Below are 57,671 nucleotides of genomic sequence, written 5' to 3' on the forward strand. Positions count from 1 at the left end.
GATCGGTGGTTTTTTCTGTAATTCAAAAAAAATATATCTTCCTGTTACAAATTTTAATTCCGCAAAAAATATCCACTATATTCACATTCCATAAAAAATAAAACTATCAGTATGAATAAATTTTTCTTTGGCCATGACCAAGCCATAGCAAGAAAAGAATCTTTTCAATCTTTTTTCGGGAGTGCATCAATAGGATTTACTTTCATAATTCTACTCATATCAAATCATTCACTTTTAGCCCAATCTGCTCAAATCTATGGTACAGTAAAATCTGAAACTGGCGAAAATATGCCTTATACCAATGTGGTAATTTTAGGCAAAGCGATTGGAACCTCCACTAACTATGATGGTGAGTATTCCTTAAAACTCAACCCAGGGAATTATATGGTTAGCTATCAGTTTATTGGCTATAAAAGTGAAGTGAGAGAAGTTACTTTGAAAGCAAATCAGAAATTAGAGATTAATCCAACCCTTAGCATTGAAAAAGTACTCTTAAATGCTGTTGAGGTAAGTGCAAAAGCTGAAAATCCGGCTTATGAAATTATTCGGAATGCACAGGATAATCGAGAAAAACACCTAAAGGAAAATAAAGAAATAAGCTACAATATTTACACTAAACTATTTGGTAAGTCCGAAACAAATTCAGCCTCGTCCATTAATTTTTTCGGAACATTGCTTAGCCCTCAAAAAGGTATTTTTTATTTATCTGAATCTGTTAATAAAATATATCAGCATAGATTCGATAAAAAAACCCAAGTGCTGGAAGCCTCCTTGGTTCTTGGCGATAGTGTAAATGCCAGTAAGAACAATCCTATTTTTATTGATCTCTATCAAAATAGACCCATTTCAGTTGGTAACGAAATAGTGCAAAATCGAATAGTTTCACCAATAGCTTCTGATGCTTTTAGCTTTTACGATTATGACTATCTTGGTACGTTTGAAGAACAAGGGCAAACTATTCATAAAATCAAATTAATACCCAGAGGCACGAATAGGACCGTTTTTAGGGGTGAAGTATATATTTCAGAAAATGGTTGGAGAGTTCACCAATCACATCTAAAATTAAAAAGCATTACAGGTGACGCAGAAATCAACACACAATATATTCGAGATAGTGACACGGATTCTTATCTGCCTTTTTCATCCAGCTTTATTTTAAAGCAGAGTAGCAATAAAACAGAAATCTATTTTCATAATATCTGCTATGATTACGATTTAGAGGCTCTGCTACCAGAGGATTCTGAAGAATTGAACAGAAAAATCGACAAAACAGATTATGCTAAATCACCATCTTGGTGGGAGGCAACCAGACCAATAGAACTGACAGAGGATGAAAAAAAAGCATATAAAATTGATAGAGCCATTAATAATAATTCGTGGGAATTTAAGAAATCTGAGAATGACCCAATCTATCAAGGTTTAGCAGGAGAGAAGGAATCTACATTTTTTCAAAAATATCAAAGAGCAATGAATTCTGGTCAATGGGAACTTAATGAAAAGCTAGGATTGGATGTCAGTATTTTTACATTCAATACAGTAGAGGGGGGAGTTTTAAAACCTGAATTGACATTTGAAGATAAATTTAAAAATGATCATCAATATTCAGCCTATGGATCAGTGAGGTACGGTTTTGCCAGTAAGAATTTTTATGCGAAGGGAGCATTTTCTTATGAATTAAATCCTGCAAATATTAGTGAAATTAAAGTTGAAGGAGGCAGTTATGTAGAACAAATCTCAGGCAATCCTTCCATTTCTAATTATTGGAATTTGTTTTATTCTGTTTTTGAAAAGCTAAATTACCAAAAGCTTTTTCAAAAGGATTATATCTCATTAAAATGGAAACGTGAACTTATCAATGGATTGGACATCCAATTGGGCACTTCATTTAATAGAAGATCTCCTTTACAAAATAATTCAAATTTTAATTGGTATGACGAAGAGGAAGAGGCTAGAGATTTCACACCCAATCAAGCTTTTATTCAAGGAGAATATCAGAATTTCCAGCAAAATGATTTAGTGGAAGCGAATGTATTATTAAGCTATCAGCCGAAACGTAAATACAATTTGATCAACGGAAGAAAAATACCACTAACCTCAAAATACCCGATATTCAAAACTGGGTTTGATTTTGGAGCAGTGGATACTGAGTACAGCAGAATATGGACCAATGTTTCAGACAGATGGTCTATTAACTCCCTTGGCTTTAGTGCTTTGAGTTTGAGTTACGGTCAATTTTTGAATTCAAGCAATATTACGCCAATAGACTACTTCCACTTTATGGGTAATAGAACATTTGTTTATCAAAGCCAAAAACAATTTGGCCTTGCCTATCAATTATTAGATTATTATCAATATAGTAATTCAGATTATTTCATTGGGGCTAATTTTGATCATGATTTTGATGGGGCTATTTTAGGTAGAATTCCACTTTTGAAAAAAATTGGGTTGAAATCCTATCTTTTCGCCAATTACCTAAAAACTGAACAAAGCCCTCAATATTCTGAAATTGGTTTTGGCTTAACATCCTCCTACTTTCCAATAAGGTTTAATTATGCCTTTTCTTTCGAGGAGAATAACTTTCAAAGGAGTGGCTTTTTAATTAATCTTTCTTTCTAGATTTAATAAGTGAAATTGCTTTTTTAATTAACGGATGCAAATGAATTCTACCTTGTTATATTTAACTGATCTTTACTACCCAGCAAAAGGCAGAAATTACTATGAGGAAGATGTATACATCACGTCTCAGTTGAAACAGCATTTTAATATCTTAATTGGCAATCCTCAGCAAGCCTTGGCTTTTTTGGATAAATCTGATTTTATAGTTTTCAGAAATACAGGGCCTGTTGCTTATTATCAGCAATATTTTGATGAATTTGTGGAAACCGTAAAGCAAAAAGGAATTCCCACTTTCAATTCATTTGATGGAAAAGCCGATATGAAAGGGAAGCAATACTTGCTGGATTTATTTGACCTCAATTTTCCAGTAATCCCTAGTGTAGATAGTACAAAAAAACTTCATTTACTTCCTAATTCTGATCAATACATCATTAAGTTAAAAAATGGGGCTGATTCCATCGGAATGGAAAAAGTCAGTAAAGAAGAAATAAATAACACAAAAATTGAGGACAAGTTGATTCAGCCATTTATAGATTTCGAATATGAAGTTTCTTTCTATTTCATAAATGATGAATTTCAATATGCATTATATGCACCTGATAAAAGTAAAAGATGGGATTTAAGAACATATAAAGCCACTGAACAAGATTTGAAATTCGCCCAAAGATTTATCCAGTGGAACAATATGAAAAGAGGAATTCAAAGAGTGGATGCCTGTAAATTAAAAGATGGAAGCTTATTATTGGTTGAACTGGAAGATTTAAACCCATTTTTATCTTTAGATTTGTTAAGTGAAAAAACAAAAAATGGATTCATTAACAAATTTGTATCAGCACTGAAGGAAATCACTTTCTAAGTAAAACAGCATGTCAGAACAAGGATTTAAAGTATCATTAAAGCCCGAGTCAAAATTCATTTTCTCTACCTCAGGAAGTGCCAGCTCTATTGAAAAACATAATACTGCTTTGCAAAAGCTAGGTTTGAATTTGGTGTATTTTACTTTCCCGCACGATATTGCAGCGAAAGACTATGCTGATCTATTGCGTTCACGAATTTCAAGAGGCGGTGCTGTCACAGGTAAAGACGGACTAAAATCCAAGATTATCCCTTTTCTGGATGAAGTGGAAGAGATTGCTAAAAAAACTTTGGCAGTGAATACGGTGGTGAATGAAAATGGAAAACTTTATGGATACAATACGGATGCGATCGGATTGAAAACGGCTTTAGAAAATGCTTTGAAATCAACTACTCATTCCATTAAAACAGCAGCGATATATGGAAATGGCGGAGTATCGGGTGTAGCTTACCACATCTTGAAGGAATTGGGATTGAAAGTCAAACTGACTGGTAGAAATCCTGAAAAAGTGAAAGCTAAAAAAGAGGACTTAGGAATTGAAGATGATGAAATATCAGCACCTTATGATCTAATAGTAGATGCGACTCCTATTTCATCTCAGCCTAATTTCTTAGAAGCAAAAGGCTTTTCCGAATTGCTAAACAATTGTAAAATGCTTTTCTGTCACAATATGCCCGAAAAGGATAACAAACCTAATTACTTAAAAAGCTATTGCGAAGAAAACAATATTGAATTCATTCCAGGCAGTGCCATGTATAAAGCCCAATTGATTCGACAGTATCAGCTTTTTATTGGTGATATATCTGCGGAAGCAATAATAGAGAAGTGGCACCTTAAGGACTAACATTTTCATTGTATTTACCATCTAAAATAGAAAACCGATAAGAATTAGTACTTTTACGGACTTGAATAAATAACACCAATGGATTTACTGAAAAGAAACATAGAAGCGTATCTAGCCAGAGAAAAAAAGCCAATAGCTGATTTTTTAGATGGTTTTAACATTCAAAGATTTGATCAACTTTCTCTCGGTGATTTTAAACTTTTTTGTGCTGAAAATGAATTAGATTATGCAAATATGCTTTGCAGACCAATGTTTGTTGATAAATCTAAAATTAAGGACATTAAACTTTTGATTTTGGATGTGGACGGTGTGATGACTGATGCGGGAATGTTCTTTACTGAAAATGGCGATCAGTTCAAAAAATACAATGCCAAAGATGGAATGGCTATTAAGGCTCTGGAGAAATTTGGTATTCAAACGGGTATTATTTCTTCCGCTCATAAAATCAAGATGGTGAAAGTCCGTGCTGAAATGCTGAATATCAAAAACCTTTATGTAGGAAGCGAGCCTAAAATTGATATCCTTTTAGATTGGTGTGAAAAACTAGACATAAAATTATCTGAAGTAGCCATTATAGGCGATGACATCAACGACTTAGCGGTCATGAAAGCAGTAGGTTTTTCTGCATGTCCTGCTGATGCAGTTTTAAGGGTTAAAGAAACCGTGGATTTAGTTTTACATACTAAGGGCGGAAAAGGTTGTGTTAGAGAATTTATTGACTTTTATTTATTAGATGAACCAGTGGAATAATAAAAAAGAAGGCATGACCTTAAGCCATGCCTTTTGAATTATGATTCAAAGCTTGCATTCAATGAAATAGGCACAGCACTTAATGCTTTCGAAATAGGGCATCCTTTTTTTGCGCCTTCAGCCATTTCTAAAAATTCTTTTTCGGACAAACCACTGACCTTACCTTTTACGGTCAATTTAATCTCTTTAATGGCAAAGCCCTCTCCTTCTTTATCTAGGACTACTTCCGCTTGAGCATCAATTTCATCAGGTGTATGACCTGCTTGTGAAATAGCTACACTTAATGCCATAGCATAACAGCCCGAATGCGCAGCTGCTATCAATTCTTCTGGGTTTGTTCCTAAAGTTCCATCTTCATTTTCAAATCTACCTTTAAAAGAATAAGGAGTATTGTCAAAAAACTTATTAGAACTGCTTAAATGCCCTTTTCCATCTGTTGCAGTACCTTTCCAATTTGCTGTTACTTTTCTCTTAATTGCCATAGTTAAATTTTTAGTTTTAGTTTAATTCTTTAAACCTCTCTTAAATATATATGTTACATGGTAGGTTTTTAAAAATGACAGTATCTAATAGCAAATATCTAGTATTTAGAAAACTTCTAGCTGCACTTCCCTGAATAGAGTTGACCGTTTTTAAACATTTATTTCATTATTGAATATAGTGATTGATTGTTGATGAAAAGTACTTTTCATCAACAATTTTTTCTCAAATTCTTCTGGACTCATTTTTCCAATATGGTTATGTGGTCTTACATTATTGTAGTGCTGTACTGCTTTTTTCATTTTCCTTTTTAACTCATCAAAGCTGGAGGGCTGCCATAATTCGATATAATCATTTTTGATTGTTCGATTGATTCGCTCTGCATAAGCATTATCCTGTGCAGTTTTAGCCATACTTATTTCACAATTTTCACTTCTTAGAAGATCAATATACTGATGATAGATATACTGGCTACCTCGATCTGAATGATGGATCTTAGGTGGTTTATGATCTTTAAATGCCATTTTAAGCGCCTTAATATTGGCAGTCGCTCGCATATGATCACCTACATGATAGCCGACTATTTTCTTTGTATAAACATCAATGATAAATACAGCATAATAAAACTTTTCACCTATGCGGATATAAGTGATGTCAGATTGCCAAATCAGAGAAGGACCTTTTATCTTCATTCCTTTGATGAGGTTAGGATAATACACATCTGAGGAATAAGTAGTCCTTCTGTAATTTCTTTTAGCTTTTAAACGGTAGCCTAGTGCCATGAACAGAGATACAAAGCGATCTCTTCCAATGAAATCAGGACGTAGTGTGTCATACATTTTCTCAACCCCACAACCGGGATGGGCTTCTCTTAACTGATCAGCCTCCATAACTAAATCTGCTACTTTCTTATCAAAGATAGCTTGACGCTTTGCATACTGATGTACAGCCTGCTTGCTAATGCCTATGGTTTCATACAACTGGTTCATGGAAAAGTTTATTTTCTTCTGGTTGTTGCTGAACCACTCGATTGTGGGGTGTTGGAGTTTTTTTTGATGTCGATATCTAATTCAGTCTTGGCTACATCAATCATCTTTTCAAAATAATCAATCTGTATCTGCTTCTGACCAACTGTTTGCTCTAACTCCTTGATGCGTTGCTCCAAAGCTTTCAATTTTTCTGTACTACTGTCTTTCATCTCTACTATGCGTTGACCACGTTCATTATGGTTCGAGTATTTATAAATCCATTTATAGATACTCTGATTAGAAATCTTGTGTATGCGCTCCAATTGGCTCACACTAAATTTACCACTTTCAAAATCATCGACAATAGATTTTTTAAAGCCTTCCGAATACTTACGGTACTTCTCAATTAATTTTACCTTCGCTTTCATATATATTGACTTATATGGTCAACCTATACCAGAGACGTACAAGCTTCTGACTTCCAACTTCCTACTTCACACTTCCAACATAATATTTCAATTCTCACCTAAAAACCCTAATTTTGCATTTCAATTTTCAAACCCTTAGTGATTCATGCATTTACAGCAAAGATTAGATGCCTTTAAAAAATTAGGCACTCAATTAAGAACTCTCAATGAGCAGGAATTAGATGAGTGGTATTTTCGTGCCACAGCCCATAATAATTGGTTCACCCGGGAAAATGTGGTGCATGCTGTAAAAGCCTTGGGAAATATGCTAGATGCCGATAAGTTAGAAAAATGGGTATCTGATTATGATTTAGCTGAAAATAGCGATAAAAAAGTAGCAATTATAATGGCTGGAAACATCCCTCTCGTGGGCTTCCATGATTTTTTATCTGTACTTATTTCAGGACATAAGGTTTTGGGAAAATTGAGTTCTCAAGACCCTTACCTTTTAAAGGAAGTCGTCAAATTACTATTGGAAATTGAACCTGATTTTGAAAATAAAATCGAGCTGACTCAAGAAACTATCAGTGGCTTCGATGGCGTGATAGCTACAGGAAGTAATAATTCTGCAAGATATTTTGAGCAATATTTTGGCAAATACCCTAACATTATACGAAAAAACAGAAGCTCAGTAGCCGTTTTAACAGGAAAGGAAACTGAAGAGGAAATCCAAGCTTTGGGTAAAGATATATTTCAATATTACGGTTTAGGATGCCGAAATGTAAGCAAACTTTTAGTACCAGAAGGATTTGATTTTTCTCCATTCATCAAGGTCTTAGAAGACTTTAAATGGGTGGCAGATCATCACAAATGGGTAAATAATTACGATTACAATAAATCTATCTATTTAGTAAATGACGAACCTCATTTAGATTCTGGCTTTTTCCTGATGAAAGAGGATGAAGCATTGGTCTCTCCAATTTCAGTATTGTTTTATGAATTTTACAAGAGTGATGAGGAATTAGAAGAAAAGCTCTCAAAACAAAAAGAGCAAATCCAATGCGTAGTGCAACAGGGCGCTGAAATAGAACCAGGAAAAGCACAACAACCAGAGCTATGGGATTATGCGGATGGGGTGGATACTTTGCAATTTCTTTCAGAGTTAAATTAATTGAAGGCTACATTTTTGGACAATTAGATCTAGGCGTGTAATTTTCAAGAAAACTACTGAATGTCTTTTTCCAAATCCTATATCAAGCTAGTCGAACGATTTCTTCCTTCACCTTTTGTGATAGCAATTCTATTAAGCGGAATTACCTTTTTTCTTGCTTTGCTATTTACAGATCAAGAGGGGAATGTACTTAAGCAATCGCAAAGCATTTTAGGTTATTGGCAAACAGGATTTTGGGAGTTATTGGCTTTTACCATGCAAATGGTACTCATTCTACTTTTAGGCCATACGCTTGCCCTGACGCCTTTCTTTTCCAGAATTATTCACAAAATTGCTTCTATTCCCAACAACACTGCACAGGCAGGATTTTTAATTAGTTTTTTCACCATTATCATGAGTTTTCTAAACTGGGGGCTATGCCTAGTTTTTGGTGCCATTCTCAGTAGAAGAATTGGAGAGAATTTCACTGCTCAAAACAAAGCCTTCAATTACGGAATATTAGGGGCAGCAGGTTATTCCGGCATGATGGTTTGGCATGGTGGACTTTCAGCATCAGCACCATTGAAAGTGGCAGAAGCAAAGCATTTTTTAATAGATAAAGTAGGCATAATCAGTATTTCTGAAACACTATTTTCTACTATGAATATCGTTATCAGTTTTGTGCTTTTGATTGCTGTGCCAGCTTTGTTTTACCTAGTAGGAAAATATTTTAAATCAAACTCTGATTATCAATTAATACTAACTCATAAAGAAGAGAAAGTTGAAGAAATCCAACCAAATGACAGTGAAAATAAGACTTGGATAGCTTATGTATTAGGAGGAGTCATGCTCTTAAGTGCAATCCTGTTTGCAGTAGATAAATGGCAATCCAATCAGGCTTTTATAGATTTGAATTTTGTCAATTTCTTATTCCTTACTTTTGGGATTTTATTGCATGGCAGCCTATCAAAATTTATGGCAGCTGTGAATTCCGGTATTCAGGGCGTGAGTGGAATTGTGATTCAGTTTCCTCTATATTCTGGTATTATGGGCATCATGAAATATTCAGGCTTAGTGATTTTAATATCGGATTTTTTTGTTTCCATTTCTACTTCAACTTCATTTCCTATTTTAACTTTTTTCAGTGCTGGTCTTGTAAACTTTTTTGTCCCTTCTGGTGGCGGACAATGGGCAGTTCAAGGCCCAATAGTAGTAGAAGCAGCACAAGCTTTAAACATTCCAATTCCCAAAATTGTGATGGCACTGTCTTATGGCGACCAGATTACCAATATGCTGCAGCCATTTTGGGCCTTGCCTCTATTGGGGATAACACAATTGAAAGCTAAAGATATCCTGCCTTACAGTCTATTTGCTTTGATTTTAGGTAGTTTGATTTTTATTGGCGGCTTGTTGGTTTTTTAGTTTTCTAATCTGTTAACTGGATTTTGGCGGTTATCCCAAAAAGATAAAATTTCAAGCTTATCTTTCTTTATTTCGTAAAAAATAAGATAAACTTTCTTTACTAGGACTCTCGAATTTTTATCAGTAGTCTTTCTACCAAGCATTTCATTGATAGAAAGTAATTCTAATAAGCTTTCTATTTCCTCTAATAGTTTTGAGCTATAATCTGTGTTTCCGTTTCTTTCATTGTAAAAATCTAATGTATCTTGAAGTTCATTCAAAGCATTTTTAGACCAGATTATTTCTTTTTTAGCCATTCCTGCAATTCTGAAATTACTTTATGATTTTCCATGTATTCTCCATTATGGATATTTTTTCTACCCTTTTCAATTGAAGCCTTTTGTAGATCATTTAATTCAAAAACAGATTTGTCAGAGCTCTCAAAAATAGTTTGAAGTGCCTTTAAAAAATCTAAATCATTAGAGTCCCTTATTCGGGAAATAAGATTGTTCTTTATTTGAATAGCTTCATCCATCTTAATTATATTTAGATACTAAATTTAGAAATAATATTTGATTCAAAATAGATACAAATAAAAAGTAGTTATAATTCCTGTCTTTCAAGAAAAAATATTCTTTAAATACTAGCACTCAAATGCCCCCTATCATTATACTTCACCAACTGAAACATATTCTTAGTTGCTCTAATATGATACAAAGCTAAATTCGAGTGCTCGAAAATATCCATATCAGAAAGGGGATAATTGAACAACTGAGCCAATAAAATTCTCATAGCTCTGCCATGCATGCAAATCAACACTTTCCGCTCTTCCTGTTTACTCATAATGTATTTCATAGCATCCAACTGACGCATAGCCACCTGATCAGGAGACTCACCCCCTTCAACAGGCAAAGAAGTTTCACCTTGTTTCCATCTTTCCAACATGGCGTAATAATACTTATTCTCTTCAGGAGTGAATGGCTGCCCTTCACGAGTACCCCAACTGATTTCATTTAAGCCTGATAGTTTCTCATAAGACAGTCCTTTATCAATAAATCCTTGCACTGATTCTTGAGTTCTTTTCAAATTCGAGATATATAATTTATCAAAAGGAAAGCCTCCGTAAGCTTTAAAAAACTCCTCAGCCTGTTTTCTTCCATTGTCATTCAAAGAAGCATCAACGCCACTGCCCTGTACTATTCCTCTGAGATTGTAATCCGTTTGTCCGTGACGAACTATGTATATGTCTTTTACCATATCAATTTTCCAAAATCAATCAATTTGTAGAAAAAATGTTCAAAATTGAATGTGAATCCGTAATTTTCGGCTCGAAATTACAAAACAGAATCACTGCAAGTACTATGGAAAGGAAATTTCTTCAAAAACCAAGTGTAGAAGAACTTAATAAATTAGGAATAAACACCATCTCTGAAGTTTTAGGGATGAGTTTTACGGAAATTGGGGATAACTATTTGATCGCCAAAATGCCAGTTGATAAAAGAACCCATCAACCTTATGGTCTATTGCATGGTGGTGCATCTGTAGTCTTAGCTGAAACTTTGGGCAGTGTGGCTGCAATGTTAATGGTTGATCCAGAAAAATTCTATTGTGTAGGATTAGACATTAATGCCAATCACATTCGTGGAATTAAAGAAGGATGGGTTTATGGAAAAACTACACCTGTCCATATTGGGAGAACCACACAGGTTTGGCACATAGAAATTAAGAATGAACGTGAACAATTGATATGTGTAAGTCGTATTACAATGGCAGTAGTGAAGAAATAATTTTGGAAAAAGCAACTCAAAACATAATCAATATTCAGCCAACAGCTGAAGCACACCTTAATAAGTTCTTATCATTTGCGCAACAGTACAATGCAGCGCTTGCTATATACAGATTACCAAATGATTCGAAATTACAAATTCTTTGTGATCTCTCTGGAGGTCAGTATATAGAGGATTTTAACTTAGAAGACTTATCCTCTGGTTTTTTGCTGCACCCTTTTCAAACAAGCAGTGATAGAATCGTGCATTTTGATGCAGAGATTTTAGGTGAAATCGATCTAGAAGACAAAGCTCCTTCAAATGACCTAACTGAGTCTTTCGATTGGAAGAAGATTCCAAGTGACAGTATTCAAGAGAAAATAGAAAATTCCAATTCTTCATTTGATTTTACCCATTTAAAAAACTATCCTCAGCTTAGCTCTACTTTAGCTTCCGATTATATCGATATGGTGGAGAAAGGAATTCAACTCATCAAGAGTGAAGAGTTTTACAAAGTGGTGCCTTCCAAAATCAAAAACATTCGAAGTAATAATGATATAAATTTAGGCCAGGCTTTTGTTAAGGCTTGTGAAAAGTATCCTAACGCATTTGTCAATTTAACTTATTCTTCAAAAACAGGATTATGGTTTGGCGCAAGTCCTGAAACTTTAATTGAAGATAAAAAAGGAGAATATTTCAAAACCATGGCTTTGGCAGGAACACAAGCCAAGTCTGAAAAAAGTATAGCTGAAACTACTTGGACACAGAAAGAAATTGAGGAACAAGCATACATCTCACGTTATATAATCAATTGCTTTAAGAAAATAAGGTTGAGGGAATTTGATGAAATCGGTCCTAAGACTATTCATGCTGGTAATCTACTGCATTTAAAAACTACTTTCAAAGTCCATACAGAATCTGTTAATTTCCCAGAATTGGGTTCAGTTATGTTAAAGCTATTGCATCCTACCTCTGCTGTTTGTGGAATGCCCAAAGAACCAGCTTTAAATTTCCTCTCAAAGGAAGAAAAACACAGCCGAGGGTACTTTAGTGGTTTCATGGGCCCTGTCCATCTAGATGGATTAAGCCATTTATTTGTAAATCTACGATGCTGTCAAATCAGTAACCAGTCAGTTGTCTTTTATGCAGGTGCTGGAATCACAGAAGATTCAAAAGCAGAGAAAGAATGGGAAGAAACTGAGATGAAATGTAAAGTTTTGTCGAACATAATTTTCGGAATATAGAATTTAATCCTTACTTTTGATGAGTTAATCGAAGATTAATTAACATTAATCGAACAAAGGAATGAAGAGCGGGACTGAAAACAATAATCCAAATCCATTAATAGGTCAAACATTTTCTATACTACTGAACTGCCAACAGAAATTGTCCTACAGTATCTCTAAGGAAATGAAGACATTTGGCATTACACGTCAGCAATACGAAGTGCTTGCGATCCTGAATGAGAATTCATCTAAACCAATGAATCTGAACAAGGTGAAAAGTTATTTACGAGAAAATGTGCCAGACATATCCCGTATAGTACAGAGATTAGTAGAAAAAAGACTGATCAATAGATCACGTCAAGCAGATGATAAAAGAAACTCTGCCATTTCGATCAATAAAGAGGGAATAAGCCTTATTGAAAAAATTGAACCTATTCTAAAGAAAAAAATGGATGATTTTTTTGGTGTTTTAACGTTAGACGAACTAGCTGAACTCTCTAGGATTATCTCAAAAGTAAACCAAAACAAAGGCTAATTATTAAAGTTAGTCATACATGCATTCTCTTCTTAAATTTACAGATAATGGAATATATTGCCCTGAAGGTGAATTTTACATTGATCCTTGGCGACCCGTTAAAAAAGCCTTAATCACACACGCTCATGCAGATCATTCTCGTCCAGGTCATCAGCATTATTTAGCTCATCTCCATTCCGAAACCATTATGCGACAACGGTTAGGAGTAAATATTCAGATTGAAACCATAAACTACGATGAAAGCATAAACATAAACGGAGTAAAAGTGAGCTTTCATCCTGCAGGGCACATTCCGGGTTCAGCACAAATTAGAATAGAATATAAAGGAAAAATAGCAGTCGTTTCTGGGGATTATAAATTAGAAGATGACGGCTTATCCACTCCTTTTGAATCCATTAATTGCCATGAATTTGTAACCGAAACCACCTTTGGTTTGCCTATTTACCAGTGGAAACCACAGTCCGAAACATTTAATGAAATCAACCATTGGTGGAAGAAGAATAAAGCAGATGGAAAAACTTCTGTGATTTTTGCCTATGCCTTAGGAAAAGCCCAAAGAATCATGAAAAATGTAGATACCAATATTGGCAAGATTTATACTCATGGAGCTGTAGAAAGTGCAACTGAAGCATTAAGAAAAACAGGCTTAGATTTACCTGAGACCACAAAAATCACCAATGATATTCCTAAGAAGGAGTATCAGGGAAATTTAGTCATTGCCACACCTGCTTCAATTGGTACAACTTGGATGAAAAAATTAGCACCTTACAGTACTGGAATTGCCTCTGGCTGGATGATGCTAAGAGGAACCAGAAGAAGAAAAGCAGCAGACCGTGGCTTTGTGCTTTCCGATCATGCCGATTGGAATGGTCTCTTGGAAGCTGTGAAATTATCCGAAGCGGAAACTATTTATTCCACCCATGGCTATTCTAATGTATTTACGAAATACTTGCAGGAACAAGGCTTAAATGCTATCAGCTTAGATACCCAATTTGAGGGTGAGAGTTTGGATAGTGAGTTGTGAAGTTTGTAATAATTTACTTTGAGCATACCTAATGCTTTTCTAGTTTCGTTCTTAAGTCTACAAACTTTTAACCAACTTTCATAAATGAAAAAACACCTAGTCCTCACCATTTCTGTTTTATTCATTGTTTCAATTCCTTCTTATTCCCAGAATCAATCTAAAACTGATTTAAAAAAAGAAGCAAAAACTATAGAGGACCTCACAATCCAATCACTGAAACTAAGGCAACAAGTAAATCCTGAAATGAAAAATCAAGAATTGATCAATGAAATAAAAATCCTTGATTCAACCTTGCTAAATAAAGTGACTCTATTTTTGAATGAATATGGCTGGAAAAGCAAAAAAGAAATAGGGGAACTTGCTAATATGGGCTTGTTCTTAGCTATTCAGCACTCCTCAACAGAAGAAATGGAAAGTTTTAAAGAAATAATAGAACAAGCCTACCACAATAATAAAATTGAAAAAAGTAAATACGCACTTTATAGGGATAGACTTAGAGTCAGAAATGATTTGCCACAAATTTATGGGACGCAATATTACTTTGATGAAGAATCTTCTTCTTTCCGATTTAATAAAATTGAAGATTTTGAAAATATAAATAAAAGACGAAGAAAAATGGGATTACCTAAAATTGAAAAGTATGCAAAGCAAAATAATATTGCTTTGCATCAGTAAATTCAAGTAAAAACAGAAAATCAAGCACTTAGCTTCCTTATCTATTCTTAAATCTTAAAATTTATTTCAAGATTGTCTGTGTCCTATCTGGCCCAACAGAAACCAAATTAATTGGTACTCCTAATTTCTCTTCTATGTAGAATATATAGTCTTTCAATGGCTGTGGCATTGCATCAAAAGAATTAATATCATCCAAGCTGCAATTCCAACCTTCCAATTCTTCGTAGATAGGTTTCACTTCTGAATCCACTATATCGTAGGGGAATTCATCCGTTGTGGTACCATCTTCCAATTCATATTGAGTACACACTTTTATTTTTTTAAAACCAGATAACACATCTGCTTTCATCATAAATAATTCTGTGACCCCATTGATCATCACCACATATTTCAAGGCTGGGATATCTAACCATCCGCATCTTCGTGGGCGACCAGTAGTGGCGCCAAATTCATTTCCTACTTTTTGCAATTCTGTTCCGTCCTCGTCAAATAGCTCGGTCGGAAAAGGGCCACCCCCTACTCTAGTGCAATAGGCCTTGAATATACCATAGACTTTACTAATACTATTAGGTGCTACACCTAAACCTGTGCAAACTCCGGCAGTCATCGTATTGGAACTTGTCACAAAAGGATAACTTCCAAAATCGACATCTAATAAAGAACCTTGAGCACCTTCAGCCAAAACAGATTTTCCTTCTTTCAATTCATTATTGATAAGGTACTCTGTAGAACTAACATTGAATGTTTTCAAATATTCCAAGGCTTCAAAAAATGTTTTTTCAGCTTCTTCTAGTTCATCATAATTATACTGATAAAAATCAAGTGTCATTTTATGAATGTCCACTAATTTCTTATACTTCTCAGGGAAATTTGGATAGAAAATATCTCCTACTCTTAATCCTAGTCTGGCTACTTTATCTTGGTAAGTCGGGCCTATCCCTTTCAATGTTGAGCCAATTTTTTCATTTCCTTTAGATTTTTCATAGGCCGCATCCAAAAGTCGGTGGGTCGGCAAAATCAATTGGGCTTTATTGGAAATCCAAAGATTATCCTTGAAATTGATGTTAAATGGGTCTAATTTTTTGATTTCATTTCTGAAAATAACAGGGTCTAGAACCACTCCATTTCCAATTACATTTTTTATAGAGCTTCTAAATATTCCACTAGGGATTTGATGCAACACATGTTTAATACCATCAAATTCTAAAGTATGACCAGCATTTGGACCACCTTGAAATCTAGCCACTGTATTGTATTTGGGCGCTAAAACATCTACTACTTTACCTTTTCCTTCATCCCCCCATTGCAAACCCAACAAAACATCCATTTTCATTTTTTATGATTTTAAATTATGACAGCCCTTAAGGATAAAGACTGAATCTGATAAATTTATGAATTAATTATTTCTAGTACTTCTACCACTTATTTCAAGCTCGCAATTGCCTCTTCTTTAGTGTCGTAGATGGTGAAAATATTATTAAGCTTGGTGATCACCAATAATTTTTTCACTTGTTCAGATGGGTTTATTAACACAACCTCTCCGTCCTTATTTCTCAATTTAGTTAAAATGGTAATTAAAACTCCAATCCCGCTACTGTTCATGTATCGAACACCAGATATGTCAATAATACATTTTGTGATACCTTTATTAATATGGTCATTCAATAATTCAACCAATCCTGGTCCGTTATTTTCTCCTATAAGGTCTCCTGAAATTTCTAAGTTTAGAATATTATCAACGACTTCTTTCTTGTAATCCATTTTATCTTTTAATTAAAAAATTATTCCTGCTCTTCGGCTTTTTGCTTTGCTTGGCAATCCCCGCAAATCCCGTATAAATTTAAGGAATGATGCATGATTTTGAAATTCAGTAAATCTCCTATCATGGTTTTAATGTTTTGGATTCTCGGATCACAAAACTCTACTACCTTATGACACTCCGCACAGATAACATGATCATGTTGCTTATAACCATAAGACTTTTCGTATTGAGCTAAGTTTCTACCGAATTGGTGCTTGCTTACCAAATCACATTCTACCAATAAATCCAAAGTATTATAAACAGTAGCACGGCTTACTCTATAATTTTTATTCTTCATACTGATGTAGAGTGATTCCACATCAAAATGACCAGTTCGAGTATAAATCTCTTCAAGGATTGCATAACGCTCGGGCGTTTTTCTCAATCCTTTATTTTCTAAATAAGCCGTGAAAATTTGTTTTACTTCCTTATAAACCTTCTCGTTCAATGCCATAATTTATTCATCTCCCTTCTTCAGTCGCAAATATAGGAAATCTACAATTAATCGTAGCGGTTCACCTTCACTATCCCACGAACGGCTTTCAATTTTTCTATTAATTGCTCTAAATGCTTAGTATTCTGTACAAAAAGGTGAATTTTTCCTTCAAAAATTCCATCTTTGGTATCAACGGAAATCGATTGCATATTTACCTCCAATTCACTGGATATAATTTGTGTTACATCACTGATTAGTCCTACCCTATCGGTTCCAATAATTTGCAATCCAGCCAGAAAAGCAATTTCCTGCTGAGAAGTCCATCTAGCTTTAATCACTCTGTTACCATGGTTTGAAAGTAATTCAGGTGCATTAGGGCAAGAAGTTCTGTGAATTTTAATCCCTTCATTAACCGTAACAAAACCGAATACCTCGTCTCCAGGAATCGGATTACAACAAGCCGCTATAACATAATCCACTACATCCATATCCTCTCCTATCAAGAGCATATCTTCTCCTTTGGCTTTTTTCAATTCCTGCTCAAAAGATTTAGCATCTGCAGATGACCTAATTCGCTTAGTATTTTTCTGCGGACCTTCCAGCACTTCATCCTGAAATTTCTTGATATTTTTAGGGTCGTGTTTACCAGTTGCGATCCCGTAGTATAAATCAAGTGGAGTTTTTTCTTCAAAATACGCTCTGATTTTATTGATTACCTCATCAGAAGGCGTAATCTTCATTTGCTTTAGTTTCCTGTAGACAATTTCTTTGCCTTCTACCGCTGCATATTTTTTATCCTCTTTTAATACATCCTTTATTTTGGATTTAGCTTTTGAGCTGACCACAAATCGTAACCAATCTTCACTTGGCTTTTGCTTATTGGAAGTCAGAATTTCCACCTGATCTCCATTTTTGAGCTCATAATTTAGCGGCACTAGTTTATTATTTACTTTTGCACCAAGGCATTTCGCCCCAACTTCTGTATGGATATCAAAAGCGAAGTCCAAAGCCGTGGCACCATTCGGCAAAGTTTTTAATTCTCCTTTAGGAGTAAAAACAAATACCTCATCAGAAAATAAATTAGACCTGAAATCATCTAGAAATTCTATCGCATTTGTATCATTGGACTCTAACATTTCTCTAACCCTTGCAATCCATTGCTCAAGTCTAGTTTCCTCTGGCTTGGTATAATAATCTTTATATTTCCAATGTGCAGCGTAGCCTTTTTCCGCTATTTCATCCATTCTGCTTGTCCTGATTTGCACTTCTACCCAACTTCCATTATCACTCATAACCGTGGTGTGCAAGGACTCATAACCATTGGCTTTAGGAGTTGATATCCAATCACGGAGTCTATCAGGGTTAGGCTTGTAGAAATCAGTAACTATGGAATACACTTCCCAACATGCTGCTTTTTCATGTTCGTCTGGAGCTTCGATGATAATTCTAATAGCAAATAAATCATACACCTGTTCAAAAGGTATATTCTGTTTTTTCATTTTACTCCATATCGAATAAATTGATTTTGGTCTTCCTTTTATATAGTAATTCCATTTTAATTTATCCAATTCACCTTCAATTGGAGAGATGAAATTGTTGATAAAGCGCTTTCTGGCTGCTTTTGTATTATTGATCTTATTGGCAATATCTCTGTAAACTTCTGATTCAGTATACTTTAAGTGTAGGTCTTCTAACTCAGACTTGATTGCATAGAGCCCTAAGCGATGGGCTAATGGTGCATAGAGGAAAATGGTTTCAGAAGCTATCTTGAGCTGCTTATTTCTCGGCATGCTTTCCAAGGTCCTCATATTGTGCAGTCGGTCAGCCAACTTAATTAAAATCACCCTTACGTCTTTTGAAAGGGTCAGCAGCATTTTTCTAAAATTCTCTGCTTGCTGAGAAGTACCATATTCAAATACTCCAGAAATTTTAGTCAAGCCATCTATGATAGGCGCTACTTTAGGACCAAACTCTCTTTCAATATCTTCTAATTCCCAGTCCGTATCCTCTACCACATCATGCAATAAGGCTGAAATAATGGAAGTTGTACCCAAGCCTATTTCTTCTACACAAATAGTGGCAACTGCTATTGGGTGAAGAATATAAGGCTCTCCAGATTTTCGCCTCATTTCCTTATGGGCTTCCATAGAGGTAGTAAAGGCTTTCTTTATCAGCTTGGCATCGCCATCTTTCAAAAATGGCTTGGATTTCCTTAGCAATTTCCGATACTCTCTAAGGATGACTTTACGTTCTTCTTCTAAATCTATATTTTGCATAAATGCTTTAAAAACTAAAATTCAAAATAACCAATAAAAAAACATTTCTGCGACTTGCAGCAAAAATATTTTTCCGTACCTTTGCCCTTCAAATTAATGAATGCGGATGTGGCGAAATTGGTAGACGCACTAGACTTAGGATCTAGCGCCTCACGGCATGGGGGTTCGAGTCCCTTCATCCGCACACTACTCAAACCCTTAGTTCCAGTAAAGTAATACGGGAGTGAAGGGTTTTTTTGTATATTGATAACACTATAAAATTTAATTGTTTTGGACATTACACTCAACAAAAAGGACAACACTAATGCTTCTATTAAAATTATATTAAATGAAGCTGATTATCAACCTAATGTTGAACAAAAAATCAAAGAGTACAGGAAAAATGCTAATATTAAAGGTTTTCGTCCTGGAAAAGTGCCTGCTTCCTACATAAAGAAATTATATGGGAAGAGCGTTTTGGTTGAAGAAATCAACAGCTTGTTGTCAAAATCATTAACTGATTACATAAAAGAAAATGATTTGAGGATTTTGGGTGAGCCAATTCCTAATCAGGAAGATGCTGCTAAAATTGATTGGGATAACCAAAAAGATTTTGAATTCGAATACACTCTTGGATTGGTTGATGAATTTAAAATTCCACTGGATGACAAATTCAAAGTGGAGAAACACAGCATTGAAGTTACCGACAAGGTAATGAAAGAAACCATGGACAACTTAACCAAACAACATGGTGACACTGAATCCGTAGAGGAAAGTAAATCTGAAGATACTTTAGAAGGTAAATTAAGCACTGCTGATGGAGAAGTTCAGGAGAAAGTTGTTCTTCCAATAGAAGATGCTGAGAAAAAGGCGCAAAAACAATTCGTAGGAGTTAAGAAAGGTGATGAAGTAAAATTTGATATCGAAAAAACCTTCAAATCTGCGGAAGCGAAATCAAGATTGTTAGGACAGAATGAAACGGATGCTGAAGCAGCTTCTGGCGAATATATTTTGAGTGTATCTGATATCAAAAGAACTAAGCCAGCTGAAATTAATCAGGAATTGTTCGATAAAGTATTCGGAAAAGATGCAGTAAAAACTAGAGAGGAATTTGAAAAAAAGGTTAAAGAAACTATCGCAGAAAACTACGATAGAGAAACTGAAAATCTTTTAAACAGAGACTTAGTAGATAGTTTGGTAGACAAAACCAAATTTGATTTACCAGATGAGTTTTTGAAGAACTGGTTATTGTTAAGCAATGAAGGTAAAGTTACCCAAGAGCAAATTGATAAGGAGTACGATCTATATACAAAAGATTTACGTTGGAACTTGATCAAAAACAAAATTGCTGACGCAAATCAGGACGATATCAAAGTTGAGCATACTGACGTGATGGATTACACCAAAAAAATGATTGCTGAGCAATTTGGTGCATACGGAATGGCAGATCAATTAGGCGAAAATATGGATAGTTTCGCTCAAAATTATCTTCAAGGCGAAAACGGAGAAAACTACCGCAAAGTCTATGAAGAGATGCTTAACAAAAGAGTTTTGGACTTTATTAAGGACAAAATTACAATCAAAGAAAAGAAAGTTGATTTAGACGGCTTTAAAAAGGCTGTAGATAAGAACTAAAAGCTATTTTTACCGTTAATTGAAAAGTCCTTTTAAAGAAGGACTTTTTTTTTAAATTTGTACTTATAACAAAATACTTAAATGATTAATAAAGAGGAATTTAGGAAATTTGCCGTTAAAGGCGAAGGTTTATCAGGTAGTATGGTGGATTCATATGTGCAGCAGGTAGAAAATATGACCAGAGCTGTAATTGAAGAACGCCCCACCAATTTCAGGGAAATCGATGTTTTTTCCCGTTTAATCATGGATAGAATTATCTTCTTGGGAATGCAAGTGGATGATAATATTGCCAATGTGATTACCGCTCAATTATTATTCTTGCAATCAGTAGATGCTAAAAAAGACATTAGTCTTTACATTAATAGCCCAGGAGGTTCAGTTTATGCCGGTTTAGGCATCTATGATACTATGCATTACATCTCTCCTGATGTAGGAACAATCTGTACAGGATTGGCTGCAAGTATGGGAGCTGTATTATTGGCAGGTGGAGCGGAAAAGAAAAGATCCGCATTACCTCATGCAAGAATCATGATTCACCAACCTATGAGTGGAATGCAAGGACAAGCGTCTGACATGGAAATTTCCTTGAAGCAAACATTATCCGTTAAGGAAGATTTATATAATATCCTCTCCAAGCATAGCGGAAAAACTTATAAGCAAGTAGAAAAAGATTCTGACAGGGACTTCTGGATGAGAGCATCAGAAGCCAAGGAATATGGATTGATTGACGAAGTATTAGTGAGAAAATAGTATGGCAGAAGACAAAACACAAGTAACCTGTTCCTTTTGTGGACGCAACAAAAAAGATGTTGATTTGATGATCTCGGGTATACATGCGCACATTTGCGATAAATGTATAGCTCAAGCTCAGCAAATTCTGCAAGAGGAGGTTAAAACAAAATCTTCATCTAAAGACCCGAAATTCAACTTGATTCGTCCAATTGAAATGAAAACTCATTTGGATCAATATGTTGTCGGACAGGATGAAGCCAAAAAGGTCATGTCAGTTGCCGTATACAATCATTACAAAAGATTGATGCAAAAGTCTACTAAAGATGATGTTACGATTGAGAAATCAAATATTATCATGGTAGGAGAAACGGGTACTGGTAAAACTTACCTAGCTAAAACTTTAGCTAGGATTTTACAGGTTCCATTTTGTATTGCTGATGCTACTGTTTTAACTGAAGCAGGTTATGTAGGTGAAGATGTCGAAAGTATTCTGACCAGATTATTACAATCCGCTGATTATAATGTGGAAGCTGCCCAAAGGGGTATAGTTTACATAGACGAGATAGATAAAATTGCTCGTAAATCGGACAATCCATCCATTACAAGAGATGTGAGTGGTGAAGGCGTTCAGCAAGCCATGTTGAAATTATTGGAAGGTACTTCGGTGAATGTTCCGCCTCAAGGAGGAAGAAAGCATCCTGATCAGAAAATGATCAATGTGGATACTGAAAATATCCTTTTCATTTGCGGAGGAGCTTTTGATGGGATCAGCAGAAGCATTGCTTCCCGATTAAACACTACTCCTTTAGGGTTTGCTAAGGCAGATACCAAAGAAGAAGAAATTGATAAGGAAAACCTTCTGCAATACATCACAGCTCAGGATTTGAAAAATTTTGGCTTGATTCCTGAATTAATTGGAAGATTACCAGTCTTAACTCATTTGGATCCACTAAGTAAAGACACTTTAAAATTAATCCTAACTGAGCCTAAAAATGCTTTGGTCAAACAATACAACAAATTGTTTGATATGGAAGGCATTAACTTAGTAATTGAAGATTCTGCTTTAGACTATATTGTTCAAAAAGCAGTGGAATTCAAATTAGGGGCAAGAGGCTTAAGATCTATTTGTGAAGTAATCATGACAGATGCCATGTTCGAATTTGATGGGGAGTCATCTGGAACTGAATTGATCATTGATGAAAAATATGCTGCTTCTAAATTCGAGAAATCGAAATATAAAAACCTGAGAGTAGCTTGATAGAATCTAGATACTAGAACCTAGACATTAGATTCTAGACCAAAAAAAGGAAATTTGTCAAATGATAAATTTCCTTTTTTTTTACGACTATTTTTAAAATTCTAGAGGTATGTGATAGACCGAAACCAAGCTTAAATAAGAGAATAATAGCTCCGTCTAGATTCTAGATTCTAGAATCCAACATCTCATATCACGCTTTAACCTTATCTTTTGGCAATCTTTTTTTATCCAATCCTTTCTCTAAATATTCCACAATTTTTTGAGCAATATCTTTTCCAGTAGCTTTTTCAATGCCTTCCAAACCTGGTGAAGAATTCACTTCCAAAATTAATGGCCCTCGGGAAGATTGTAACATGTCAACACCAGCTATAGCCAAGCCCATTGCTTTAGCAGCTTTTAAGGCAGCCGCTTTTTCCGCACGGCTTAATTTGATAACATTTGCAGAACCACCTCTATGTAAATTCGAACGAAATTCTCCTTCTTTACCTTGACGTTTCATGGCGCCTACTACCTCACCATCTACCACAAAAACCCTTATATCAGCACCACCAGCCTCTTTTATAAATTCCTGCATAATAATTCTGGCTTTCAAACCTTCAAAAGCCTCAATAACGGAAACGGCTGCTTTTCTAGTCTCCGCTAAGACAACTCCTAACCCTTGAGTTCCTTCCAACAATTTCAAGACTACAGGCGCTTTACCCAAATGTTCTAAAATATATTCCCCTGCATTCTCAGATCGATTGGTAAAAGCAGTACGGGGCATAGCCAGACCAGAACGTGATAAAATCTGAAGACTTCTTAATTTATCTCTTGATCTGGTAATCGCTAAGGAATCAACAGCACTAAAAGTTTTCATCATTTCAAACTGACGTACCACAGCAGTCCCATAAAAAGTAACCGAAGCCCCAATTCTGGGAATAATAGCATCAATTTGCTCTAATTTTTCACCATGATAATAAATAGATGGTCCAGCCTCGTCCATAATAATATCACAATGCATGTGGTCAAGTCGAAGTGCCTGATGGCCTTTCTGCTCTATGGCTTCAATTAATCTCCTGGTGGAATATAAATTCGGGTTTCTTGACAGAACTGCAATTTTCATCTCGGATGTTTATTTTTATAAAGCCAAAGTAAACTAAAAAAGATGGTATCCCTAAACCAATGCTTCTTGATTTACTATTTCTTTAAAAATATTTTCTGAAAGCTGAACCCAATATAAATTCGGATTATCCTTTTTCAATTCTTCCAGTTGTTGAAATTGGCTTTTCGCTATCCTATAACCTTCCTCTTTATGTAAAACATCTAAGCCTTGAATAGGGAGACTATTATCAAAACCAGCTATAAAATAAATATCCTCCGCAGAACTATTTGAATAGCTCTTGTCGTGTTTCTTCAATATTTTAGCAATTGACAAATTATATCTTGAATCTTTTAAATTTGATAAAACAGCTAGAGCGGTTGGAAAACTACCAGCTCCTTTCCCTTTTACAAACTGCTCCCCTGTATATTCTGCATCTACCAGTATTCCATTATATTCATTTTCAATATTATAGAAATCATGGCTCTCATTTACCAGTTGTGGTTCTACTTTAGCAGTGATTTCACCCGCTACTTCTTGCGCCTCTCCAATCAATTTTATTTTTAAATGATGTTTCTGAGCAAAGTCTTTTATGTATTCATCTAAATAATTTATTCCCTGCAATGGGATTTCGTTTGGATGTACAAATACTCCAAAAGCATGATAAATCATAATGGATAATTTAAAGCGAGTGTCTTCTCCGCTTACATCAGAATACGGGTCCAATTCCGCAAAACCCAACGCTTGAGCCTCTTTCAATGCATCTTCATAGCCCTGATTTTCACTTACCATTTTAGATAGAATGAAATTACAAGTCCCATTTGCAATGGCTTTAATCGACTTTACATGATCCGAATTGAAGTGCTGATCGAGTAATCTTAAAATAGGGACACTTCCGCAAACGGCTCCTTCATAAAAGAACTTAACCTGATGCTTTTCACGCAATTCCAGAATTTCCTTATGATAAAGTGCTACCATCTTTTTATTAGCACTCACTACAGATTTCCCTTTTTCAAAAGCCTTTTTTACAATGTTAAAAGCTTCTTCAGGATCATTGATTAATTCTATAATGATATCTAAATCAGTATTATTTAGAATTTCATCTGCCTGATTGGTAAGGATTCCATTGGGTAATTCTAATTCTCTATTTTTATTAATATTTTTAACGGATATTTTTTCAATTGAAATCCCGTATTTTTCATTTTGCTGTAATGCCTTATAAACTCCTGAGCCTACAACTCCCAGTCCGAATAAGCCTGCTTTAAATTTCTTCATATAAAGTGTTGATTAAATGTTTTTCGATGAACTGTGATATCAAATTCCCTTCAATTAAAAATGCATCATGTCCTTTACTAGACTTAATGATTTCCAGTTTTGCAGAAGGAATATTGTCACTCATAAATTTTTGTTCCTCCACCGGAAAAAGATTGTCAGAATCGATTCCTATACATAAAGTTTTGGTTTTAATTGATCCTAAAACTTCTTTCAAATCATCTCCTTTGTTTTCTGCTATATTATGTGCATCCATCATTTTGGAAAGCACTTTATAACTATTAATACTAAACCTCCCATTGAATTTTTTACCCTGATATTTTAAATAAGAGGCAACTTTCCAGTCCCCTTGCTCTATTTTTCCATTTTGATTTGCCTCAAAATCATGATAACCCCTATAACTTAACATGGCTATACTACGTGCTAAAGAAAGTGCTTTTTGCTTTTCCTCCTCCTTTCCATTTTCTCCTAACTCAATAGCTTGCCTTTGCAATTCATTAAAGGCAATTCCCCAAGGAGAATGATTGGCATTGGAAGCTACTAAAATCTGTTTTTGAATCACTTCCGGCTCTAAAACAGACCATTCTAAAGCTTGCTGGCCACCTAAAGAACCACCAATCAAATAATCAATTTTGTAAATTCGGAGTGCTTCTCTTAAATCAATAAAAGCTTTCACCACATCCCTATTTTGTAAATTAGGAAATGAATCTCCATAGACTGTATTGGTTTCTGGGTTTAGTGAATCAGGCCCAGTGCTTCCATAACAGGAACCAAGCATATTAGCACAAATAACAGTATGCTTTTCTAAATCTATGAACCCACCATTTTCAAGGAAAAGGGAAGCCCACCAGTCCTTCACGGTGGCACTTCCTGTAAAAGCGTGGCAAACCCAAATCACTTCCCTATCATCAGAAATTTCACCTAAAACTTCATAATAAAGAGAAGCTCCTTTCAAAGTCTGCCCACTTTCTAATTGAAAATTCTTTGATAAATTATGCTGTGGCATAAGATTCCTCATGGATTTTTTGAAAAGACTGAGTAAAATCTGCAATGATATCATCAATGTGCTCAATGCCAACCGATACTCTCAATAAATTAGGAGAGATACCTGCTGACAATTGCTCTTCATCCGATAATTGCTGATGAGTGGTTGCAGAAGGCTGAATAATCAAAGTCTTAGCATCCCCAACATTTGCTAAATGGCTTACCAATTTCAAATTATCCACAAAGGCTTTGGTTTCTTCTTTATCTCCTTTAAGCGTAAAAGACAAAACTCCGCCATACCCATTATGCAAATATTTTTTAGCCAACTGATAATACTTACTACTTTCCAATCCTGGGTAGTTCACTTTTTCAACTAATGGATGTTTCTCTAACCAATAGGCTAATTTCAAAGCATTATCGACTGTTCTTTGTACCCTCAATGATAGTGTCTCCAAACCTTGGAGCAACAAGAAGCTATTAAATGGACTTAAAGCTGGGCCAAAATCTCTCAAGCCTTCAACTCTAGCTCTGATAGCATAAGCTATATTAGGTAGTCCCAATGGATTGCCCTCACCAAAAGTTTCCCAAAAATTCAACCCATGATAACCTTCTGAAGGCTCAGAAAACTGGGGGAATTTACCATTGCCCCAATTGTAATTACCAGCATCAGTAATTACTCCACCAACGGATGTTCCATGCCCACCAATCCACTTTGTAGCTGATTCTACTACAATATTAGCTCCATGCTCAATAGGTCTGAATAAATAACCACCAGCTCCAAAAGTATTGTCTACAATTAATGGAAGATCATATTTTTTGGCTAAAGCTGAAATAGCTTCAAAATCCGGAATGTTGAAGGTTGGGTTTCCAATGGTTTCTAAATAAATGGCTTTGGTATTTTCGTCTATCAAAGCTTCATAAGATTCTACTTCTTCATCTGGAGCAAACTTGACCTCAATGCCTAATCGCTTAAATGAAACCTTGAATTGATTGTACGTTCCGCCATATAAATACTTCGTTGAGATGAAATTATCTCCTGCTTCCAAAATATTATTGAGGGCAATAAACTGAGCAGCCTGACCTGAAGCAACGGAAACTGCCGCAACACCACCTTCTAATGCAGCAATTCTTTTTTCAAAAACATCATTGGTTGGGTTCATGATACGTGAATAGATATTGCCGAACTCCTTCAAGCCAAATAAGTTTGCTCCATGTTCTGAGTTATTAAAGGCATAACTGGTCGTTTGATAAATTGGAACTGCTCGTGAGTTGGTAGTTGGGTCAATTTCCTGGCCAGCGTGTAATTGTAAAGTTTCGAATTTTTGTGTAGTTGACATATTTTTAAAATTTAAGATGAATATATTTTTAGAATGAATATTTAAGTAATTGTGAGCCATTCAGGTTATCTGATTGAATCACTAAATTTTATTAAACAATTGATTTTTAGTGGATTAAAATTAATTCGAAAGGAATATTAAAACTGAAAAGGGTGTAATTTTCCCTTTAGATTATCGAAATAAATCCAAATAGAATTGAGTTGTTGATTAACAACAACAGCACATACACATTCGCATGTATGCAATGGAAATAATAGGATTAAGCTTAGAAGCTCTTTTTGTTGATTTTGAATTCTTAGCCGAGTTGGCTGACTTGACGAGCTCGCTAAAACCGAAGAAATGTATGTTGTTCATAATTATTAATTTATATTTCCCAAAATCGGGCAGGATTTGGCACCTTGATTCAGGTTGCCAGAGGGTCAACGAGCCTGTCTCTCACCTCTTCGTTATAAATTGATTACCGAAATAACACCTCAAATGTAGAAAAACCTTTTTGATTTTAACAAACCAAAAAGCAAATAAAAGTTATATATATTGAAATTATTTTTTAAACAGAATATTATATCAAATAAACGTACATCACCGCTTAATTATATGGCTTCTTTTTCCTTTTTCTTTTTATGCTGCAGTAAACCATTAACTATTAACCATTGCGCAACAATGTAGGTACTCATGATGGCAACACCAGAAAATGGAATGGTATGAGAGAATCTATTAATGGCTAATATAGAATCCGAAATTATAAATAAGGCGGCTCCTAACACTACCAACTGAAAACTCTCATCTGTAGTTTGTCCCTTCCTATACCAAGCAGCCAAGATCATTAGACACAAGACAATTCCATAAATAACCAAAGGAACTTGAATGACACTATCAACATAAGGCAAGGTTAAATAAGCCATAAGAAGAATATAAGCCAAAACGACAAAAGGAAATACTGACCATTTGATCTTCAACTTATCTTTATAAGTCGCTTTTTTATACGCTAAGATAAACACAACATGTGCAATCAAGAACGCACTTAATCCAGCAAAAAAGAACATAAAATGTTTAAAAGTGAAAAGCAACATTATATCGCCAATCCAGCTAAATGCCAATGCTAAAGTGACATAGCTCACCCATTTTTCATTTTTTAATTTATCTGATTTGTCCCAAAAGTAAATAAGAAGCGAAATCATCAACAGAGGCTTAGCAATTTGATGAAGAATATCAATTTCGAACGTCAAAGCTATAATTTCAACTATAGCCACGATCCAATAAAAATATAATTTGAGATTCATTTTATTCCGTTTATCGAAAAGTAGTTAATATTGGCCGATAAAAAAAGGGAATATTGCGAAAGTAACTGACTTGCAAATGCAAGGGATTAATAATTCTAATTACTTTTTCAGAAATTTCTTTAAAGACTTTTCAGAATCAACAGTAAGCAAAAGGTAATAATGACCTGCAGGTATATTTGATAAGTCTATTTTGTAGAGACCTGAATCTATTTTTTCATGAGTAACTTTCATCTTTGTACCGATGATGCTCATTACCTCTAATTTAATATTTGAAACCGACTTTATATCACTAATCTTTAAAAAGATGTGATCTTCAGCTGGATTAGGGTAAACATCTGCTTTATCCAGTATTTCAGCTACTTTAATGTCCTTAGCCACAATTTCTTTGTCTGCACTATTAGCCATTACTCCACTCATTTGAGTAAGCATAAAGAAAAAAATAGTCAATATGGATACAGCGTTTCTCATTCTTGGATTCTATACGTACAATGTTCGGTTAAAGTTTTTACTATTTTTACTACTTTTGCTACTTTTCTACGGTTCTAAAAGCCTTGCTTAGATTATTGATCATGGTAGATGGTGTCATATAATTCTCACCATACTCTTTAAGACTTATATCCCCAGCAACTCCATGCAAATATACTGCCAACTTTACCACTTTAAAAGGATTTTTTACTCTTGGCGAAATTCCAGCTATTATTCCACATAATAAATCTCCACTACCTCCTTTTGCCATCCCTGAATTTCCAGTAACATTGAAACTCACTTCTCCTTTTTCATTACAAACAGCAGTATGTTTCCCTTTTAAACCGACTACAACCTTATGATGCTTACAAAAGGACTTTAGTTGCACCAATGCCTCAAAATTATTAGAATAATTTCCAACTAACCTTTTAAACTCTCCATGATGAGGAGTTAAGATGGTTCCCTTAGGCAAAAGCTGTAATAATTCTCTGTTTTCAGCTAAAATGGTAATAGCATCTGCATCTAAAATTAGTTGCCCTCTATAATTCTTTAATACTTCTTCCAAAAGCATTTTTGTCTTATTGGCAAAACCAACAGCAGGGCCAAATACTAAAGAATCCTGCTTTTCATAATTTAAGAAGCTTCCTAAAACATATTCATTTTCGTCTTCCAATATCAAAGCCTCAGGAATTTGATTCTGAATGATATTGATACAATGCGGACAGGATTGAACTGATAATAAGCCAATTCCCGAATGCAGTGTACCCTTTGCTGCTAAAATTGCTGCCCCCATTTTAGCATGTCCTCCTGCTATTATAGCTGTCCTACCTCTGATCCCTTTATGGGCAATACTTTCCACTTTAAAAAGCTTTTTATCCTCCTCATTTAACTCGAAAATCGAATACTTGCTTATACAATTACTTATGAATTCAGATGAAAGTCCAATGTCTAGAATTTCAAATTCACCAATAAATTCTTGATTTTCAGCAATCATGAATGCAAGTTTTGGCACTTGAAAACTAAGTGTATAATCAGCTTTAAAAATTGTCTCTCCAGAACTAGGCTCATCAGCAAAAACTCCAGAAGGTATATCCACTGCTAATTTAATTCCGTATGCAGAATTTACTTTATCTACAAATGTGGCAATTTCGCCAGTAATTGGACGAGAAAGTCCTGAACCGAAGATTGCATCAATGAAAATGGTTTTATCTGCAGATTTTGAGAGATCAAAATCTCCTAATATTTCAACCTCCTGAATTGATTTCAATTTAGTTAAGTTTTGTTCGAAATCTTCTGACCCAGATTCACCCATGACTAAAACTACACTTACTTTATACCCATGATGTGAAAGTAGTCTAGCAATAGCCAATCCATCTCCACCATTATTCCCAGAACCAGCTAAAATGATTATCTCATGTTCATTAATAAACTTTTCACAAATCCAATTCACCACTTCTCTACTAGCTCTTTCCATTAAATCAATGCTGGCTATAGGCTCATTTTTGATAGTATATTGGTCTGCTTCCCGAATTTGTTTGACATTAAGAATCTTCATGAAAGTAAGATAAGGAAATTGGTTTTAATTACCAGAATTTAGGTATAGGTATTACTTTTCGCCAACTTACTGCATTTGTGGCTACAATACTTAACATTCTGCCAATCCTTTTTCCATTTTCTCCTCCAGCTAAATGGTCTTTTGCAAACGGGGCAAAGCTTAGAAGGCAGCTCACTTTTTTTAAGCATTTTTGACATAACAAAACCTAGCTCTACAATATTATTAAAACAATGAATCTAAAGATTGTTTATTGAATTTTTTCAATTTAGTTTGATTAAGCTTTTTCAAGACTTAGCCTGTCCCCGTCACCAATTAATGAAGGAAGTATGTCTTAACAAAACGAAATTGATTATCAATCTGTAACTAATTCGGAAACAAGCACGAAATTACTTTGTGAATGAAGCCTTTTCTTCTATTTTTGCAAAAACTTTAAACAGAGCATAATGAGCGTTTTAGTAAATAAAGATTCTAAAGTAATTGTACAAGGTTTCACAGGTTCAGAAGGAACATTCCATGCTGAGCAAATGATAGAATACGGCACCAATGTAGTAGGTGGTGTAACTCCTGGAAAAGGAGGTCAAAAACATTTAGACAGACCCGTTTTTAATACTGTTGAAGATGCTGTTAAAGAAGCTGGTGCAAATGTATCCATCATTTTTGTTCCACCTGCGTTTGCTGCAGACGCCATTATGGAGGCTGCCGATGCAGGAATCAAAGTTATCATTACTATCACAGAAGGAATTCCTGTGAAAGATATGATGAAAGCAAAAACTTATATTCAGGATAAAGATTTAACTTTAATTGGACCGAATTGCCCAGGGGTTATTACTCCAGGTGAGGCTAAAGTGGGTATCATGCCAGGTTTCGTTTTCAAGAAAGGTAAAATTGGTATTGTTTCTAAATCAGGAACTTTAACTTATGAAGCTGCTGACCAAATCGTAAAAGCTGGTTTAGGTATTTCTACTGCAATTGGTATTGGTGGTGATCCAATCATTGGAACTCCTACCAAAGAGGCAGTAAAAATGCTAATGGAAGATGATGAAACTGAGGCTATCGTCATGATAGGTGAAATTGGTGGAAATTATGAAGCGGAAGCTGCTCGGTGGATAAAAGAAAATGGCAATAAAAAACCTGTAGTTGGATTTATCGCTGGTAAAACTGCCCCAGCTGGAAGAAGAATGGGACATGCCGGTGCTATCATTGGTGGAAAAGACGATACAGCAGAAGCCAAAATGAAAATCATGGACGAATGTGGTATTTATGTAGTTCAGTCTCCAGCTGATATAGGAGAAACTATGAAAAAAGCATTATCTAAATAGAATATAGAGTCTAGATTCAAAATCCTAGAAGAATCATATACTTAGAGACTGTTTCAAAATTTGAGATATACTTTCATACAGTGTACATATAAGTTTTGGAACAGTCTTTTTTATTTTTAGCACAACAATGCAATAGAGTATGACCAATAATGACATCATAAAACGAATCCGCTACACTTTTAATTATAGTGATGATCAGATGATTGCCATTTTTGCGAGTGCAGATTATAAGGTAACCAGATCATTGATAACGGATTGGCTAAAAAACGATGAGCATGCAGAGTTCAAAGAAATTCATGATGATCAATTGGCTATATTTCTAAATGGCTTAATAAACGAGAAAAGAGGAAAAAGAGAAGGTGAACAACCTAAGCCCGAAAAGATCCTAGATAATAACACTATTCTTAAAAAGCTTAAAATCGCCCTTAAATTAAAAACGGAAGATATAACAGAGCTTTTTAAACTAGCCGGTAAACCTATTAGCCCACATGAGGTCACAGCATTTCTTAGAAACCCAAAACAATCTCAATATCGCCCATTTTTAGATCAATATTTGAGGAATTTTCTAAACGGTTTACAAATAAAATTCAGGGATCATAAAAAATCCTAATTAAACAAAAAAGGTGAACCAAACGCCCACCTCTTCTCATTAATCAATCTAAAAAAACACTAAACCACTATTTACTTAAAATCATCTACTGCATCACTTAAATCATACACTTTTGCATTAGGTAATAAGCTTTTGATTATACTAAAGCCTGCAGAGGAACGATACCCTCCTGCGCAATGTACCACTACTGGCTTTTGGATATCCACTTCTGCTGCTCTTTCCCTTAATTCTGGCAAAGGTATATTTTTAGCTGAATCAAAGAATTTACCATCTGCTACCTCTGATTCATTTCTAATATCAATAATTGTGTAAGCATCAGGATTATTCTTAAAATCATCTATATTAATTAAAGGATCTGTCACTATTTCACCTTTTGGGTTAATAACTCCAGCTACCAAATTCGATTCATAGCCAATTTTAGCCACTCTGTAAATTGCAAATTCCAAGTCTTGCTGATTTTCAGCTACCAAATAATATTTCTCACTTGGCCCGACTATAGAGCCTAACCAAGTCTCGAACTTATCAGCTTCCTTATTTTGAATATTGATAGCTCCTTTTAAATGTCCTTTCTTAAACTCATGCTTATCCCTGGTGTCAATAATAATGGAGCCTTGAGGTATTTCAATACCTTCTTTTTTATCTGCATTTTTAACAGCATCTTCCAAGTACTTTGCACCTTTTCTATTGACCTCTACACTGTTTGGGAAATATTTAGGAATGAACGATTGGCCTTCTAAGAAGGCATTAACAAACTTATCCTTTTCCTGTATTTGAAATGCCCAGTTATTCGCTTTCTCATTGGAAATCGTACTACTTAAGTCGTTGCTCATATTTTTACCACATAATGAACCAGGACCATGTGCAGGATAAACTATAGTATCGTCAGCCAACTCGGAAAAAACACCGTTTACGGTATCATACATCATTCCAGCCAACTCTTTTCTGCTTACTTGAATATTTCCTGCACCTTCTCTTAAATCCGGTCTTCCTACATCTCCAACAAATAAAGAGTCCCCAGTGAATACCGCTTTCTCATTTCCATTTTCATCCAATAATAAATAAGAATTATGATCGGGTGAATGACCTGGCGTAAAAAGAGCTCTAAAAGTTACTTTACCCACTTTCACTTCATCTCCATGTCCGATATGTTTGAAATCATAGCTTACGCCTACTTTCTCGTTCACATATATTTTTGCTCCAAATTTCTCTTGAATCTCTAAGTGGCTACTAATAAAATCAGCATGTGGATGCGTTTCAAAAACAGCAATAATATCGGCATCGTGCTGTTTAGCAAAATCAATATAGGGTTGTATATCTCTAGATGGATCAACTAAAGCTACTTTTCCGTTACTTTCAATAGCAAAGGAGCCTTGAGCCAAAGCATGATCATAAAAATGTTTAATATGCATAGTTGTTTCCTTTTAACTTCTATTACATAATTTACGAAAAGAAACAGTTTAGGATAGTAACAATGGTTACAGAAAAAAGCTAAATATTAGCAAGTTGATTTAGATTTAAATAAAAAAGGGTCTAGTGCCCTTCTCATTATAATTTCCCTTAACTTAATTAAGCAAACAGTTCTTTATAGATCATTACCGAGCCCATTATTAGTACAAACCAACCAAATCCTTTTTTCAATTTCTGACCATCAATCAGATTGGAAAGATAAGTTCCAATAAAGATTCCTGCACCGGCAATTGCTGTGAAAATAGTTAAGAACATCCAATCAATATCGCCACCTGATTGAATATCACCAATAAAACCGATCAAGGATTTTGCTGCAATGATCAAGAGTGAGGTTCCAACCGCTTCTTTCATCGGTAATTTAGCAAGAACAACTAATGCAGGAATAATTAAAAAACCTCCTCCTGCACCCACTAAACCAGTTAAAGCCCCAACAACTACTCCTTCAACTATAATTAATGGATAATTAAACTTCTTAGAGCCTTTAACCTCCTTAAGTTCTTTCTTCAAAGCTTTTTTATCCTTTATCATAGAATAGGAAGCAGCAATCATGAGGACTGCAAAAATCACCATAATCCCAATAGATTTAGTGATTTCAAGTCCACCAACTACAAACCATGTTTCTGGTAGAGCCGGAACCAAAAGCAATCGAGTAAGATATACTGAGATGAAAGCTGGAATGGTGAAAACAATACCTGTTTTATAATTTACCAATCCTTTCTTTGCATAACTCAACCCTCCAACAAGAGAACTAAATCCTACAATAAATAAAGAATAAGCCGTTGCGGTAACAGGACTAATACCTAAAAGATATACCAAAACCGGAACAGTAAGAATGGAACCTCCACCTCCTATTAGTCCTAATGAAATGCCTATAATGGCCGCACTTATAAATCCTATTATCTCTATCAATGTCATAATATAAATCAATTTTTTGACAAAAGTAGAGCGTTCCCAATCCTAAAGGCGTAACAAATGTTACTGCAAAAGCCAAGAAGTATGATAAAAGTTATCCTTTTAATGTTTTGAATTGACTTCATATTTAAATGGACATTCTCAAAAATATAGCTGTAAATTCCTTGGCCTTATTTTCAACTTATAAAACCTAACAACATAAATTAAGACATTTCTAAGCTAATTCTGCCATTAATTTTTTAGACTTATTATTGAAACGGATAAAAAGTATAACAGCTGTTACACTTAGCCCAATCAATAATCCATACCAAACGCCTTGCTCACCGAAATCTAAAATAAAAGCCAATAAATAGCCGCACGGCAATCCGATCACCCAATAGGCCATGAAAGTCACTAATGTTGGTAATTTCACATCTCCCATCCCTCTTAATGCGCCTAAACCAACCACCTGAATCCCATCAGACAATTGAAATAGGGCTGCGATAATCAACAAAGATGCTGCAATACTTATAACTGCTGGGTCAGAGGTATAAAAAGTTGGTAAGAGATGATTGAAAACCATGAAGACTAAGCCTGTAAATGCCATGAAAAATATAGCCATCAAAAAGCATGTGAAAGCTGCAATTCTCATCGTAGGAATGTCTCTTTGACCTAACTGATTGCCAACTCTAACGGTGGCCGCAGCAGAGATACCAGTTGCCATCATATAACTAATGGAAGCTAAATTCATAGCAACCTGATGAGAAGCTAATGGAACAGCTCCCATCCATCCGATCATGATGGCTGCCGAAGCGAAAGCTCCTACCTCAAATATGTACTGGAACCCCGTTGGAACCCCTAAATTGAGTAGTCTTTTGAAAGTAGCGGAATTCCAAACAGTGACTTTAAAATAATTCCAATAAACAGCAAATACTTTGAAGTACTTTACAAATAGCACCATTGCCACTGCCATGATTATTCTGGAGATCAAGGTTGCCCAACCAGCACCGACCAATCCCATAGGCTCAAACCCTAACTTCCCGAAAATCAAAACATAATTAAGCAGAATATTAATAACATTGGCACTTAATGTAATGTACATAGCCTGTTTGGTTAATGATAAACCTTCCGCAAACTGTTTGAAGGTTTGAAAAACCATAAAAGGCAAAAGGGAGAAACCAACGATTGCTAAATAAGGTTTAGCAAGTGCCACTACATCCTTAGGTTGATTTAAAATATCCAATATATACCCTCCAAACAGAAGGATACCAAAAAGCAATATGCCAAATAAGACATTTATAACAAAACTATGCTTTAAAAACCGCATTCCAGCCCTTTGATTTCCTTCCCCATCCGATTGAGCTATAAGCGGTGTTAAACCAAATGAAACTCCAATTCCGAACATCATGGCCACACTAAACACTGCATTGGCAACAGAAACAGCTGCCAATTCCTCAGTCCCTACTCTCCCAACCATAACAGAATCCGCAGTTCCGACTAAAACATGCCCCAACTGACTTAAAACAACTGGATAAGCTAGTTGATAATTACGCTTAAAATGTTCCCGGAAATCAGTTGTTTTCATTTGCTTTATTTGATTTTAATTGCAACCATAATGTGCTGAGACTAATTAATTCTATGCTTTTTATAGATATATGCCATTAAAATAGCTTTTGCATACACTATTCAGAGTTCTTCAAAAGAATTTTTTATCACTACGATTTACGTAACACTGCAAAACTAATTATTAAAATGAAGGGAAGATAATTATCATTATTTAATTGACCTTTGAAACAAAAATGAATTCAAAAACAAGAAACTGATTAATACGGCCATTCTCACCAATCTAACCTCACATTTTGGATAAAAGCATATATAAACTTTTGTAAATAAATTAATCAACTCAATTTTTTTCATTATCTTTATCTCATATAAAATTGTAATAATTTAATTGATGAAAGCTGTAAGAAAGATATTGGGTTTAGTATTTTTTGTTTCCCTTTTATTTGCAATAGGTCAGTCCAATTTGAATGCGCAAAATATCAAGAAATTCAATAAGTATGTTGAAAAAGCTGAGAAGCATTTTGGAAAGGGGAATTACGATAAGGCAATAAAATTCACGGATAAACTCATTAAAAAAAGCACCAAAAAATTTGGTGCTGAAAACCGGTTTGTGGCTGTGGCAAATTTAAAGAGAGCTAAATACAACTGGGCTTTAGGACAATTTAATAACTATTACCAACTCCATGAAGGTGCTATTGCAATCAGTGAAAAACTAAATGGAGAAAACACCATTAGCCACGGAATCAACTTGATTGATGCAGCACAAAACATGATGAATTATGGCAATTATGTGAAAGCTGATTACTATTTGAATAAAGCCATAGCAATATTCAGCGATGCATCAAACATAGATGAAATCTATATGGCAGACCTTAAACTAAGGAAAGCTGAAATCCTAATTGCAATTGGGGACTACAATAGTGCCTTAAGACTTATAAATGAAGAGGAAAGTTTTTATTTGCAAAGAACCTTAGAAAAAGACAAAAAACTTGACAAAAATGAATTAGAGCGAAGATATGAAGATGCAGCAAGACTTATTACTTTAAAAAGCAATGTCTTGAGGCATAAAGGAGAAATCAGACGAGCTGACTCAGCATTTTCTACTGGTGAGAATTGGATCAAGGACAAACTCAACAGGCGCAATAAATATTACGCAAATCATTTATTCCTCTTCGCCCAAATGTTGGAGGAAAATGGAACACGAGACCTGCCATTCAGCTATTATAGTGATGCATATGTTTATTCAATCTCAGCCAATGGACAAAACCATCCGAATACACTAAAGTACTTAGAGAAACTAATTATCAATACTATTAACGAAAACAATATTAATAAAGCCTTAGCCTTTTATAAAGATTTAGAAAAAATATTGAAATCGAACTTTGAAAAAAATAGCTCCCATTTTGTTAAGCTAGCAACCATCTCATTTGAATCAAACCTGAGGAAAGGAGATATCAAAAAAGTAGAAAAAGCAGCCGCTAAATTATCAGAAGATAAAAACCTGTTACCAGCTGATCACCCCATAAGAATTGACCTTTTAAACACTTTGGTTAAAGTTGCTGGGGCTAAAAATCAATTTCAAAACTCAGAACGATACATTGGTGAAATCATAAAAATAAAAAGCAAATTATATGGTGACACTAGCGTCACAACTGCACTGAGCAGATTAGACTTAGCTCACCACTGGGTAGATTTTACTGATAAATTTAATGAGGCGGTTGAAATATACAACTCTGAATTTTTTGGGAAAGTCGAGCATCAAATAAGCAACAAACATTATCGATATGTAAATCTCTTAAACCATTTAGCTACTACTTATCAAATTGATGATGATTATAAGAAAGCTTCATCCATTCTAGATGAGGCACTATTAGTCACAAGACAAAAATATGATAACCGAGATATAGATTTTGGTAAAGAATTAAACCTAATAGCTGATCTACAAATCAAAATTGGAGAATACGAAAAAGCTGAGGGCAATGTAAAAGAAGCCTTAAGCATTTTAGAAAATTTTGATAATGACAAGACTGTCATTTATTACATCATGGCATTAGAAACCTATGCAAAACTATTATCCATACAGGGCTTCTTTGATGAAGCAGAAGATGCCTTAGAATTATCTCAGGATTTATTTAAACAATCCATCCCAAGTGCAGAATATAATCCATTGATAGCATCCCAAGAACTGGCTTCTGTTTATTTAAAAGTGGGTAAATATGGTGAAACAGAAGAAATTCTTAACCAATCCATCAAAAGAAATGTGGAGCTTTTTGGCAATGACAGCAGGAAGATCATTATACCACTTGTGGATTTTGGAAAACTACAGCTGATTAAAGGCGATTATACACAAACCGAGGAATATGCTAGAAGAGCGTTAGAAATTTCTGAAAGAATATTTGGCGAACAATCCACTAAAAACGCTCCTGCCATACTCTTACTTGGGGAATTATATGAAACGATAGGTGACTACGAAAAATCGGAAGAATTTTACAGGCGAGCAATCACTATTCTTGAAAATCAGTTTGGAAGAACTCATGTAGATGTAGCCACCTCAATTTCTAGGTTAGCCATTGTAATGTTCTATAAAGGAAATGAGGATGCTCAAGAAATAGAAAAGCTTCTATTTGAAGCTAAAAATACAATTAGCAAAAGATTTTCTAGCAAAAGCCCATTATATGCAGATTTATTAAAAGATATGGCTAGATTTTTCATCTCTCAAAATAAGCTTGAAGATGCATTTAGTTTCTTACAACAATCTGAAGACATTTGGAAAGAAAAAGCTGGGAGAAGAAATAATATCAAAGCAGCCGACATTCATATTTTGCGAGGTGATATCTATTATAAGCAAAGGAATTGGAATGATGCCGAAAGTGAATATAAGGACAGCCAGAAACTCAATGAGAAATTTTTTAACGACAAACACCCTGAATATGTAAAAGCCACTTCAAGATTGAGTAAAGTCTATTATATGGACGGAAACCAAAGAAGAGCAAAACAATACATTGAAGAAGTTATGGAAAATTACACTCAATATATTGAAGAATATTTCCCTGCATTGAGTGAAAGAGAAAAAACTAAATATTGGAATACTATAAAAAATGATTTTGACTACTTTAATACCCTTGCTTTAAGCATGAATGACCGTTTTCCCGAATTAATAGAAACAGTTTATAACAACGCCTTAAGAATTAAAGGTTTGCTCTTGAGCAGCTCAATCAAAATGAGAGAGCGAATATTGAATAGTAATGATAGCACCCTAAAATCACAGTATTTCGAATGGTTGGATAAAAAGGAATTGCTATCGAATGCTATTTCTATGAGCAGTGAGCAATTGCAAGCTGAAAATATTGACCTAAATGAATTATCAAGAAACGTTGAACTAATTGAGAAATCCTTGAGTCAACAATCAGAATTATTCAGTCAGGATATTAGCTCAAAGACTTATACTTGGGAGCAAATAAAAAACACATTGCAACCAAATGAAGTAGCTATAGAAATGGTGAGGTTTAGATATTTTGATCATTACATTACGGATTCTGTTGTTTATATTATGCTAATTCTTAAAAATGATAAGCGTAGTAAGCCGGAATTTGTAGTCATGGAAAATGGAAATGATATGGAATCAAAGTATTTCAATAACTATAGAAATGCCATTAAATATAGGATTGAAGATACTTACTCCTACAACAATTTCTGGAAACCGATTGAGGACAAAATTGGTCAAAGCAAAACAATTTACTTATCGCCAGATGGAGTTTATAATCAAATCAATTTGGAAGCAATCCCTATTGGAGATGGTAAATATTTACTCGACAATTCGAATATTGTACTGCTAAGCAATACAAAGGATTTGTATATCAACAAGATAAGCACCAAACAGTATCAAGAAGAAAAAACTGCCTTGCTATTTGGCGATCCTAAATTTTATTTGGCTTCAAGAAAAGACTACATTAGTGAATTTAGGTCAGGCGCAACCCAAATCAGTGATTTACCAGGCACTAAAAAAGAAATAAATGAACTTACTGCGCTCTTTAATCAATATGGCTGGAAAACTAGCAATTTCCTAGACACAACGGCTGCAGAAGAAACCGTTAAAGAAATCAAAAGTCCTAAAGTATTTCATATAGCAACGCACGGCTTTTTTACTGAGAAGGAAGACAGAAGACCAAGTCAAACCAATGTCCAAGGTAGCGATATGTCTGATAACCCACTGCTTAATACTGGCTTAATGTTAAAAGGAGCTGGAGATTTACTAGCTAAAACACGCTACAATTACAATGTTGAGCCTGGGATTTTAACTGCATATGAAGCCATGAATCTGAATTTAGATCAAACAGATTTAGTAGTGCTTTCGGCTTGTGAAACAGGTTTAGGTGAAGTGCATGGTGGTGAAGGCGTATTTGGTTTGCAAAGATCGTTCCTCGTGGCAGGTGCCAAAACCCTTATTATGAGTTTATTCAAAGTTTCAGATGAAGCTACTCAAAAACTGATGGTTTCATTCTATGAAAAATGGCTGGAAACCGGAGATAAAAGACAAGCCTTTATTGATGCCAAAAAAGAAATCCGAAATGAATACAAAGATCCAATTTATTGGGGAGCATTTGTAATGATCGGGATTTAAGTGTTGAAGTGTAAAGGTATTTGTGTTTGTAGGTTTTGATCTAGGTCAGTACCGAAGATCAGACCGGAACTAGCTCTATATAACAGTTGGGATTTAGAAGTGAGAAGTTTGGTGTTGAATGATGGATTGAAATTTAAAGACCTTCCAGTTTTTTAAAAACTGGAAGATCATATTTTTTGAACTGGGCATAAAAAATTATTTCTCGCTGTCCTTCTTCCAATCTCTAATAAAATTAGACCAAGTCATAGGATTCAAGAAATTATTAGGGGGAACAATTCCTGTCATATCATAAAGGCGAGCATATCTCCACTGGTCGTAATATGGGCTGTTCTGATCGTATTGTTTTTCTAATAAGTTGTTTAAATCTCTCTTAAAATCCTGCAATTGCCTTTTCTGAATATCAGTTAATTCTTTTTTTACAATAGTACTGGTAAAATAATCCGCATCAGGTAAAGGATAAACTTTCACTTCCTCTAAAAGGACATTTTCCTGCACCATTAACTCAATTAAAGAATACGTTTTGCCTTCCAATAATTTAGGAATTATAAAATTTGAAGTTCTATACCCAACACTTCTAAACGTGATAGTATCTCCAGGGTAAGCAAGAAATGAAAAATACCCAGAATTATCGGCTACCGTTCCACTTTTACCTTCCCCAATTAATACGGTTGTAAAAGGTACAGGCTCCATATTTTCTGCATCTAAAATCACACCAGTAATGTTGATAGGATCTTCCTGCTGCGCTGCAGCTGAAAAGCCAAATAAAAAAATGGAAGCGAATAAAATCAGACTATTTTTCATATTTAATAATTTAGTGATCCCAATTATATTTATCTAAAGTTTCTATACAAGCATTCAATAATTGAACGGAATCCAATATATCTTGTTTGTGTGCCATTTCAATTACTTGATGCATGTTCCTTGTAGGAATAGAAATTGCTCCTGCTATTGCCCCATTTTTACCCATTCTTTGTAAGCCTGCGGTGTCCGTTCCTCCAGCGGTTAAAATTTCAGGTTGCCATTTGATTGAATTTCTATCAGCAGTTTGCTTCATAAATTCTACCATTCTGTAATCGCAAATAGTCATGGCATCTAAAACCTTAATTGCGGTTCCTCCACCTAGAGAAGTCACTTTTTCATGGGCTTGCGCTCCTGGTAAATCAAATGCAATGGTAGTATCTAAGGCAATTCCGAAATCAGGATTGATTTTATGGGAAGCCACGTTTGCACCTCGAAGTCCTACTTCCTCTTGTACAGTAAATACAGCATAAACATCATAAGGGTGATCTCTTAAAGTCTTTAAAGCTTCAATCAAAACAAATACAGACACTCTGTTATCAATTGATTTGCAGTTAACACAATCTCCCATCTCAATTAAGCCTCTTTCTCGGGTAACCGCATCACCAACTGATACTATTTTTTCTACCTCTTCCTTCTTCATTCCTAGGTCAATAAAATAGTCGGTTGTTTTACTTACTTTATTTCTTTCCTCCGTTGTCATCACATGAATAGGCTTAGAACCCATCACTCCTATCACATCTTTTTTACCATGTACAATTACACGTTGAGCGGTCAATGTTTTAGGATCAAAACCGCCAAGGGTTGTGAATCTAAGGAAGCCATTTTCGTCTATATGAGTGACCATGAAACCGATTTCATCCATATGAGCAGCTACCATTACCTTTTTGCCTTCCGGATTGCTCTTAGCTTTTTTAATGGCATGTACGTTTCCAAGATTATCAACCTCTACTTCATCTACCAAAGATTTTACTTCGCTGATTACTAAGTCACGAATCCTCTTTTCGTGCCCCGGAGCACCTGGAGTTTCACAAATTTTTGAAAGTAGTTCTATATTAAAATTTTCCATTCTAGCTTATTTAATTTTTTCAAAATTAATTGAATTCGGTAGTTATCAATAATTGTGGGGGAAAAGATTCACAGAAAACAAACGGAAAGCCAGAGCCTTTTTTCTTTTAACCACAAAGCTTCTCCAAGAATTTCACAAAGCACAAAAGAATACAATAGAAAATAACTAGGGTTATTTTCTTAAGATTGCAGTAATGTGTGAGTCTTCAAATCATGACAAAAAAAGAAACGGACACAAATAATGGCTATCTAAGCTGAATAATGATCTCTTGTACTCACAACTGCTCTGTGCCAGACTTAGAGATAACTTTCGCTTTAGCGAAAATCCTTTTGTTTCCTTTTGCTTCTATTGTTGTGAAAAAGTATGGTTTTGAGTGTGAAATAAGGTTAGTTACTTTCTGCTAAACCATAAGGTCGTTCCTACGGAACTTGGAGGAGTGCTAAGATTTAAGTTACCATATGGTCGTCCCTCTGGGACTTGTAATGAGGTATTATTAACATGTTATTTTTAAAAGGCTAATTTCAAAATCTACTGCCCTACAGCCCCAGAGGGGCTAACTTATGGTAACAATTGTACTAAACTGTTTATCAAAGCTCCAGAGGAGCGACCTTACAGCTTTTTAGTAGGGGAAATATAATCATTAGGCACAAAAAAAGCCGATTGGCGACCAATCAGCTTTACACTTCAGAATCTATAAATTATTTAAAATTATACTCTTCTGACACCAATGGCATTTAAGCCTTTTTTACCATCTGTAGTTTCAAAAGTAACTTTATCGTTTTTCTCGATATCGTCTTCCAAACCACTTACGTGAACGAAAATTTCGTTCTCTGTTTCGTCTTCAATGATAAATCCAAATCCTTTGTCTTCATTGAAGAACTTTACTGTTCCAGTACTCATAAAATAAATTGTTATTAATTATAAATTTGAAGCAATATACATTTTTTGATTTATTCTGTTACTATTGTTGGAAATTATTTTTATATGAAGGAATTATTTATTACTCGCCATGCCAAGTCAAGTTGGGATTATCCATATTTAAATGATTATGATAGACCATTAAATGATAGAGGAAAAAGAGACGCTCCGAAAATGGCGCAATGGCTTTCTTTACAAGCTAACAATGCAGATTTGATTATCACTAGCGGTGCTGAAAGAGCCAAAAATACTGCTCTAGCTCTTCAGACCGTGTTCAATGCTCCAATGAAAATTGATGACCAATTGTATCATGCGAGCAGATCGAAATTACTGAATATCATAAAGAAGACTGACAATAATATAAACTTCTTACTATTGGTAAGCCATAATCCTGGATTGAATGATTTAGCTGATTACTTGCTTTCTGGTTTTCCTGATAACATTCCTACCGGTGGGATTGTAAGTTTGAAATTGAATATAGAAAAATGGAGTGAAGTCTCGCCTAAGAATGCTTCACTAGAATTTTTTCAGTATCCTAAGAATCTATGACTATTTCAGAAGCTCTCATCTAGACAATTTGGATGCAGTAGACTTGTAGTAGTTAGTCTTTTGCAATTCTTTCAATTCATCATCTATCATATACTCAAAAACTTCGTCAAAACGTTCTATATAAGGCTCGTTCATACTATATCTAATATATTCCTTTGCTAACTTGAAATTCTCATTAGCCTTTTCATTACTATTAAGTTTTCTATAAATCAATCCTAATTGGTAATAGACTTCTGGAAATCGCTTTACTGATCCCATTGATTCTTCAAAATACAGTATCGCTTTGTCATATTCTTCCAGTTCTGAGTAACACCTTCCCATATAAAAGGAAATCAAAAAATTACCCTCAAATCCCAATTTTTCTTCCTCTAAATTTACGATTTCAAAGGTCTCAATTGCTTTTCGAAACTCATTCAGTTTATATAGAGCTTGTCCTTTTAGAAGGCCACAAGGTTCTCCCCAACACGAATTATAGGGATTATTTGTGATCTTTTCTATTAAATCTACATCTCTTACAACACCTTCATAATCTCTGTAGTAATATAGAAGGCTCCACGCTCTATATTGTAAAACATTCGCCTTACCATTTTCAATGTCAATTTCAGCTGCCTTGTTTAAAACTTCCATTGCCTTAATGTGCTCTCCAACTTTTTTATATGAATAAGAAAGTACTTGTCTTGTTTGCACATTATTAGGTTGTACTAATAAAGCAGAGTCTTTAAATCTTCTATGCAATTCTGAAGGTTGCAAAAAAGAGTTTGACATTTTATCATACCAATTTGCTAATTCTTCCTTTTTATCTTTATCTAATGACGAGAAATCTTTAGATGTTTTTTCATTACAACTAAAGGCTATCAATAGTATAGCAAAACTAATTATTCTCATATTTAAGGACATACATCTGTGATTTTGCCGTGGTCAAGCTTAAACATTAAAAAGGCATGAACATCTTTGTGGTTAAGCCATTCTATTTGTGATTCCGAAGGAGGGAAATCACTTAATTTACTTACTCTATTAATTATATGGCTTACAATTTCTTTCGAAAAGAATGCTTTTTCATATTTTCTATTCATTTGAATGAGACCAAAGTCACCTATATTTCCAAAACAGTTGATATTAAACTGAATGATTATATACCCTGATTTTATTTCGTTTTTAGGGAGATTATCATTTACATAGCTTGCTATAAATTCATTGCCCTTGCTGAATGTAACATCATCATAATAGTATTCTCCTTGGTATCCGTCATAACAATTAGAATATGGTGGAGTATTTTCAACTTGTAACATAAATTCATCAATACTAATGGAGTCCTTGTTAAAACTTATGCTTTTGGTATCTCTGGAAGAAAAATCTACTAATTCAATTTTTTGGGAATTACAGCCGGTAATCCGGTAAATGGGTTGTGGATTATCAATTCCCTTTTGAAAGGAGAGAAAGTAAATGTCATCTATTTCAAAAATATGATATGCTTTTGCTTCATATTCTGAAATTGTTTTTAAGCCTTGATAGTAATAATTTGTAATAATGCTTACACTATCATTTCTAAAATTGATTAATTGTTCAATATCTAAATCTTGGTTAGGATTACTATTCTCGTCCTCAATAACGTCATATTTCCAAATTGCATTCCTTAGCTCTTTTCTGATTTCCTGAAGGTCAAGTTTATTGGCACTTGCCAATTTTTGGAATTTAGCAGCATATCTTGGATTAGGTTGCCCATTTTTAAATGTTCTGAAATTTACAGTGTCTTGCAAATCAAAAACTACTAGGCTAGTATCGTTTCTATCTAATATTTTAAAATGCTTTTCATTAAAACTAATTTCTTCAGCTTCATTTATTGAATGCTTAGTTGTTTTATCAATACAAATTCCACTTTCATCAAAAAGAAAGAGTGTATCTTTTTTTTGTTTTATTAAATAGGGATAAGGAATCATTCGATCCGCTACTCTGTATGTTCCAAGGTAAATTTCAGAACTATTATTTTCTTTATCGCTACAACCCAGTAATATGGTTATACTGAAAAATATAAGGCTTAATCTCATTTAAATCTATATTTTAAAATCAATTTTGTGCTTTAAATGACTTCTTGTTTTCAAGGTCGCTGTTTTTCAATAGCCATTATATTAAAGAGAAAACTGTATGGACATGAACTTTGAATGGTTAAAAGCACTTTGCAACTATCCAAGATTAAAGATAGTCAAAGGCTAGAGTATTTTGTTCAACTTTAAAAATACCAAAACCATCATAGCATATGTTTGTACCTAGTATGGTGCGAGTTGAAAGATCAGATTATCTCGAAGTTGCAATGCCATGAGATTTGGTAAACCAAGCATGCGGTCAAAGAAGTATTGAATTGTTATATACAGCTTGTTTTGAATAAATTGGGAAAACCCATAAGCAGAATCCTGGAGTCAGACAAGAGATCCCCGATAACTTTAACCCCCGATTAGGAGGATGATTATTTATTCACTTCTGTTGTTTTAAACCGTTTGTTAACAAAACTGTATTCAAAATCATCTGAAATAGCAAAGCATTCGTAATCATTTTTTTCCAAATATGCGATAGTTTTCTCCAGCACTTTATGGCCGTTTTCCAAAAACCGTTCATGAAATTCAACTAATATTTGACCAAACTCTATCTTTTTGAAATCAATTGAGTTTAAAACCACAAATTCGCTACCTTCAATATCCATTTTCAAAATATCAACAAACTTGTGCCCATGATCCTCAGCGATACTTTCTATGGTTTTCATTTCAACCATTATTTCATCTTTATTCTCATTGTTCCAGTTAAAAACACCATAAGAAACGTCAAAGGTTTTGGGAATATACATTTTTTCAGTTCCATTTTTGTCGCTAATTCCTATAGGGTAAAAATGGAAATTTTTGGGAAGCCATTTTTTTTCTATCCACTTCACTGAAATAGGGGTAGGGTCAAAAGCATAGATTTCACATTTCTTGTATTTTCTCATGATTGCTTTATCAAATGAAATGTCTTTGCCCACTCCGCAAGAATAAACAATAACTTGCCCACTCTTTTTTAATATCTCCTGACGAACATAAAAACCACCGTATTTACTGCCAAACCATTGCTTGTATTTATCTCCTTCTAGTTTAAGTTTTATAAGATTATATTTTCTTTTTATTTGTCTTACTTTTCTTTTTAAGAATTTTATCATTTTGATTATGCTTTTTAAATAGTTGCTTTCCTCAACCCGGATTATCCAAGGCAAAGTTATGAATAATGACGATAATCAAATTGAAAATAATTGAATAAGACAGACATAGGATTAGATTGTAATGGACTGTGTTTGCTAACCAAAAAATTTTCATGGGACAAGGACCCTTAAACTTTTCTACCTAATGAAGTCCTATTCTCATATGGCGCACACTTGTCGTGTGCGCTATAAGCAAAATTAAATAAATTATTTCACCTCAAATCCTTCTTTATGCTCTTCTTTACCTAAAATGAATTTCAATTCATATTTCCCCTTAGAAATAAAATCATCTCCTATTTTACAGTTCCATTCAAAGCTTTGGTAGCCTGTGGACAATTTCTCTTCCCAGGAACTTAAGCTTTTACCTTCTTCATTCAGTACTTCAATTTTTACTTTACCATTTTTATTGGCATCAGAATAAAGCGCTATCTCCATTTTCGGCAAATACTCTTTTGAATAAGGATGAGATTTTTCTCCCCAGTTTTTGCTGAAACGGATATCGTCAAGATCAAAAGTCACTAATTTATTCTCTTTATTTTGGGCAATTTCATGTAATGGCTGTACATCCGTAACATAAATACTTCTCCCGTGTGTGGCCACAACTAAATCCAAATCTCTTGGGTGTACTATCAGATCGTAAGTTGCTACATTTGGGATAGCTCCCATGTGTTGCCAGTTTTCTCCATCATTAAAGCTGGTGTATAATCCATGGTCCGTACCGATGTAAAGTAATCCAGCGACTTTTGGATCTTCATAAATTACGTTAACCGACTCTTGAGGTAAATCACCTGCAATTGATGTCCAATTTTTACCAAAATCAGTGCTTTTATAGACGTAATTATCAAAATTATCATTTCTATAGCCTGTCATAGATAGATAAACCGTGGCTTCATCATGTTCTGAAGGATGAATACTGCTTACCCATAAATCTGCAGGAAGATTGTTATTGATTTTTTGGATACTCTGTCCTTCTTTCATTAACCAAACATTGCCATCATCGGTACCTACATAAACAATCCCGAACTTCAATGGTGATTCTGCAATTTCTGTAATAGTAGCAAAAGGGACATTTCCTTCTTTGGCACCATTGGTTAAATCACCAGTCAATGCAGTCCAGCTATCCCCTTGATTTAAGCTTCTGTAAACTTTCTGAGCACCAATGTATATAATATCAGGATTATGCTGACTCATGACCACTGGTGTTCTCCAATTAAATCTTAATCGATCCTCTCCTATATTATGCTTAGGCGTGATATATTGCCTTTTACCGCTTTCTCTATTAATTCTAAAATAGTTCCCAAACTGAAAGCCCACATAAACAATATCTGAATTTCTAGGGTCAGCACTTACAAACATACCATCACCACCGAATATACTTTCCCATCTTCCTCTTACATTAGGCACGGTACGAGAACTTCCCACCATGGTTCCGTTATCCTGCAAGCCTCCATAAATATTGTATGGTTTTTCCATATCTACATTTACAGTATAAAATTGTCCTACTGACATGCTGTTTTTATGATCCCAAGTAGCTCCACCATCATAAGTGATGTAAAGTCCACCATCATTACCCAACATAATGTGCTCTTCATCTTCAGGATTAATCCACATCGCATGATGATCCACATGCACATCACCAATTGAGTCTGTTCTGTTAAAGGTTTTACCACCATCTCTGGAAACTACAATCGGTACGCCCATCACATAAATAATCTCAGGATTTTGAGTCGCCACTCTAATTTCACCAAAATAATAGCCATAAGTGTAATAAACTCCAGACAGATCATAATCATGTGTTTTTTGCCAAGTAGCTCCCCTATCAGTTGATTTATAAATTACAGAACCCTTAACATCTGTGTCAAATAATGCCTGATTGGCATCACCTAAATAATCGCTTAAGGCTTTCGGTTTATAAGCACCAGATTCGATATCTTTTTTGACATTTACAGCATTATACTTTTCAGGAAAACTATTATCTTTCAAATACTGATCTAAATCTTCATTGTTTAATTTAAGAAAATCCTTCACCGACATTTCCAAAAAATCAGCTGGGGCTAATCCCTCCTGCTCTTCTTTTTCTTTTTTAGTTTCCTTTTGATAATCAATTAAAGCATATAAAATATCTGGGTTAGATTGAGAAATATCCAAACCAATTCTTCCAGTAAATTCATCATCTTCCATTCCATTCATAGATAGACTCCAGTTCTCACCGCCATCTGTTGACATATAGATTCCTGAACCTTTCCCATTTCCAACAAAATCCCAAGCATATCTTTTGCGTTCCCACATGCTAGCCCATATTAGATTAGGATTTTCCGGATGGATGATTAAATCAATTGCTCCGGTTTTATCATCTATATACAATGTCTTTTCCCATGATTCTCCGCCATCTGTGGTTTTGTAAACCCCTCTTTCTTCATTATCAGAATACAAACCTCCCATTGAAGCTACCCAAACAGTATTAGGATCTTCAGGGTGAACTACAATTCTCCCAATATGCTGACTGCTAGGTAAGCCAATATGCTCCCAATTCTTGCCTTTATCAGTAGATTTATAAATACCAGAACCTGCATAACTACTTCTACTGGAATTATTCTCTCCCGTTCCAACATATAGAATGTTTTCATCACTTGGAGCTAGTGCTATATCTCCCAAAGTAAGTGCGCCCACATTATCAAAAATAGGCTCGAAGCTGATTCCATTATTTTTTGTATGAAACAGACCACCCGAAGCATAGGCTATATAAAATTCTTTGATGTTATTTTGATTTACCGCAATATCGACAATGCGAGCTCCTTGAATAACAGGGCCAACATTTCTAGAGGGATAATTCTTCAAAACCGAAGATTCAGCTAGTTTTTTTCTATTTTCAATTCCTTCCAAGATGGATTTTGCATCGGTTGGTTGAACCTGACTCATCAAGCTAAAAGGTAAAAGCAGTAGTAAAGTGAATGCAAATAATATTCGTGTCATAGTAAAGAGATTTTTATCTATGACGAATATCGAAAATTTATTGGAATTATATCACTTAAAATATATAATCGGGGTAAATCGTGGATAATTTGAAACTTAATTCACTTTTTTAAAATAGACTCTTACCTGTGGGGCATTATTGTCATTTTGCTTTTCGTACCAAAGGGTATTGTTGGCAATATTAAATGTAATAAATGATTCCCCCTGATCTTTCTGATCAAAAAAATCAACTTTTGTTAAAGAACTATTTGTTTCCCAATAACCCACATTCTGATCCCCTGTTTCATTACCATTATAGAACCTTCCGTTGTCAGCAAGCAAAATCCACCTATTTGGGAAAGCATATTTATCTGAATTATCGTAACCATTAACGGTCACTTTATCAATTACCCATTTTCCGATCAAGGCATTTTCCTCATTTATTTTCACTTTAGGCAGTTTCTTCTTTCTATTTAATGTTATATTGAAATGATTATTCTTATCGCTTAAAAATACCAATTCATCAGAGGCTTTTACATTCCATTTTTTGATATCATCAAAAGGGCTACCATCCATCATAATTAACTCATTTTGGTCTGAATGTATCATCCAAGCTTTTTCACTAACAGAATCGAGCAAACCAACTTGATAAGTCCCTTCCTCATTAAAAACAAGATAGCGAGTATTTTGATCCAAGTAATCATGAATCATTTCATGCCCATTTGCTTTCACGGAAGCAACATACCACTTTCCCATTAGCATCTCAGGGGGAGTGGAATATTCACAGCCTGCAATAAAAATAATGGTAATAGTAAAAATTACACTGTTAAAACTCTTCACGCTTTAATACATTTTAAATCCCAATTTTATCTTTTGATAAATCTTTTTATATAAACTTCATTATCGTCTCCCAATATCTTCAAATAATACGTTCCTGAAGACAACTCTTTAACATTTAGCTTATACTCTTTTTTCAACTCTTTTTGATCTATCGAATAATTTGCAATTACCTTCCCGTATTTGTCAATGATATTGATCAAACAAATTGGCGAATTAATTGATTCAAAATTTAGATTAAATTGATGTCTTACTGGATTTGGATACAATTTAATTTCTTTACTAAGAAATTCTTCAGTAGACAAAAATACGTTAGGAATTCCTGTACCCAATAATCTAACATCAAACTCGCTATTATTAGATGCGTTTGATACAATTTTCAATTGCCCACTATAAACACTTTCCTGTGTTGGCATAAAAAACACTTCTAAAGTATCTATTTCTTGTGCTTCAATTTCGAAACTTGTTCTATTGACAAGAAAGCCTGTTGGTACCATTACATCTTGGATTTGAAGAGTTTCTAATCCTGGATTCTCTAGTGGAAGTTTTAAAGTATCATACACATCCACCATAACTTCACCAAAATCGTATTCAGTAATACTCGATTGAATTAAGGAAACTGGTTGATCTGAGACATAAACAATTGAAGGACTATTTTCTGCATTATGAAATATCTCAATAAATTCTGCATCACCCAAATTGTTTTTCATCTGAACCAATATTTCATTTGATTCACCAGGCGCTATATCGCCCTGCCAATCCGCAGATAATCCAGCTGAGGTTTCAATATTAGAAATATTCAGCCCCACTTCTCCTATATTGCTAACAATTATTGAAAAGTATCCAGTGTCATTTTCTACTTCAATATTTTGCTCGGTTGACAAAATTGGCTTTTGATCTTCATTTTTTATATAAAAATTGTGTGATAATACTTGCTGAGATTCATAAACTACTTGATATGTCCATTTCCCAGTAGGTAATGAGTTGTTAATAGATCGTGTATAATACCAATAGGAGGAAGCATAATTACTCTCAAATTCTTTTTCCCATTCATCAAATATTTCACCACCTGGACTTAGTAACCTATGATAAAGTACATCTCCAACTGTTTGATCAGACAAATAGCTTGCAAGAAAAATATTTTGTCCTGGAGAAAAATTAATTTCTGCATTATACTGCTCTTCACTTACACAACCATAAGGAATTGGGGCATCAATATGGGTCATTATTTTTAATACTCTAGGATCTTTGTACGGTTTCTGATTTCTCCACCAAGAGGTAGAAGTTGATGGATTGCAGGGACCTACATAGGGATCAATAAGTTCATCATCCGAATTATATAGCTCAAAATGCAAATGTGGCCCCGTAGAGGATCCTGAACTTCCCATCACACCCAGAAATTCTCCAGTAGAAACTGTTTCACCTACTTCTTTCTCAGTCAGAGAGTTTTTCTTCAAATGCCCATACCAGGCAGTTGAACCATCTTCATGTAACACATAAACAGCATTCCAACTTTCAGAATTACTAAAGTCACAATTCAAATCATAGTTACTCCCGGCTTTATAAATAATTACCCCAGCAACTGCAGCAACAATCACTACTTGATTATTATCCATTTTCATCCAAGGAAATGGAGCCGCAAAAATATCCACTCCAGCATGATTATATCCGCTTGGTAAATCATATGAGACGGTTCCACAATTGTAGTCTAGAATTTGGTCTGGATAAGCCTCATTATGATCAACAAAATTGGATATCCCATAATAATCAGGCTCGTTAAAGTTAATATTCTGGGCAACTGGCCATTCTAGTAAAATATGATCGTCTGGATAATTTTCTTTTTTAATGTCTAAAATTCCGTTCGAGATTAGGGAATCTTTAATGTACTGCGTTTCAGCAAAATATTTTTTATGTAAATTTTCCTGATTACAAATAAATTTACTCTGTATATAATTTCCTGAATCAACCGATGAAATATTTTGACTAAATACATTGAAAGTAAGAAAAAGAAGTGCGAGGCTTAGTAGTTTTTGATGCATCTGTTCTTGTTTATATAAAAATACATATTGAAATACACAAGAGCAACAACTAGCTTACATTTTAGCTATGGAAATCAAAATCTCACCATCATCTGCACTTTCACTTCAGATCTTTTATCCCCTTCAATCTTTTCATTACCAGTTCCAACTGTAAACCGATCTACATATCGAAACTGAGCATATCTCGCCCATATTTGGAGCTTTTTTGAGAATTTATACTGTAATAATGCATAAGAGCGACTTCCTGTATACTGATAAGCTGGAATTGAAAATGCATATAAAACATCTTTTTCATAAACATACTGTCGATTTTCGAAATTGTCCGTGTCAAAAATGGAATAGCGTGTGCTCAATCGGAATCTTCCAAAGTCAAAATTAATGTCTTGGATTAATGCCATGCCATTTGAATAATCGCCATCAAATAGAAATTCACTGAACTGGGCTCTGGTTTTTAAAGACACTATTCCTTTCGGGCGGACATCTAAATTTAGGATATAATTTCTCTTTTCTGCATTAGTCAATCCATATAAATTTGGGTTAGCATCCATTGCCACATTTCTCTCTTTATTTTCTACTCTAGCTTGTGCATACAATTTTATCTGTCTGTTAAAACTGTAAGCTACTCTTCCTAAAAATTCATTACCTTTTGATGGTCCATCAGCCCTAAACCTTAACCAAGGGAAATTAAAGCGGTCGTAATATCCTGAAAAAGTCAGCTTTTTAAATGGCTGGAATTTCATCCCCCAATAGACTCCATTTTCATTAATATTTCGGGTGCTTTCACCAAATGCTGTTCCATAAAATGTATGGAAATCCCTGTCATAATTTCTGACAACAAAACTGGTCTGCAAACTTGGAGTAATGGAAGCGATAAACCCACCTATTGCACCAACCCCACCGGATGTGCTTACCGCTCCCTCCCCGAACAAATGGAAATTACGCCAATAATAATTAGCAAATAAACCGTAATTCTGATTTTGGGTACCTCCAAATTCAAATTGATTATATTTATTAGGTTGACGGAAAAAGGGTCTATCGTAAATGGTATGAATATAATTTAAGCCAATATTGAGATTCTCTCTTTTAGTATTGAACAATAAGTTTCCTCCAAAATTTTGTGCTTCGATTGCATTTTTTCCTGCTATTTCTGACTCAGTTCTATGGAAACCTGTAAGCCTGATGGAAGAAAAAAATTCTTCCGCGCTTTGAGCAGAATCCAGCTGTACATTTCCATTGATCGGATTGTAGCTATAGAAAGTTGTTAAATCCAGATAATCATTTAACTCAAGTGTAGTCGCAAACCCTCTAAAAAAGTTGGTTTCCAAAACGGAGGTATAAGGAAGCACCCCCAAATTACTTCTTCTTGCAGTAGCAACAGTTTGACTTCCCTTCCCGATGGCAAAACCTGCTCCAAATAACAAAGATTGCCCAAATTGCAACTGATAATCTCCTAAAACTATATTTTTTAGTCTCCCCTGATTTTCCAATTGTGCATGAAAAGACCAAAAATCCATACCATATTGGTCCTTGGTTGGATCCCATTTAAACTGTTCACCAGCATCTTTTTCTGTGGTGAATCCTATGCTAAAATCATCGGTATGCTTTACTCTAAAGCGAGTGTAAAGCCTGTACGGATCTCCCAAATACTGCCTTTCTCTTTCATCGGAAGAAACATAGCCACGCTTTTCTTCCAAAGTCCTATCTGATCTAATGATCAAATAGTTATTCTCTTCATTTAAAATCCTTTGTAGTAAAGGGCGATTATCAGCTTGCAAACCAGTCTCTCGCACAGAAACAAATGGAAGAATTTCATAAATGGTTTTGAGGTCAAACTCAGAAATAGCTTGTAATTCGTAAATACTTAACAAATCACCATTCTTGGCCCTATGATCTAAAAATTCACTGATTTGGATATTCGAAAGCAACAGCAATGATTGTAAATCTTGGCGATTGGCTTTGTTTAAGTCTATTGGAGATTGATAGAGTTGAAATAAGGCTTCGTATATATCTTCATAATTAGTGTTTTCATCCTGGACAGAGAAATTACTTTCTATAAAATCTTCCAGATCAAGTTCTTGATCCTGTGCAAAAGAATGAAAAGACATTACTGTAGTACAAATTAAAAACAACACTATGGACAAACACACCCTCATCTGTTCTTAATTCTATATTGCATTGAAATACTATGAGAGAACCCCATTTCCGCATGATTACTTAAAGCATAATCCCATTGAATACTTAAACACTTAAATCCCAGACCATAAAACGACTGAAATGAGCCACTATTCACACCTGTTCTAAGATAAAACTTCTCTAGAAAATTGTACTCTGCACCTAATTTAAGCAGGGCAGGTCTTACAATATCTTTCTCTATTTCTGCATTCAGCATAAAATAATTTCTTGGTCGGTAAGAAACACCAAGTTTCAAAAGTGTGGGTACTCCATGCTCAGCTTCAACATTTAGGCTTGATTGAGTAATATTTAAGGCTTGTGCCCCCACTAATAGTTGGGGAGTTATGGAAGCAATTCCCCCAAAATCAATGGACAAAGTTTCTTGAGTCCCAAAATCTTGGACTTGATATTGAAGATAATTAAGCCTACCTCCTAATTTGATAATGCCAAGCTTTGTAGCATATCCAAGGGCAATTTTATGTTCGTTATAGATCTCGTCACCAAAGCGAAAAACACTTAATGAAGCATATCCAAAGGGCAATTTAGCAGTCAAACCCGCTGCCATTAAATCCATTCCCAGCATACCAAATCGGTTTTCATAAGTGGCCCCTACCTCAAAACTTTCAGTATTTGTTATTCCAGCAGTGTTTTGAAATGAAGCCCAATAGCCATCCATGGTGACAGCGGCATCGCCCAACCCAATTACCCGACTCGATACAGGCGAATAAATAGATTGTGCATTAATTTGAAAAGCGAAAAGCAATAAAATGGGGAGTATTTGGTTGAATAATTTCATGCAGATTATTAAATTATAAACCCTTAGCACCTAAATTAGCTTAGATCCATAAAGAAATCGAAAGTGAAAAATTATAAAAAATATTGGATATGCGCAATTATATTAACAAGCTTTCATTATCATCTCCTGGCACAAATTGATTCACTATTATATGAAACTGGTGAATTAAAAGCTGTCGGAAATCGGCAAAATGGGATTAAAGAAGGAGAGTGGAAATTTTATTATCCCAATGGCGAAATAAACTCAATTGAAAATTACGAAAAAGGAGAATTGCAAGGGGTTATAAAGAGCTTTTATCCAAGCGGACAAATAACTTCAGAAGAGCACTGGACTAAAGGAAATCTCCAAGGAATATCCATTTACTATTATAAAAATGGTCAGGTGGAAAAAACAGGAAATTACTTGAATAGCAGCTATCATGGGCAGTGGGAATTTTTCTACAAAAATGGAAAACTTCGACACATCGGGAATTATGACAAAGGTATTCCCAATGGACCTTGGCAATTTTTCAATAAATCAGGTCAAATCATTCAAGCAGGTGATTACAAAAATGGAAATGAGGAAGGGATTTGGCAATATTTTGATGACAAAGGTCGAAAAACGTATGAAGGCCAATATGAAAATGGAGAAAGAATAGGAGATTGGTATTATTTCAATCGATTTGGAAAAAAGAAAAAAGTGGATAAATCAGAATTAGATTAAATTCCAGACTTCACATTGATAAAAAAGCCTGTTTCATTTAAAGCGTTTATTGAATATTCTAATCTAAGAACTGCATCATAGTACGTGACAAGATCTATACCAGCTCCATAACTATAAATATATCGATTTGATAATAACGGACTAATAGTTGTAGGACTAGTCTCTGGCAAGTTATTTTGAACATAACCTTGATCAAAAAACACTTTGAAATAGGCTGCTATCGGTACTTTTCTAAATTGCTTTAAGGGCATTAACTTTCCTAAATTAGCTTCAACTGAAAATATTTCTTTTTTCAGTTCTATTTTATTCACAGCATAATGTTGCCCCTGTATAACATAGAGTTCATAGCCTTTCAATAAATT

Annotated in this window: 52 protein-coding genes, 1 tRNA gene and 1 riboswitch (1 of these 54 only partly in view); of the genes, 20 read left to right on the forward strand and 33 right to left on the reverse strand. The window is 34.6% G+C overall.

Annotated features, from left to right (window positions below; genetic code table 11):
* Positions 1 to 111: 111 nt before the first annotated feature.
* The 4 genes from FTRAC_RS05605 to FTRAC_RS05620 all read left to right on the forward strand — a co-directional run bounded on the left by FTRAC_RS05605 (position 112) and on the right by FTRAC_RS05620 (position 5,066).
* The gene (locus tag FTRAC_RS05605; RefSeq protein ID WP_013453262.1) at positions 112 to 2,616 is read left to right on the forward strand and encodes a DUF5686 and carboxypeptidase regulatory-like domain-containing protein; all 2,505 of its coding nucleotides are present in this window, start codon (positions 112 to 114) and stop codon (positions 2,614 to 2,616) included.
* A gap of 40 nt (positions 2,617 to 2,656) precedes the next feature.
* Positions 2,657 to 3,472, forward strand: a complete 816-nt coding sequence (locus FTRAC_RS05610; RefSeq protein ID WP_013453263.1) for an ATP-grasp domain-containing protein — start codon at positions 2,657 to 2,659, stop codon at positions 3,470 to 3,472.
* Positions 3,473 to 3,482: 10 nt separating this feature from the next.
* Positions 3,483 to 4,316, forward strand: a complete 834-nt coding sequence (locus FTRAC_RS05615; RefSeq protein WP_013453264.1) for a shikimate dehydrogenase family protein — start codon at positions 3,483 to 3,485, stop codon at positions 4,314 to 4,316.
* 78 nt (positions 4,317 to 4,394) lie between these two features.
* Entirely contained in the window at positions 4,395 to 5,066 is a 672-nt protein-coding gene (locus FTRAC_RS05620) for a KdsC family phosphatase (RefSeq protein WP_013453265.1), read from the forward strand.
* Positions 5,067 to 5,104: 38 nt separating this feature from the next.
* Here the strand turns inward: FTRAC_RS05620 and FTRAC_RS05625 are convergent, their stop codons facing one another.
* The 3 genes from FTRAC_RS05625 to FTRAC_RS05635 all read right to left on the reverse strand — a co-directional run bounded on the left by FTRAC_RS05625 (position 5,105) and on the right by FTRAC_RS05635 (position 6,942).
* The gene (locus tag FTRAC_RS05625) at positions 5,105 to 5,548 is read right to left on the reverse strand and encodes an OsmC family protein (RefSeq protein ID WP_013453266.1); all 444 of its coding nucleotides are present in this window, start codon (positions 5,546 to 5,548) and stop codon (positions 5,105 to 5,107) included.
* Positions 5,549 to 5,698: 150 nt separating this feature from the next.
* Positions 5,699 to 6,535 carry an IS3 family transposase gene (locus FTRAC_RS05630; protein WP_013452758.1) on the reverse strand — a complete coding sequence of 279 codons (837 nt, stop codon included), beginning with the start codon at positions 6,533 to 6,535 and terminating at the stop codon, positions 5,699 to 5,701.
* 8 nt (positions 6,536 to 6,543) lie between these two features.
* Entirely contained in the window at positions 6,544 to 6,942 is a 399-nt protein-coding gene (locus tag FTRAC_RS05635; RefSeq protein ID WP_013452759.1) for a transposase, read from the reverse strand.
* 145 nt (positions 6,943 to 7,087) lie between these two features.
* On the opposite strand from FTRAC_RS05635, the gene FTRAC_RS05640 reads away from it, so the two are divergent.
* Positions 7,088 to 8,092, forward strand: coding sequence for an acyl-CoA reductase (locus FTRAC_RS05640; protein WP_013453267.1), 1,005 nt, complete (start codon positions 7,088 to 7,090; stop codon positions 8,090 to 8,092).
* 60 nt (positions 8,093 to 8,152) lie between these two features.
* Positions 8,153 to 9,493, forward strand: a complete 1,341-nt coding sequence (locus FTRAC_RS05645; protein WP_013453268.1) for a short-chain fatty acid transporter — start codon at positions 8,153 to 8,155, stop codon at positions 9,491 to 9,493.
* Here the strand turns inward: FTRAC_RS05645 and FTRAC_RS05650 are convergent.
* The 3 genes from FTRAC_RS05650 to FTRAC_RS05660 form a co-directional block, all read right to left on the reverse strand.
* Positions 9,490 to 9,789: a type II toxin-antitoxin system RelE/ParE family toxin gene (locus FTRAC_RS05650; protein WP_013453269.1), complete on the reverse strand. Its 300-nt coding sequence runs from the start codon at positions 9,787 to 9,789 to the stop codon at positions 9,490 to 9,492. The two genes, FTRAC_RS05645 and FTRAC_RS05650, sit on opposite strands and share 4 nt — an antisense overlap.
* Complete coding sequence (locus tag FTRAC_RS05655) at positions 9,771 to 10,007, reverse strand: hypothetical protein (RefSeq protein WP_013453270.1); 237 nt, start codon at positions 10,005 to 10,007, stop codon at positions 9,771 to 9,773. The genes FTRAC_RS05650 and FTRAC_RS05655 overlap by 19 nt, the downstream gene beginning before the upstream one ends.
* A gap of 101 nt (positions 10,008 to 10,108) precedes the next feature.
* Positions 10,109 to 10,729, reverse strand: coding sequence for a histidine phosphatase family protein (locus tag FTRAC_RS05660; protein ID WP_013453271.1), 621 nt, complete (start codon positions 10,727 to 10,729; stop codon positions 10,109 to 10,111).
* A gap of 35 nt (positions 10,730 to 10,764) precedes the next feature.
* Here FTRAC_RS05660 and FTRAC_RS05665 point away from each other — a divergent pair, with 35 nt between their 5' ends.
* The 5 genes from FTRAC_RS05665 (at position 10,765) to FTRAC_RS05685 (ending at position 14,698) form a co-directional block, all read left to right on the forward strand.
* On the forward strand, positions 10,765 to 11,259 hold the full coding sequence (locus tag FTRAC_RS05665; protein ID WP_013453272.1) for a hotdog fold thioesterase: 495 nt from the start codon (positions 10,765 to 10,767) through the stop codon (positions 11,257 to 11,259).
* Positions 11,220 to 12,482, forward strand: a complete 1,263-nt coding sequence (locus tag FTRAC_RS05670) for a chorismate-binding protein (RefSeq protein ID WP_013453273.1) — start codon at positions 11,220 to 11,222, stop codon at positions 12,480 to 12,482. Before FTRAC_RS05665 ends, FTRAC_RS05670 begins: the two co-directional genes overlap by 40 nt.
* 61 nt (positions 12,483 to 12,543) lie before the next feature.
* Positions 12,544 to 12,999 carry a MarR family winged helix-turn-helix transcriptional regulator gene (locus FTRAC_RS05675; protein WP_013453274.1) on the forward strand — a complete coding sequence of 152 codons (456 nt, stop codon included), beginning with the start codon at positions 12,544 to 12,546 and terminating at the stop codon, positions 12,997 to 12,999.
* 19 nt (positions 13,000 to 13,018) lie between these two features.
* Positions 13,019 to 14,023 carry a ligase-associated DNA damage response exonuclease gene (locus tag FTRAC_RS05680; protein WP_013453275.1) on the forward strand — a complete coding sequence of 335 codons (1,005 nt, stop codon included), beginning with the start codon at positions 13,019 to 13,021 and terminating at the stop codon, positions 14,021 to 14,023.
* An 84-nt stretch (positions 14,024 to 14,107) separates the two neighbouring features.
* Positions 14,108 to 14,698, forward strand: a complete 591-nt coding sequence (locus FTRAC_RS05685) for a DUF6624 domain-containing protein (protein WP_013453276.1) — start codon at positions 14,108 to 14,110, stop codon at positions 14,696 to 14,698.
* 61 nt (positions 14,699 to 14,759) lie between these two features.
* On the opposite strand, the gene FTRAC_RS05690 is transcribed toward FTRAC_RS05685, so the two are convergent.
* The 4 genes from FTRAC_RS05690 to FTRAC_RS05705 all read right to left on the reverse strand — a co-directional run bounded on the left by FTRAC_RS05690 (position 14,760) and on the right by FTRAC_RS05705 (position 19,211).
* Positions 14,760 to 16,031: an adenylosuccinate synthase gene (locus tag FTRAC_RS05690; protein ID WP_041649565.1), complete on the reverse strand. Its 1,272-nt coding sequence runs from the start codon at positions 16,029 to 16,031 to the stop codon at positions 14,760 to 14,762.
* Between the two features lie 89 nt (positions 16,032 to 16,120).
* Positions 16,121 to 16,459 (reverse strand): STAS domain-containing protein, encoded by a 339-nt coding sequence (locus FTRAC_RS05695; RefSeq protein ID WP_013453278.1) that lies wholly within the window; start codon positions 16,457 to 16,459, stop codon positions 16,121 to 16,123.
* Positions 16,460 to 16,479: 20 nt separating this feature from the next.
* A complete protein-coding gene (locus FTRAC_RS05700; RefSeq protein WP_013453279.1) occupies positions 16,480 to 16,953 on the reverse strand; it encodes a Fur family transcriptional regulator in 474 nt (157 codons plus the stop codon).
* A 47-nt stretch (positions 16,954 to 17,000) separates the two neighbouring features.
* Positions 17,001 to 19,211: a RelA/SpoT family protein gene (locus tag FTRAC_RS05705; RefSeq protein WP_013453280.1), complete on the reverse strand. Its 2,211-nt coding sequence runs from the start codon at positions 19,209 to 19,211 to the stop codon at positions 17,001 to 17,003.
* Positions 19,212 to 19,313: 102 nt separating this feature from the next.
* On the opposite strand from FTRAC_RS05705, the gene FTRAC_RS05710 reads away from it, so the two are divergent.
* The 4 genes from FTRAC_RS05710 to clpX all read left to right on the forward strand — a co-directional run bounded on the left by FTRAC_RS05710 (position 19,314) and on the right by clpX (position 22,815).
* A tRNA-Leu gene (locus FTRAC_RS05710) sits at positions 19,314 to 19,395 on the forward strand.
* Positions 19,396 to 19,481: 86 nt separating this feature from the next.
* On the forward strand, positions 19,482 to 20,825 hold the full coding sequence (gene tig, locus FTRAC_RS05715; protein WP_013453281.1) for a trigger factor: 1,344 nt from the start codon (positions 19,482 to 19,484) through the stop codon (positions 20,823 to 20,825).
* 81 nt (positions 20,826 to 20,906) lie between these two features.
* Positions 20,907 to 21,575: a ClpP family protease gene (locus FTRAC_RS05720; protein ID WP_013453282.1), complete on the forward strand. Its 669-nt coding sequence runs from the start codon at positions 20,907 to 20,909 to the stop codon at positions 21,573 to 21,575.
* 1 nt (position 21,576) lies between these two features.
* On the forward strand, positions 21,577 to 22,815 hold the full coding sequence (gene clpX, locus FTRAC_RS05725) for an ATP-dependent Clp protease ATP-binding subunit ClpX (protein WP_013453283.1): 1,239 nt from the start codon (positions 21,577 to 21,579) through the stop codon (positions 22,813 to 22,815).
* A gap of 190 nt (positions 22,816 to 23,005) precedes the next feature.
* On the opposite strand, the gene rimK is transcribed toward clpX, so the two are convergent.
* The 8 genes from rimK to FTRAC_RS19565 all read right to left on the reverse strand — a co-directional run bounded on the left by rimK (position 23,006) and on the right by FTRAC_RS19565 (position 30,983).
* Positions 23,006 to 23,917, reverse strand: coding sequence for a 30S ribosomal protein S6--L-glutamate ligase (gene rimK / locus FTRAC_RS05730; RefSeq protein WP_013453284.1), 912 nt, complete (start codon positions 23,915 to 23,917; stop codon positions 23,006 to 23,008).
* A gap of 51 nt (positions 23,918 to 23,968) precedes the next feature.
* Positions 23,969 to 25,168, reverse strand: a complete 1,200-nt coding sequence (locus tag FTRAC_RS05735; protein ID WP_013453285.1) for a homoserine dehydrogenase — start codon at positions 25,166 to 25,168, stop codon at positions 23,969 to 23,971.
* Entirely contained in the window at positions 25,155 to 26,183 is a 1,029-nt protein-coding gene (locus tag FTRAC_RS05740; protein WP_013453286.1) for a homoserine O-acetyltransferase family protein, read from the reverse strand. Before FTRAC_RS05740 ends, FTRAC_RS05735 begins: the two co-directional genes overlap by 14 nt.
* Complete coding sequence (locus tag FTRAC_RS05745) at positions 26,158 to 27,486, reverse strand: O-acetylhomoserine aminocarboxypropyltransferase/cysteine synthase family protein (protein WP_013453287.1); 1,329 nt, start codon at positions 27,484 to 27,486, stop codon at positions 26,158 to 26,160. Before FTRAC_RS05745 ends, FTRAC_RS05740 begins: the two co-directional genes overlap by 26 nt.
* A gap of 361 nt (positions 27,487 to 27,847) precedes the next feature.
* Positions 27,848 to 27,941, reverse strand: a riboswitch (SAM riboswitch).
* A 135-nt stretch (positions 27,942 to 28,076) separates the two neighbouring features.
* Positions 28,077 to 28,766, reverse strand: coding sequence for a lysoplasmalogenase (locus FTRAC_RS05750; RefSeq protein WP_013453288.1), 690 nt, complete (start codon positions 28,764 to 28,766; stop codon positions 28,077 to 28,079).
* Between the two features lie 99 nt (positions 28,767 to 28,865).
* A complete protein-coding gene (locus FTRAC_RS05755; protein ID WP_013453289.1) occupies positions 28,866 to 29,234 on the reverse strand; it encodes a T9SS type A sorting domain-containing protein in 369 nt (122 codons plus the stop codon).
* A gap of 58 nt (positions 29,235 to 29,292) precedes the next feature.
* Complete coding sequence (locus FTRAC_RS05760; RefSeq protein ID WP_013453290.1) at positions 29,293 to 30,786, reverse strand: bifunctional ADP-dependent NAD(P)H-hydrate dehydratase/NAD(P)H-hydrate epimerase; 1,494 nt, start codon at positions 30,784 to 30,786, stop codon at positions 29,293 to 29,295.
* 38 nt (positions 30,787 to 30,824) lie between these two features.
* Positions 30,825 to 30,983, reverse strand: a complete 159-nt coding sequence (locus FTRAC_RS19565; RefSeq protein WP_221405919.1) for a DUF2256 domain-containing protein — start codon at positions 30,981 to 30,983, stop codon at positions 30,825 to 30,827.
* A 246-nt stretch (positions 30,984 to 31,229) separates the two neighbouring features.
* Between FTRAC_RS19565 and sucD the strand changes: the two genes are divergently transcribed.
* Both sucD and FTRAC_RS05770 read left to right on the forward strand, forming a co-directional pair.
* Positions 31,230 to 32,105 (forward strand): succinate--CoA ligase subunit alpha, encoded by an 876-nt coding sequence (sucD, locus tag FTRAC_RS05765; protein WP_013453292.1) that lies wholly within the window; start codon positions 31,230 to 31,232, stop codon positions 32,103 to 32,105.
* Positions 32,106 to 32,244: 139 nt separating this feature from the next.
* On the forward strand, positions 32,245 to 32,715 hold the full coding sequence (locus FTRAC_RS05770) for a YehS family protein (protein WP_013453293.1): 471 nt from the start codon (positions 32,245 to 32,247) through the stop codon (positions 32,713 to 32,715).
* Between the two features lie 71 nt (positions 32,716 to 32,786).
* Here FTRAC_RS05770 and FTRAC_RS05775 read toward each other — a convergent pair whose 3' ends face one another.
* The 3 genes from FTRAC_RS05775 to FTRAC_RS05785 form a co-directional block, all read right to left on the reverse strand.
* Positions 32,787 to 34,124, reverse strand: coding sequence for an MBL fold metallo-hydrolase (locus FTRAC_RS05775; RefSeq protein WP_013453294.1), 1,338 nt, complete (start codon positions 34,122 to 34,124; stop codon positions 32,787 to 32,789).
* A 157-nt stretch (positions 34,125 to 34,281) separates the two neighbouring features.
* Positions 34,282 to 35,097 (reverse strand): sulfite exporter TauE/SafE family protein, encoded by an 816-nt coding sequence (locus tag FTRAC_RS05780; RefSeq protein ID WP_013453295.1) that lies wholly within the window; start codon positions 35,095 to 35,097, stop codon positions 34,282 to 34,284.
* A 211-nt stretch (positions 35,098 to 35,308) separates the two neighbouring features.
* Positions 35,309 to 36,658 (reverse strand): MATE family efflux transporter, encoded by a 1,350-nt coding sequence (locus FTRAC_RS05785; RefSeq protein WP_013453296.1) that lies wholly within the window; start codon positions 36,656 to 36,658, stop codon positions 35,309 to 35,311.
* A 369-nt stretch (positions 36,659 to 37,027) separates the two neighbouring features.
* On the opposite strand from FTRAC_RS05785, the gene FTRAC_RS05790 reads away from it, so the two are divergent.
* On the forward strand, positions 37,028 to 41,257 hold the full coding sequence (locus tag FTRAC_RS05790) for a CHAT domain-containing protein (protein ID WP_013453297.1): 4,230 nt from the start codon (positions 37,028 to 37,030) through the stop codon (positions 41,255 to 41,257).
* Positions 41,258 to 41,452: 195 nt separating this feature from the next.
* Here the strand turns inward: FTRAC_RS05790 and FTRAC_RS05795 are convergent, their stop codons facing one another.
* From FTRAC_RS05795 to FTRAC_RS05805, 3 genes are all read right to left on the reverse strand, one after another.
* The gene (locus FTRAC_RS05795) at positions 41,453 to 42,058 is read right to left on the reverse strand and encodes a carboxypeptidase-like regulatory domain-containing protein (RefSeq protein WP_013453298.1); all 606 of its coding nucleotides are present in this window, start codon (positions 42,056 to 42,058) and stop codon (positions 41,453 to 41,455) included.
* 10 nt (positions 42,059 to 42,068) lie between these two features.
* Positions 42,069 to 43,124: a M42 family metallopeptidase gene (locus FTRAC_RS05800; protein ID WP_013453299.1), complete on the reverse strand. Its 1,056-nt coding sequence runs from the start codon at positions 43,122 to 43,124 to the stop codon at positions 42,069 to 42,071.
* 708 nt (positions 43,125 to 43,832) lie between these two features.
* Positions 43,833 to 44,024, reverse strand: a complete 192-nt coding sequence (locus FTRAC_RS05805) for a cold-shock protein (protein ID WP_013453300.1) — start codon at positions 44,022 to 44,024, stop codon at positions 43,833 to 43,835.
* A gap of 84 nt (positions 44,025 to 44,108) precedes the next feature.
* On the opposite strand from FTRAC_RS05805, the gene FTRAC_RS05810 reads away from it, so the two are divergent.
* Positions 44,109 to 44,591, forward strand: coding sequence for a SixA phosphatase family protein (locus tag FTRAC_RS05810; protein ID WP_013453301.1), 483 nt, complete (start codon positions 44,109 to 44,111; stop codon positions 44,589 to 44,591).
* A gap of 15 nt (positions 44,592 to 44,606) precedes the next feature.
* On the opposite strand, the gene FTRAC_RS05815 is transcribed toward FTRAC_RS05810, so the two are convergent.
* The 8 genes from FTRAC_RS05815 to FTRAC_RS05850 form a co-directional block, all read right to left on the reverse strand.
* Positions 44,607 to 45,476, reverse strand: coding sequence for a tetratricopeptide repeat protein (locus tag FTRAC_RS05815; protein WP_185094437.1), 870 nt, complete (start codon positions 45,474 to 45,476; stop codon positions 44,607 to 44,609).
* Positions 45,477 to 45,478: 2 nt separating this feature from the next.
* A complete protein-coding gene (locus FTRAC_RS05820) occupies positions 45,479 to 46,636 on the reverse strand; it encodes a hypothetical protein (protein WP_013453303.1) in 1,158 nt (385 codons plus the stop codon).
* Between the two features lie 416 nt (positions 46,637 to 47,052).
* Positions 47,053 to 47,772: an FkbM family methyltransferase gene (locus FTRAC_RS05825; protein WP_013453304.1), complete on the reverse strand. Its 720-nt coding sequence runs from the start codon at positions 47,770 to 47,772 to the stop codon at positions 47,053 to 47,055.
* A 246-nt stretch (positions 47,773 to 48,018) separates the two neighbouring features.
* On the reverse strand, positions 48,019 to 50,784 hold the full coding sequence (locus tag FTRAC_RS05830) for a WD40/YVTN/BNR-like repeat-containing protein (RefSeq protein ID WP_013453305.1): 2,766 nt from the start codon (positions 50,782 to 50,784) through the stop codon (positions 48,019 to 48,021).
* A gap of 96 nt (positions 50,785 to 50,880) precedes the next feature.
* Positions 50,881 to 51,603, reverse strand: a complete 723-nt coding sequence (locus FTRAC_RS05835; protein ID WP_013453306.1) for a hypothetical protein — start codon at positions 51,601 to 51,603, stop codon at positions 50,881 to 50,883.
* Positions 51,604 to 51,629: 26 nt separating this feature from the next.
* Positions 51,630 to 53,639 carry a peptidoglycan DD-metalloendopeptidase family protein gene (locus FTRAC_RS19195; RefSeq protein WP_013453307.1) on the reverse strand — a complete coding sequence of 670 codons (2,010 nt, stop codon included), beginning with the start codon at positions 53,637 to 53,639 and terminating at the stop codon, positions 51,630 to 51,632.
* A gap of 74 nt (positions 53,640 to 53,713) precedes the next feature.
* Positions 53,714 to 55,744 carry a helix-hairpin-helix domain-containing protein gene (locus tag FTRAC_RS05845; RefSeq protein WP_185094438.1) on the reverse strand — a complete coding sequence of 677 codons (2,031 nt, stop codon included), beginning with the start codon at positions 55,742 to 55,744 and terminating at the stop codon, positions 53,714 to 53,716.
* A gap of 44 nt (positions 55,745 to 55,788) precedes the next feature.
* A complete protein-coding gene (locus FTRAC_RS05850; protein WP_013453309.1) occupies positions 55,789 to 56,607 on the reverse strand; it encodes a PorV/PorQ family protein in 819 nt (272 codons plus the stop codon).
* A gap of 63 nt (positions 56,608 to 56,670) precedes the next feature.
* Here FTRAC_RS05850 and FTRAC_RS05855 point away from each other — a divergent pair, with 63 nt between their 5' ends.
* Positions 56,671 to 57,309, forward strand: coding sequence for a toxin-antitoxin system YwqK family antitoxin (locus FTRAC_RS05855; RefSeq protein WP_013453310.1), 639 nt, complete (start codon positions 56,671 to 56,673; stop codon positions 57,307 to 57,309).
* Here FTRAC_RS05855 and FTRAC_RS05860 read toward each other — a convergent pair.
* Positions 57,306 to 57,671 carry the 3' end of a BamA/TamA family outer membrane protein gene (locus FTRAC_RS05860; RefSeq protein WP_013453311.1) on the reverse strand. It continues 1,128 nt past the right edge of the window, so 366 of the gene's 1,494 nt are visible here — the last part of the coding sequence; its start codon lies beyond the right edge, outside the window — the gene reads right to left on this strand; the stop codon is at positions 57,306 to 57,308. The two genes, FTRAC_RS05855 and FTRAC_RS05860, sit on opposite strands and share 4 nt — an antisense overlap.

It is taken from the genome of Marivirga tractuosa DSM 4126 (assembly GCF_000183425.1).
GTDB lineage: Bacteria > Bacteroidota > Bacteroidia > Cytophagales > Cyclobacteriaceae > Marivirga > Marivirga tractuosa.

What these genes read in the sequence shown, in the direction of transcription:
- FTRAC_RS05780 (WP_013453295.1), bottom strand. Translation starts at nt 35,097, where the DNA reads ATGACATTGATAGAGATAATAGGATTTATAAGTGCGGCCATTATAGGC.
- FTRAC_RS05795 (WP_013453298.1), bottom strand. Translation starts at nt 42,058, where the DNA reads ATGAAAAATAGTCTGATTTTATTCGCTTCCATTTTTTTATTTGGCTTT.
- FTRAC_RS05615 (WP_013453264.1), top strand. Translation starts at nt 3,483, where the DNA reads ATGTCAGAACAAGGATTTAAAGTATCATTAAAGCCCGAGTCAAAATTC.
- FTRAC_RS05650 (WP_013453269.1), bottom strand. Translation starts at nt 9,789, where the DNA reads ATGGCTAAAAAAGAAATAATCTGGTCTAAAAATGCTTTGAATGAACTT.
- FTRAC_RS05800 (WP_013453299.1), bottom strand. Translation starts at nt 43,124, where the DNA reads ATGGAAAATTTTAATATAGAACTACTTTCAAAAATTTGTGAAACTCCA.
- FTRAC_RS05625 (WP_013453266.1), bottom strand. Translation starts at nt 5,548, where the DNA reads ATGGCAATTAAGAGAAAAGTAACAGCAAATTGGAAAGGTACTGCAACA.
- FTRAC_RS05750 (WP_013453288.1), bottom strand. Translation starts at nt 28,766, where the DNA reads ATGAATCTCAAATTATATTTTTATTGGATCGTGGCTATAGTTGAAATT.
- FTRAC_RS05700 (WP_013453279.1), bottom strand. Translation starts at nt 16,953, where the DNA reads ATGGCATTGAACGAGAAGGTTTATAAGGAAGTAAAACAAATTTTCACG.
- FTRAC_RS05775 (WP_013453294.1), bottom strand. Translation starts at nt 34,124, where the DNA reads ATGCATATTAAACATTTTTATGATCATGCTTTGGCTCAAGGCTCCTTT.
- FTRAC_RS05810 (WP_013453301.1), top strand. Translation starts at nt 44,109, where the DNA reads ATGAAGGAATTATTTATTACTCGCCATGCCAAGTCAAGTTGGGATTAT.
- FTRAC_RS05685 (WP_013453276.1), top strand. Translation starts at nt 14,108, where the DNA reads ATGAAAAAACACCTAGTCCTCACCATTTCTGTTTTATTCATTGTTTCA.
- FTRAC_RS05635 (WP_013452759.1), bottom strand. Translation starts at nt 6,942, where the DNA reads ATGAAAGCGAAGGTAAAATTAATTGAGAAGTACCGTAAGTATTCGGAA.
- FTRAC_RS05690 (WP_041649565.1), bottom strand. Translation starts at nt 16,031, where the DNA reads ATGAAAATGGATGTTTTGTTGGGTTTGCAATGGGGGGATGAAGGAAAA.
- FTRAC_RS05630 (WP_013452758.1), bottom strand. Translation starts at nt 6,535, where the DNA reads ATGAACCAGTTGTATGAAACCATAGGCATTAGCAAGCAGGCTGTACAT.
- FTRAC_RS05605 (WP_013453262.1), top strand. Translation starts at nt 112, where the DNA reads ATGAATAAATTTTTCTTTGGCCATGACCAAGCCATAGCAAGAAAAGAA.
- FTRAC_RS05830 (WP_013453305.1), bottom strand. Translation starts at nt 50,784, where the DNA reads ATGACACGAATATTATTTGCATTCACTTTACTACTGCTTTTACCTTTT.
- FTRAC_RS05680 (WP_013453275.1), top strand. Translation starts at nt 13,019, where the DNA reads ATGCATTCTCTTCTTAAATTTACAGATAATGGAATATATTGCCCTGAA.
- FTRAC_RS05640 (WP_013453267.1), top strand. Translation starts at nt 7,088, where the DNA reads ATGCATTTACAGCAAAGATTAGATGCCTTTAAAAAATTAGGCACTCAA.
- FTRAC_RS05670 (WP_013453273.1), top strand. Translation starts at nt 11,220, where the DNA reads ATGTGTAAGTCGTATTACAATGGCAGTAGTGAAGAAATAATTTTGGAA.
- FTRAC_RS05785 (WP_013453296.1), bottom strand. Translation starts at nt 36,658, where the DNA reads ATGAAAACAACTGATTTCCGGGAACATTTTAAGCGTAATTATCAACTA.
- FTRAC_RS05695 (WP_013453278.1), bottom strand. Translation starts at nt 16,459, where the DNA reads ATGGATTACAAGAAAGAAGTCGTTGATAATATTCTAAACTTAGAAATT.
- FTRAC_RS05740 (WP_013453286.1), bottom strand. Translation starts at nt 26,183, where the DNA reads ATGAGGAATCTTATGCCACAGCATAATTTATCAAAGAATTTTCAATTA.
- FTRAC_RS05790 (WP_013453297.1), top strand. Translation starts at nt 37,028, where the DNA reads ATGAAAGCTGTAAGAAAGATATTGGGTTTAGTATTTTTTGTTTCCCTT.
- FTRAC_RS05760 (WP_013453290.1), bottom strand. Translation starts at nt 30,786, where the DNA reads ATGAAGATTCTTAATGTCAAACAAATTCGGGAAGCAGACCAATATACT.
- FTRAC_RS05755 (WP_013453289.1), bottom strand. Translation starts at nt 29,234, where the DNA reads ATGAGAAACGCTGTATCCATATTGACTATTTTTTTCTTTATGCTTACT.
- FTRAC_RS05815 (WP_185094437.1), bottom strand. Translation starts at nt 45,476, where the DNA reads ATGAGAATAATTAGTTTTGCTATACTATTGATAGCCTTTAGTTGTAAT.
- FTRAC_RS05660 (WP_013453271.1), bottom strand. Translation starts at nt 10,729, where the DNA reads ATGGTAAAAGACATATACATAGTTCGTCACGGACAAACGGATTACAAT.
- FTRAC_RS05850 (WP_013453309.1), bottom strand. Translation starts at nt 56,607, where the DNA reads ATGAAATTATTCAACCAAATACTCCCCATTTTATTGCTTTTCGCTTTT.
- FTRAC_RS05735 (WP_013453285.1), bottom strand. Translation starts at nt 25,168, where the DNA reads ATGAAGAAATTTAAAGCAGGCTTATTCGGACTGGGAGTTGTAGGCTCA.
- FTRAC_RS05620 (WP_013453265.1), top strand. Translation starts at nt 4,395, where the DNA reads ATGGATTTACTGAAAAGAAACATAGAAGCGTATCTAGCCAGAGAAAAA.
- FTRAC_RS19195 (WP_013453307.1), bottom strand. Translation starts at nt 53,639, where the DNA reads ATGCATCAAAAACTACTAAGCCTCGCACTTCTTTTTCTTACTTTCAAT.
- FTRAC_RS19565 (WP_221405919.1), bottom strand. Translation starts at nt 30,983, where the DNA reads ATGTCAAAAATGCTTAAAAAAAGTGAGCTGCCTTCTAAGCTTTGCCCC.
- clpX (WP_013453283.1), top strand. Translation starts at nt 21,577, where the DNA reads ATGGCAGAAGACAAAACACAAGTAACCTGTTCCTTTTGTGGACGCAAC.
- FTRAC_RS05845 (WP_185094438.1), bottom strand. Translation starts at nt 55,744, where the DNA reads ATGTCTTTTCATTCTTTTGCACAGGATCAAGAACTTGATCTGGAAGAT.
- FTRAC_RS05820 (WP_013453303.1), bottom strand. Translation starts at nt 46,636, where the DNA reads ATGAGATTAAGCCTTATATTTTTCAGTATAACCATATTACTGGGTTGT.
- FTRAC_RS05675 (WP_013453274.1), top strand. Translation starts at nt 12,544, where the DNA reads ATGAAGAGCGGGACTGAAAACAATAATCCAAATCCATTAATAGGTCAA.
- sucD (WP_013453292.1), top strand. Translation starts at nt 31,230, where the DNA reads ATGAGCGTTTTAGTAAATAAAGATTCTAAAGTAATTGTACAAGGTTTC.
- FTRAC_RS05655 (WP_013453270.1), bottom strand. Translation starts at nt 10,007, where the DNA reads ATGGATGAAGCTATTCAAATAAAGAACAATCTTATTTCCCGAATAAGG.
- FTRAC_RS05805 (WP_013453300.1), bottom strand. Translation starts at nt 44,024, where the DNA reads ATGAGTACTGGAACAGTAAAGTTCTTCAATGAAGACAAAGGATTTGGA.
- FTRAC_RS05825 (WP_013453304.1), bottom strand. Translation starts at nt 47,772, where the DNA reads ATGATAAAATTCTTAAAAAGAAAAGTAAGACAAATAAAAAGAAAATAT.
- FTRAC_RS05610 (WP_013453263.1), top strand. Translation starts at nt 2,657, where the DNA reads ATGAATTCTACCTTGTTATATTTAACTGATCTTTACTACCCAGCAAAA.
- FTRAC_RS05720 (WP_013453282.1), top strand. Translation starts at nt 20,907, where the DNA reads ATGATTAATAAAGAGGAATTTAGGAAATTTGCCGTTAAAGGCGAAGGT.
- FTRAC_RS05705 (WP_013453280.1), bottom strand. Translation starts at nt 19,211, where the DNA reads ATGCAAAATATAGATTTAGAAGAAGAACGTAAAGTCATCCTTAGAGAG.
- FTRAC_RS05665 (WP_013453272.1), top strand. Translation starts at nt 10,765, where the DNA reads ATGTTCAAAATTGAATGTGAATCCGTAATTTTCGGCTCGAAATTACAA.
- FTRAC_RS05770 (WP_013453293.1), top strand. Translation starts at nt 32,245, where the DNA reads ATGACCAATAATGACATCATAAAACGAATCCGCTACACTTTTAATTAT.
- rimK (WP_013453284.1), bottom strand. Translation starts at nt 23,917, where the DNA reads ATGAAAATTGCAGTTCTGTCAAGAAACCCGAATTTATATTCCACCAGG.
- FTRAC_RS05645 (WP_013453268.1), top strand. Translation starts at nt 8,153, where the DNA reads ATGTCTTTTTCCAAATCCTATATCAAGCTAGTCGAACGATTTCTTCCT.
- FTRAC_RS05745 (WP_013453287.1), bottom strand. Translation starts at nt 27,486, where the DNA reads ATGTCAACTACACAAAAATTCGAAACTTTACAATTACACGCTGGCCAG.